This is a genomic window from Streptomyces sp. NPDC030143 (assembly GCF_055573695.1).
The window spans coordinates 537,126-593,380 of the sequence record NZ_JBVIAY010000002.1; the positions used below are offsets into that span (position 1 = coordinate 537,126).

The following is a 56,255-nucleotide window of genomic DNA, read 5'->3' on the forward strand; positions in this document are numbered from 1 at the left end:
CGCCATCACGGCCTTCTGCGCCAGCTCGAACGAGGCCCGGCCCGACACCAGCAGGATCGTGCGGGACAGCGGCAGCTCCCCGTTCTGCAGGGCACGCCCGACGAGCTTGTCGACCGCGTTGTGCCGGCCGACGTCCTCCCGCACGTCCAGCAGCCCGCCGTCCTCGGAGAACAGCGCCGCCGCGTGCAGCCCGCCGGTCCGGTCGAACACCCGCTGGGCCGCCCGCAGCCGGTCGGGAAGGCTCGCCAGCAACTCCGGCGCGAGCCGCAGCGGGGGAGTGTCGGCGATCGGCCAGCGCGCCGTGGTGCGGACCGCGTCCAGACTCGCCTTGCCGCACAGGCCGCAGGACGAGGTGGTGTACACGTTCCGCTCCAAGGTGATGTCGGGCATCACCACGTCCGGCGCGGTCTTCACGTCCACCACGTTGTAGGTGTTCGAGCCGTCGACGGTCGCCCCGGCGCAGTAGACGATGTTCTGCAGATCGGATTCCGTAGCCAGTACACCTTCGCTGACCAGGAAACCGGCCGCCAGCGCGAAGTCGTCACCGGGCGTGCGCATGGTGATCGCCAGCGGCTTGCCGTTGAGCCGGATCTCCAGCGGCTCCTCGGCGACGAGCGTGTCCGGCCGGGTGGAGACCGCCCCGTCGCGTATGCGGAGCACCTTGCGTCGCTCGGTGACTCGTCCCATGTCCTGATCAGCCCCGGTTCTGTACGTGCTGGTAGCCGAAGCGGCCCTTGATGCAGAGATTGCCGTGGGTCACCGGGTTGTCGTGCGGCGAGGTGACCTTGACGATCTCATTGTCCTGCACGTGGAGCGTCAGGTCGCAGCCCACTCCGCAGTACGCGCACACCGTGGTCGTCCGCGTCTGCGCCGACTCGTCCCAGGTACCCGCTTCCCGCCGGTCGAACTCCGACCTGAACGACAGCGCCCCCGTGGGGCACACCTCGATGCAGTTCCCGCAGTACACGCACGCCGAGTCGGTCAGCGGCGCGTCGTGCTCGACGGCGATCCGGGCGTCGAAACCGCGGCCCGCCACCGAGATCGCGAAGGTGTTCTGCCACTGTTCGCCACAGGCGTCGACACACTTGTAACAGAGGATGCACTTGTCGTAGTCGCGGACGTACAGCTCGTTGTCGACCCTCGGCTCCTCGTTCAACCGGGCCGCGTCCGTGCCGAAACGGTCCGGTTTCGCCTCGTACTCCTTGATCCACTGAGCGACCCGCGGGGTCGTGGACAGATCGGCCGAGGACGCGAGGAGCTCGAGGACGATCCTGCGGCTGTGCCGGGCGCGCTCGCTGTCGGTGCGCACCCGCATCCCGGGCTCCGCCGCGCGGGAGCAGGCGGGGACCAGCGTGCGCGCCCCCTCGACCTCCACCACGCAGACGCGGCAGGCGTTCTTCGGCATGAGCGTGTCGCCCTCGCAGAGGGTCGGCACGTCCTTCCCGGAGGCCCGGCAGACGTCGTGCCGTGCCGGGTCGGCACCGTCCGGCAGGAGGAGGCACTGCGGCGGATCGCGGACCGTTCCGGTGCGGCGGCCGCCGACGACATCGCCCTGCCAGGGACGCCGGCTGCCCTGGCCGAGGATGTCGTCGCCGAGAAAACCCCGCGCACGCGCACGGTCAACGGCATATTGCATACGATATATCGCTCGCGGGTACTCGCCGCGGACATACAGGAAACCCCGCCGCGCGCCGACCGCATACGCCGCGATCGTCATCGCCTCCACCAGCGCGAACGGATCGCCCTCCATCAGCACCCGGTCGTTGAAGGTGCCCGGCTCGGACTCGTCCGCATTGCACACCCGGTAGTGCGGACGGTCCGGTTGCGACGCCGTGGCCTGCCACTTGCGGCCCGTCGGGAAGGCGGCCCCGCCCCGCCCGACCAGGCCGGAGTCGGTGACCTCGCGGATCACCGCGGCGGGCCCGAGCTCGAAGGCCCGGCGCAACGCCGTGTAGCCGCCGTGCGCCCGGTAGTCGTCCAGGCTCGCCGGATCGACCACCCCCACACGGCGGAGCGGAACAGCGAGGGGTCCCCGGCCTGGGGCACCGCCGCCACCGCCGGCGGCTCCTCGGGCGCCGAGTCGGGGGCGCTCGCGGCGAGCACGGCGTCGGACACGCCGGCCGGCGCCGCCACCGCCGTACGCACCGGGTCGCCGGCCCTGATCGCGAGCGCGGCCGGGGCTCGTTCGCACAGGCCCAGACAGGGGCTGCGTTCCACGTGCACCCCGCTGCCGGGCCCGAGGCGGGACTCGACGCCGGCGCACACGTCGGCGGCCCCGGCGGCCGTGCACGCGAGGTCCGCGCACACGTGCAGCACACTCGCGGGGCGGGGCCGCACCGAGAACATCGCGTAGAAGGTCGCGACGCCGTACGCCTCTGCCGGCGGCACGGTCAGCCGCCGGCACAGGTAGCCGAGGGCGCCCTCGCTGATCCAGCCGATCCGGTCGTTGATCGCGTGCAGCCCCGGCAACAGCAGGTCGCGGCGGTCACGCGCCGCACGGCCGCCGCGGGCCCACCGCAGATCGGCGCCGGAACGGTCGGCCCCCTCCCAGGACGACTCCGCAGGCCCCAACAGGGCGTCGACGGCCGCCCGTTCCACGTCGGTGAGGAAGATGTCCTGGACGACGAGGAAGTCGAGCTCCTTCATCCGCCGCACGGCCTGCTCGCTGTCCGCCTCCGACTGCGCGGGGTTCTCGCCGATGCAGTACACGGCCCGCAGCTCGCCCGACTCCATCGCCTCGAACATCTCCGTCAGGTTCATCCCGTAGTGCGGCTGGATGACGGTGTCCCAGGCCGACTCGAACCTCAGCCGGGCCTCGGCGTCGAGGATGTCCTGGAAGCCGGGCAGACGGTTGAGGATCGCGCCCATGTCCCCGCCGCCCGGCACGTTGTTCTGACCGCGCAGCGGCTGAAGCCCGGAGCCGTAGCGGCCGACGTGGCCGGTCAGCAGGGACAGGTTGATCAGCGCCCGGACGTTGTCGGTGCCGTTGTGGTGCTCGGTGATGCCGAGGGTCCAGCACAGCTGGGCCCGCTCTGCACGGGCGTAGGCGTGTGCCACCTCCCGTATGGCGGCGGCCGGTACACCGGTGACCTTCTCGGCCAGGGAAAGCGTCCACGGCTCCACGAGCTGCCGGTACTCCTCGAAACCCGACGTGGCCCGCTCGACGAACGCCTCGTTGGCGAGACCGGAGTGGATGATCTCGCGGCCCATCGCGTGCGCCATCGGGATGTCCGTACCGACGTTCAGCCCGAGCCAGCCCTCCGCCCACTCGGCGGTCGACGTCCGCCGCGGGTCGACCGCGTACATCCGCGCGCCGTTGTGGATCCCCTTCAGCACGTGCTGGAAGAAGATCGGGTGCGCGAAACGGGCGTTGGAACCCCACATCACGATGACGTCGGTGTGCTCGATCTCCTCGTACGACGACGTCCCGCCGCCGGAGCCGAACGCGGCCGAGAGACCCGCGACGCTGGGGGCGTGACACGTGCGGTTGCAGGAGTCGACGTTGTTGGTGCCCATGACGACCCGCGCGAACTTCTGCGCCACGTAGTTCATCTCGTTGGTCGCGCGGGCGCAGGAGAACATGCCGAACGCGCCGCGGTTGCGCTCCAGGTCCCGGGCCGCCCGGTCCAGCGCCTCCTGCCAACTCGCGGGCCGCAAGGGCTCGTCGCTGGAGTCGCGCACCAGCGGACGGGTGAGCCGGGTGTAGGTCTTCGGTTGCCGTTTCCTCATGCGGCGCTCCTCAGCGCGAGCAGGTCCGAGACGGCGTGCACGGTGCGCAGGGTGGGCACCTCGACGCCGGTGATCTGCGCCAGCTCGACGACGGCCGCGAGCAGCACGTCCAGTTCGAGCGGCTTGCCGCGCTCCAGGTCCTGGAGCGTGGAGGTGCGGTGGTCGCCGACCCGCTCGGCGCCCGCGAGCCGGCGCTCGATGGAGACGCCCACCTCGCAGCCGAGCGCCTCGGCGACCGAGAGCGTCTCGTGCATCATCGTCTCGATGACCTGACGGGTGCCGCCGTGCAGGCACATCTGCCGCATGGTGGCGCGGGCCAGGGCGCTGATCGGGTTGAAGGAGATGTTCCCGAGCAGCTTGAGCCAGATGTCGTTGCGCAGATCGCGCTCCACCGGGCACTTCAGCCCACCCGCCCGCAGGGCGTCACCGAAGGCGACGCAGCGCGGCGACACACTCCGGTCGGGCTCGCCGACGGAGAACCGGGTGCCTTCCAGGTGCCGTACGACACCGGGCCCTTCGAGCTCGGTGGCGGCGTAGACGACGCAGCCGACGGCCCGTTCGGGAGCGAGCACCGCACTGACCGTTCCGTCCCGGGTCCACGCTCTCGACGCGATGGCCGTCGTAGGGGCCGCCAACAGTATGGGGGTTGCGGCAGCAAGAGGCCGCGCAGAGCATCGTGCGACCGCTCGGCGCAGTCCGCATACCGCTCACCGCATACGGTCGACGCGCCGCCTTCTCAACAGCCGGGACCCTTCCTACCGTTGCGGACTCATGAGTCCCCCCATCGCACCGCCCGGCTGGAGCCGCTGGCTGGTCCCCCCGGCCGCCCTCTCCGTCCACCTCTCCATCGGCCAGGCCTACGCCTGGTCCGTCTTCAAACCGCCGCTCGAGTCCGCCCTCGACCTCAGCGGCACCCAGAGCGCGCTGCCCTTCCAGCTCGCCATCGTCATGCTGGGCCTGTCCGCCGCGTTCGGGGGGACCTTCGTCGAGCGCAACGGACCGCGCTGGGCCATGACCGTCGCCCTGATCTGCTTCTCGTCCGGTTTCCTGATCTCCGCGCTCGGCGCCGCCATCGAGCAGTACTGGCTGATCGTCCTCGGCTACGGCTTCGTCGGCGGCATCGGCCTCGGCATCGGCTACATCTCTCCCGTCTCCACCCTGATCAAGTGGTTCCCGGACCGGCCCGGCATGGCCACCGGCATCGCCATCATGGGCTTCGGCGGCGGCGCCCTCATCGCCTCGCCCTGGTCGGCGCAGTCCTTCGGCGCCGACCACTCCGGGATCGCCCTCGCGTTCCTCGTCCACGGGATGTCGTACGCGCTCTTCATGACGCTGGGCGTCCTGCTGGTACGGGTGCCGCGCGCCACCCCGCAGACCGCCGACGGCCGGGACACCGCGACGGGGACACAGGTACAGGTCTCCGCCCGCGACGCGGTGCGCACCCCGCAGTTCTGGTGCCTGTGGGTCGTGCTCTGCATGAACGTGACCGCCGGCATCGGCATCCTGGAGAAGGCCGCCCCGATGATCACGGACTTCTTCGCCGACACCGCGACCCCGGTGTCCGTGACGGCCGCCGCCGGCTTCGTCGCCCTGCTGTCCGCCGCCAACATGGCCGGCCGCATCGGCTGGTCGTCCACCTCGGACCTGATCGGCCGCAAGAACGTCTACCGCGTCTACCTTGGCGTCGGCGCGCTGATGTACGCGCTCATCGCCCTGGGCGGGGACTCCTCCAAGCCCCTGTTCATCCTGTGCGCCCTGGTGATCCTCTCCTTCTACGGCGGCGGCTTCGCGACCATCCCCGCCTACCTCAAGGACCTGTTCGGCACCTACCAGGTCGGCGCCATCCACGGGCGACTGCTCACCGCCTGGTCCACGGCCGGCGTCCTCGGCCCGCTGATCGTGAACTGGATCGCCGACAGGCAGGAGGAGGCCGGCCGGCACGGCTCGTCCCTCTACACCCTGTCCCTGTTCATCATGATCGGACTGCTCGCCGTCGGTTTCGTCGCCAACGAACTCGTCCGCCCCGTCCACCCCCGCCACCACCACGTGCCCGCCCCGGAGGCCGCCGATGTCGCACGACCCCGCCCCCAGCAGCCCGAGTCCGCCTGACCGGCGCCCGCTGATCGCCTTCGCCTGGCTGTGGGTGGGGGCGCCGCTCGTCTACGGGCTGTACGAACTCGTACGGAAGGCGACGCAGCTGTTCACCGGCTAGCACCGGCTGGGTGCCGGACGGTCGCCAGGACGTCCGAGGGCTCGGGGGAAGCCGACAAGCTGCGGGCCCGTTTCCTGTCGCTTGTCGCGCCCCCGTACCCGTCGGTCACTGATCAGACTGGTGGATCCCGCTACCCAAGGCACCGAGGGGGACCACCCGCATGAACGGCTCGCGCATCGCCGCCGTCGGCCACTACCAGCCCGCCAAGGTACTCACCAACGAGGACCTGGCGGGCCTGGTCGACACAAGTGACGAGTGGATCAGGAGCCGGGTGGGCATCAGCACGCGCCACATCGCCGGGCCCGACGAGCCCGTCGACGAACTGGCCGCGCACGCCGCCGCCAAGGCGCTGGCGACGGCCGGGCTCACCCCGGCCGACATCGACCTCGTCCTGGTCGCGACCTCCACCGCCGTGGACCGCTCGCCCAACATGGCCGCCCGCGTCGCCGCCCGCCTCGGCATCCCCTCCCCGGCCGCGATGGACGTCAACGTCGTGTGCGCCGGCTTCACCCACGCACTGGCCACCGCCGACCACACCGTCCGCGCGGGCGCCTCCCGCCGTGCCCTGGTCATCGGCGCCGACAAGATGTCGGAGGTGACCGACTGGAGCGACCGCACCACCTGCGTACTCGTCGGCGACGGGGCGGGGGCCGCCGTCGTGGAGGCCTCGGAAGAGCCGGGCATCGCGCCGGTGCTGTGGGGATCGGTGCCCGAGATGGGCCACGCGGTGCGCATCGAGGGGCAGCCGGCCCGGTTCGCTCAGGAGGGGCAGAGCGTCTACCGCTGGGCGACCACGCGGCTGCCCCCGCTCGCGCGGGAAGCGTGCGAGCGGGCCGGTCTCGTCCCGGAGGACCTCGCCGCCGTCGTCCTGCACCAGGCGAACCTGCGCATCATCGAGCCGCTCGCCCAGAAGATCGGCGCCGTCAACGCCGTGGTCGCCTGCGATGTCACCGAATCGGGCAACACCTCCGCCGCCAGCATCCCGCTCGCCTTCTCCAAGCTGATCGAGCGCGGCGCCGTCTCCACCGGGGATCCGGTGCTGCTCTTCGGCTTCGGCGGCAACCTGTCGTACGCGGGGCAGGTCGTACGCTGCCCGTGACGGCGGCCGGTCGGCGCTGCCACGAGTTTCGTGCGGGCGGAGTTGTGGCCGCGCCGTCGTCTGGCCGTGCGGCCGGGCTCCCTGTGCGGGGCGCAAGTGTGACGCGGTCGACGTCCGCCAGTCGCTGGCTACTGTGGCCCGTAGACTGTAGACGAAAGACAATCGATACTGGCTTTCCGGCTGAAGGCGCCCGGGCGCTGCCCAGGAGGGGGACCGACCGATGTTGTCGACAGGACTGCCGCAGGGGGCGGTGCCCAAGCTCGAACGCCCCGGCCCGCTGCGTGAACGCGTGTACGAGGCGCTGCTCGAACTCATCACCACCCGCGCCCTGCAACCCGGCCAGCACCTCGTCGAGAGCGAGCTCGCCGGCCACCTCGGCGTCTCGCGCCAGCCGGTGCGCGAGGCGCTCCAGCGGCTGAACACCGAGGGCTGGGTCGACCTGAGGCCCGCCCAGGGCGCCTTCGTGCACGAACCCACCGAGGAGGAGGCCGACCAACTCCTCACGGTGCGGACGCTGTTGGAGGCGGAGGCCGCGCGCCTGGCCGCCGCCCACGCCGACCGGGCCGGCATCGACGCCCTGCTCGAGGTACAGGCCCAGGGCAAGCTGGCCGTCGCCAAGGACGACATCGACGCCGCCGTCGCCCTCAACGCCCGGTTCCACGCGAAGATCATGGAACTGGCCGGCAACGCGGTCCTCGCGGAGCTGGCAGCGCAGGTCGACCGTCGGGTCCGCTGGTACTACACGCCCGTCGCCCGGCAACGCGGACACCAGTCCTGGATCGAACACGGGGACCTGATCTCCGCGATCGCCGAAGGCAACGAGCAGCTCGCCACCCAGCTCATGCGTGAGCACACGGAGCACACACGGCGCTCGTACCACGCCCGTCAACGGTCGTAGCCGGCACGGGATCGCGCTTCTCGGAGCCGCTCCGCACGGCCGCCCACCTGGGCCGCCCCGCGGGGCGGCTCCCGCGTTGCGCGCCCACACCGACCCGCGGACCCCTGCCCTCCCGTCGCCCTCCCCGTCTTTGTCCTGAGGGTGGAGAAAGCCTGGGCCAATCCCTGCGTGAATTCTTCCCACTCCCGGCAACCGCTGCTACGTTCCCCTCGAAAGCCCGAACAGCCGGTGGCCTGTCGAGGCGGGGAGGGACTCGTGAGACGCATGACGGCGCGACCCGCGAACGCCCACCAGGCCCGGCTGCTCAAGCTGTTGCGCGACGGTGGCCCCAACTCGCGTGCTCAACTCGGTGACCAGGTCGACCTGTCACGGTCCAAGCTGGCCGTGGAGGTGGACCGGCTGCTGGAGACGGGGCTGGTCGTGGCCGACGGACTCGCCGCCTCACGCGGTGGCCGCCGCTCCCACAACGTCCGCCTCAACCCCGGACTGCGCTTCCTCGGCGTCGACATCGGCGCGACCTCGGTCGACGTCGCCGCCACCAACGCCGAACTGGAAACACTCGGCCACCTCAACCAACCCCTCGACGTACGTGAGGGACCGGTCGCGGTGTTCGAGCAAGTCCTCGCCATGGCAGCGAAGTTGAAGGCGACGGGGCTCGCCGAGGGCTTCGACGGCGCCGGCATCGGCGTCCCCGGCCCGGTCCGTTTCCCCGAGGGAGTGCCGGTCGCGCCCCCGATCATGCCGGGCTGGGACGGCTTCCCCGTACGGGAGGCACTCAGCCAGGAACTCGGCTGCCCGGTCATGGTGGACAACGACGTGAACCTCATGGCCATGGGGGAGCAGCACGCGGGCGTCGCCCGCACCGTCGCCGACTACCTCTGCGTCAAGATCGGCACCGGCATCGGCTGCGGGATCGTCGTCGGCGGCCAGGTCTACCGCGGGACGACGGGCAGTGCCGGCGACATCGGACACATCCAGGCCGTGCCCGACGGCCGTCCCTGTGCCTGCGGCAACCGGGGCTGTCTCGAAGCCCACTTCAGCGGCGCGGCCCTGGCCCGTGACGCGGTGGACGCGGCCCGGCAGGGCCTCTCGGCGGAACTCGCCGCCCGACTGGAGACGAACGGCGGCCTCACCGCCGCCGACGTCGCCGCCGCGGCCGCCGCGGGCGACGCCACCTCCCTCGAGCTGATCCGCGCGGGCGGCAACCGCGTCGGCCAGGTCATCGCCGGACTCGTCTCGTTCTTCAACCCCGGCCTGGTGGTGATCGGGGGCGGGGTGACCGGCCTTGGCCACACCCTGCTCGCCGCCATCCGCACCCAGGTCTACCGCCAGTCGCTGCCCCTGGCGACCGGCAACCTGCCCATCGTCCTGGGCGAGTTGGGCCCCACCGCCGGTGTGATCGGCGGGGCCCGGCTGATCAGCGACCACCTCTTCTCACCCGCCTAGCACCACACCCGCGCACGCCTCACCTCGTTCAGCTCCCGTACTCCGTCACCCCGTACGGATCGTCGTCAGCACAGCGCGCCCTGTCTCGCAGTCTCGTTCGGCCCGGCAGCGTTCCGCCTCGCCTCGCCTCGCCCTGTCCTGCACTGATTTGTCATGTCCTGCCCGGTCTCGTTCCGCCCTGACTCCGGCCCGCACGTTCGCCGAGGGGAACCCACATGGCACCAGAAGCACCGCTGCTCAGCATGTCCGGCATCACCAGGTCGTTCCCCGGCGTCCGGGCCCTGGACGGCGTCGACCTCGACGTCCAGGCCGGTGAGGTGCACTGTCTGCTCGGCCAGAACGGTGCCGGGAAGTCCACCCTCATCAAGGTCCTGGCCGGCGCCCACCAACCCGACTCCGGCACCATCCGCTGGCGCGGGGAGGCGGTCACCCTGCGTTCGCCGATCGCCGCCATGCGCCTCGGCATCGCCACCATCTACCAGGAACTCGACCTGGTCGAGCACCTGTCGGTCGCCGAGAACGTCCACCTCGGCCACGAACCCACGACCGCCGGCTTCGTGGTCCGGAGGAGGACGGAACGCAACGCGACAGCCGATCTCCTGCGCCGACTCGGCCACCCGGAGATCGAACCCGCCGACCTGGTGGGAGAGTTGTCGCCGGCCCGGCAACAGATCGTCTCCATGGCGCGCGCCCTCTCCCACGACGTGCGGCTGATCGTGATGGACGAGCCGTCCGCCGCCCTCGACCCCGACGAGGTCGACAACCTCTTCCGCATCGTCGGCGATCTCACCGCCGACGGGGTCGCCGTCGTTCACATCTCCCACCGGCTCGAGGAGATCCGTCGCATAGGCGACCGCGTGACCGTGCTGAAGGACGGCCGGGCCGTGGCCGGCGGACTGCCCGCGAAGACGACACCGACCCGCGAGGTCGTCGCGCTGATGACGGGACGCAACGTCGAGTACGTCTTTCCCGAGCGGCCCGTGCGGGACGCGGCCGACACTCCGGGAAAACCGCTCCTGGAGGTGCGAGGACTCGCCCGCGACGGCGAGTTCGAACCCCTCGACCTGGAGGTCCGGCCCGGGGAGATCGTGGGACTGGCCGGACTCGTCGGCTCGGGACGCTCCGAGATCCTGGAGACGGTCTACGGAGCCCGCAAACCCACCGCGGGCCAGGTGCTCGTCGACGGACGGCCGTTGCGTGCCGGCAGTGTACGGGCCGCCGTCCGCGCCGGACTCGGCCTCGCCCCCGAGGAACGCAAGACCCAGGCCCTGCTGATGCTGGAGTCCGTCACCCGCAACGTCTCCGTCTCCTCCCTCTCCCGCTTCTCCCGCGCCGGCTGGATCGACCGCGGCGCCGAACACGGCGCGGCCCGAGCCGCGACCCGTGAGCTGTCCCTGCGACCCGACAACCCGTCCGCACTTGTGCGCGCGCTGTCCGGTGGCAACCAGCAGAAGGCCGTTCTGGCGCGATGGCTGTTGCGCGGATGCCGGGTGCTGCTGCTCGACGAGCCCACGCGCGGTGTCGACGTCGGCGCCCGCGCCGAACTGTATGCAGTCGTCCGTCGACTGGCCGCCGAAGGCCTTGGCGTGTTGTTGGTCTCCAGCGAGGTGCCGGAAGTCCTCGGCCTGGCCGACCGTGTGCTGGTGCTCCGCGAAGGCCGCGTCGTGCACACCGCGCCGGCCCGCGAGCTCGACGAACACCGTGTACTCGACCTCGTCATGGAAGGAAGCCCGGCGTCATGACGCAGCACGTGTCCCCGCCCCTGGGCGGCACCGACAAGACGGCCCCGCAGGAACGACTCCCCGCCTGGCGGGGGCTCATGGCCCGCGCCGACGTGCGCACCCTGTCCCTCCTCGGCGTGCTCGCCGCCCTGATCCTCATCGGGGGCATCACCAGACCCGACGAGTTCCTCGACACCCGCAACCTCCAACTCGTCCTCACCCAGGGCTCGGTGATCGGCGTCGTCACCGTCGGGATGACCTTCGTCATCACCTCCGGCGGTATCGACCTCTCCGTCGGCGCGATCGTCGCCCTCGCCTCCGTGTGGGCGACCACCGTCGCCACCCAGGAGTACGGCTTCGGCGGCATTCTCCTCACCGCCGTCCTCGTCGGCCTGGGCTGCGGCCTGGTCAACGGTCTGCTCGTCGCCTACGGCGGCATGGTGCCGTTCATCGCGACGCTCGCCATGCTCGCCTCGGCCCGCGGACTCGCCCTGCAGATCACCGACGGCAGGACACAGATCGTCACCGTCGACGGCATCCTCGACCTCGGCGAGCGTGACGCGTACGTCCTCGGCGTCCCGCCCCTCGTCATGGTGTTCGCGGTCGTGACGGTCGTCGGCTGGCTGATCCTCAACCGCACGACCTTCGGCCGGCGCACCGTCGCCGTCGGCGGCAACGCTGAGGCCGCCCGCCTCGCCGGCATCGACGTACGCCGCCAGCGCCTCCACCTCTACCTGCTGTCCGGACTGTGCTGCGGCATCGCCGCCTTCCTGCTGATCATCCTGTCCGGCTCGGGCCAGAACACCAACGGCAACCTCTACGAACTCGACGCCATCGCGGCCGCGATCATCGGCGGCACCCTGCTCAGCGGGGGTCGCGGCACCATCACCGGCTCCGTGCTCGGCGTCCTGATCTTCACCACGATCACCAACATCTTCGCCCTGAACAACCTGCAGAGCGACGTCCAGCAGATCGCCAAGGGCGCGATCATCGTCGCCGCCGTACTGGTCCAGCGCCGTACCGCGAGCACGACCTGAGGAAAGGGTTCACCGCCATGCCAGAGCCGACATCTTTCACGAGCCGCTTCACCAGTCGCAGAGGACTGCTCCTCAAAACCGCCGCCGTCTCGGCCGGCACCCTCCTCACGGGTTGCACCAGCAACGACCCGAAGGGCGAGGAGCCGACCGCGGACAACCGGCCGGACGCCGGCGACAAGCCCGGCAAGCAGGTCACCGTCGGCTTCGCCGGACCCCAGGCCGACCACGGCTGGCTCAACGCCATCAACGACAACGCCGAGAAACGGGCGAAGAAGTACTCCGACGTGACGCTGGAGATCACCGAGGGCTCGAACGACACCGCCCAGCAGATCGGCCAGATCGAGACCCTCATCAACAAGAAGGTCGACGTCCTGGTCGTCCTGCCCGCCGACGGCAAGGCACTCACCCAGGTCGGCCTGAAGGCCATGCGCGCGGGCATCCCGGTCATCAACCTCGACCGCATCTTCGACAACCCCCAGGCCTACCGGTGTTGGATCGGCGGCGACAACTACGGCATGGGCCTCAACGCCGGCCACTACATCGGCGAGAAACTCAAGGGCACGTCCGACGCCCGCGTCATCGAACTGGCCGGCCTGGACAACCTGGAACTCACCAAGCAACGCACCCAGGGCTTCGACGACGCCCTGAAGAACTACCCCAACATCAAGAAGGTGGCCCGACAGGCGGCCGAGTTCACCGTGGAGTCGGGACAGGCGAAGATGGCCCAACTCCTGCAGGCGCAGTCCAAGTTCGACGCGCTGTGGAACCACGACGACGACCAGGGCGTGGGCGCACTGCGCGCCATCGAACAGGCCGGGCGCGACGACTTCCTGATGGTCGGCGGAGCCGGGGCGCTCTCCGCCTTCCAGGCGATCAAGCAGGACAACGGCGTTTTGAAGGCGACCGTCCTGTACCCGCCCACGATGGCCGCATCCGCCATCGACCTCGCTCGCACACTGGGGCAGGGCAAAGGCGTGGGCGGGCTCGCCGAATACGAGATCCCGGCGTCGATCACGTTGTATTCGGCGGTCGTCGACAAGGAGAACGTCGACCAGTACATGTCGACCGGATTCCGGTGAGTGTGTGCGGTCGGCGGTCGGCGGTCGGCGGTCGTTCGTGGTTGGCGTCGGTCGACGATTGTCCGTCGTCTGTGGATGGTCGGCTGTCGCCCCTAGCTTGCAGTCGGTTGGCTGTCGCCCGTCTCCGATCGTTCGCCGACTGCCGACTGCCGACTGCCGTGATCGCCTCTCAGCCGCAGACGACCGCCACCCGCAGGCGAAGGCCGAACCGCTCGCCGGCCGAGGCCGAGCCCGCCCGCCGGAGTCCCCCGACGCGCACCCGCACCCGTACCCGCACCCCGCCCGATGGCCCCGCACGCCCACGCCGCCCGCTGCCGGGCAGGCCGCAGCACCCCCACCGTCCCACCACGACGAGGAGGACACCCGCATGGATGAGCCGCAGCAGTCAGCGGAGACGGAGGCCGCGAGGCCCCCGCTCCGCGTCGGCATGGTCGGCTATGGGTTCATGGGCGCAGCCCACTCTCAAGGCTGGCGCACTGCGGGCCGCGTGTTCGACCTGCCCCGCAGTCCGGTTCTGTCGGTGATCTGCGGCCGGGACGAGGTCGCCGTCCGTGTGGCGGCCGACCGGCACGGCTGGGCGGCGACCGAGACCGACTGGCGCGCCCTGATCGCACGGGACGACGTGGACCTCGTCGACATCTGCACGCCGGGTGACAGCCATGCGGAGATCGCCGTTGCCGCGCTTGCCGCAGGTAAGCACGTGCTGTGCGAGAAGCCCCTCGCGAACACCGTCGGAGAGGCCGAGACCATGACCCGCGCCGCCGACGCAGCCGAGGCCGAGGGCCGGTTGGCGATGGTCGGCTTCAACTACCGACGGCTGCCCGCCACCGCCCTGGCCCGGCGGATGGTCGCCGAGGGGCGGCTCGGAGCGCTGCGGCACGTCAGGGTGACGTATCTCCAGGACTGGCTGGTGGACCCGGCGTTCCCGCTCACCTGGCGGCTGCGCAAGGAGCTGGCCGGCTCGGGTTCCCTCGGCGACCTGGGCGCCCACATCGTCGACCTCGCGCAGTACCTGGCGGGGGAGCGGCTGGCCGGTGTCTCCGCGCTCACCGAGACCTTCGTCCGGCAACGGCCCCTCGCCGGTGCCACGACCAGCGGCTTGAGTGCGGGAGCCGTGGCCGGAGCCGTCACCGGGGCCGAAGCCGGACCCGCGGGCGCCGGCCCCGCCACGGGCACCGTCACCGTCGACGACGCGGCCCTGTTCACCGCCCGCTTCACCTCCGGAGCCCTCGCCTCCTTCGAGGCCACGCGCTACGCCACCGGCCGCAAGAACGCCCTGCGCATCGAACTCAACGGTGCGTACGGGGCGTTGGCCTTCGACCTGGAGCGCCTCAACGAACTGTGGTTCCACGACGCCACCGAACCCGGCGCCCACGCGGGATTCCGCCGGATCCTCGTCACCGAACCCGACCACCCCTACCTGGACGCCTGGTGGCCGCCGGGCCATGGTCTCGGCTATGAGCACACCTTCGTCCACCAGGCTCGCGACCTCGTCCACGCCATCGCCGAGGGCCGCAGGCCCGACCCCTCCTTCGCCGACGGACTCCAGGTGCAGCGGGTCCTCGCGGCGGTGGAGGAGAGCGCCGAGAAGAACTCCGTCTACACACCCGTCGCCGCCTGAGGAGGACTCGCAGATGCCGCGCACGTTCACGCTCTTCACCGGCCAGTGGGCCGACCTGCCCCTGGAGGAGGTCTGCCGCCTCGCCCGCGACTTCGGTTACGACGGGCTGGAACTCGCCTGCTGGGGAGACCACTTCGAGGTGGACAGGGCCCTCGCCGACTCGTCGTACCTCGACTCCAGGCGGTCGCTGCTCGACACGTACGGCCTGAAGTGCTGGGCCGTCTCCAACCATCTGGTCGGTCAGGCCGTCTGCGACGCCATCATCGACGAACGCCACCAGGCGATCCTGCCCACCCGCATCTGGGGCGACGGCGACCCGGAGGGTGTGCGGCAGCGGGCCGCCGCCGAGATGGCGGACACCGCCCGCGCGGCGGCCGCCTTCGGCGTCGACACCGTCATCGGGTTCACCGGCTCCGCCATCTGGCATCTGGTGGCCATGTTCCCGCCGGCCCCCGAGGCGATGATCGAGCGTGGCTACGAGGACTTCGCCGTCCGGTGGAACCCGATCCTCGACGTCTTCGACGCGGAGGGCGTGCGGTTCGCGCACGAGGTCCACCCGAGCGAGATCGCATACGACTACTGGACGACGGTACGCACACTGGATGCAGTTGACCGTCGACCGGCCTTCGGCCTCAACTTCGACCCCTCCCACTTCGTCTGGCAGGACCTCGACCCGGTCGGTTTCCTGTGGGACTTCCGCGACCGCGTGTACCACGTGGACTGCAAGGAGGCCCGAAAGCGCCTCGACGGCCGCAACGGCCGGCTCGGCTCCCACCTGCCCTGGGGGGACCCCCGGCGCGGCTGGGACTTCGTCTCCGCGGGCCACGGCGACGTCCCCTGGGAGGACGTCTTCCGCATGCTGCGGTCCATCGACTACCGGGGTCCGATCTCCGTCGAATGGGAGGACGCGGGTATGGACCGGCTCCAGGGCGCCCCCGAAGCCCTCGCTCGCCTCAAGGCCTTCGACTTCGACCCCCCGTCGGCTTCCTTCGACGCGGCGTTCGGCAACTGACCCTCACCGCCCCCCTTCCGGGATGACGGCGCACACCGGCGCAGCCACCCGCAGGTACGACCGGCCCCGTCCCGGAGGCATCCGTGCACGGGAACGACCCCACCACCCGCACGGGCAGGAACCGGACCCGCAGGCGGCGTCCCCCGCTGCGCAGAGCGTTCGCCCCGCTGAGCGGCGCTCCGCCGGCCGGCGCATCCCTCACCCTGACCGCTCCCCAGGCCGGCGCAGCCGTCACCGGCCGGGCGCCTGCGGCCGCCGCGGAGGGCTTCCGGCAGGTCACCCTCGCCGAGGGCGAGGCCGAGGTCGGCGAGCCGGTGTCGCTCGCCGTCCTCGCGTGAGGCGGCCCTCCCCGGTGTGAACTCGGGGAGGGCCCCTCACGGAGCGGACCGGCCGCCCGTCACCTCACGCCGTCTCCTCACCCAGCGGGTGCGGGTTGGGGACGACCCTGCGGGCCTGCGGCCTGTCCGGAGCCTTCAGGAAGAGCGCCAGCACCGCGGAGGCCAGGCCGATGCAGCCGGCCATGACGAAGGCGCCCTCGTAGTCCCACGCGCCGACCACGACCGCGCCCATGCCGGAGCCCACGAGGCCGGAGATCAGTTTGGAGCTGTAGACCATGCCGTAGTTGGAGGCGTTGTTGTTCTCACCGAAGTAGTCGGCCGTCATGGCCGCGAACAACGGGAAGATCGCACCGCCGCCGAAGCCGGACACCAGGGAGCAGAACAGGAAGAACGGCATGCTGCCCATCTGTCCGGAGACCAGCACCCCGAACTGGGCGGTCCCCAGCACCAGGCACACGATGACGAGCGTGTTGCGGCGGCGGAACCTGTCGGAGATCCAGCCGATCACGCCGCGCCCGGTGCCGTTGACGATCGCCTTGAGGGACATCGCCGTGGCCACGATCCCGCCCGCGAAACCCATGTCCTTGCCGAACGGCACCTGGAAGGCGATGCCGAAGATGTTGATGCCGGCGGTGCACAGCAGACAGAACCACATCATCCTTGTCGCCCTGCGGGGTGGGAAGGACCGGCAACGCGCGCGCGTACTCGAGCATGTCGTTCAGCCCCGGCGCCCTGATCACCCCCGCCTGGCGCAGGATGTCGTCGTAGACGGCGTCGTCGCCGGCCAGGGCACCCGTGTGCGAGCCCGCGGCCCGGGCCCCCGCCGCCGTACGCCCCGCCTTGAGCACCACGACGGGCTTCTCGGCACGGTCCGCCGTGCCGCCTCGACGAAGGCGCGTCCGTCCTTGAGGTCCTCCAGGTGCATCGCTATGCACTCGGTGTGCGGGTCCTCGCCGAACCATGTCAGCAGGTCGTCCTCGTCGAGGTCCGACTTGTTGCCGAGGCCGACGATCCCCTCGACCAGCACCGCGCCTGGCGCCACCTCCCCCTGGAGGAACGCCGGGCCCGCGTCGCCGCCACCCTCGACGCCCCCGCCGCCGGCTCGGTGGCGCTGACCTCGCAGTCCGGCGGCATCGGGATGGCCATCCTGGGGTTCGCGCGCACCACGAAGACGGGCGTGTCGGCGGTCGTCCCCGAGGTCGAGTTCACCCACGTAGACCTCTTCGTTGTGTTCGCCGAGCAGCGGGGAGCCGCTCACCTCGACGGGGGAGTCGCGCCACGCTCTCCACGGACGACCGTGCCACCTACGACCGGCTGGCCCCGCAGATCCGCGCCTTCAAGGTCGGCCACGGCACACCTCGCTCCCGCGGCGACCGCGACGAGCTCTTCGGCGGCTTCGGGGGGTCCTGGCGCGGCGCGTTCGTCGGCGGCGAGCTGCTTGTGAGGGCCGTGACCCGGGGGCCGGCGGGGGAGAGGCTGCCCGGCAACTTCCCGGAGTACCACCTGATGCCGTGCCCCCGCCCGGGCGGCGGCCACCGGGCGCGGGCGCCGCGGCCGACCCGGCGGATCCCGCCGTCCGGCCGCGGCGCACGCGCCCGCCGACGCCGTCCGGTCAGCCGCGCCCGCGCCCGATCCGGCGACGGCGACACCGTCGTTGCGTTCGGGGCGCCGCGCCCGATCCGGCGAAGGCGAGGGGGCGGGGCGGGGAGAGCTGAGCCGCCTGCCGGGGCGGGGCGACCGCGCCTTCGCCGGGGCAAGGCCCGGTACGGCAGCGGCGCGCCCCCGCGCCGGACCGCCGAGGGAACATCATCGAGCCGACGTCCGCCGACGAGCAGTGCCGGCGCCGGGCCGAACAGGAGCACCGGGCCGCCGGGCACCGCGACCCCACCCCGCTCAGGAGGAGACGGCTGCCCGCCGCCCTGGCGCTGCGCACCCTCCGCACGGCGCCGCGCCCTTTCGCACGGCCCTGCGCACCCCCTGACGGATGGCCCCGCACCGCGGCCGCGGTGATCGCGCGATCACGCTCCCGGCGCGGCGGCGCGCACGCGGATCCGCGGACAGATACGCAGGTGAAACGCGCTCCGAAAGCTTGGTATTGTTGTTCGTGTCGCCGCGGGGAACACCCCCGCCGGGCGGCAGACACCTGGTCCGGGTGGCGGAATGGCAGACGCGCTAGCTTGAGGTGCTAGTGCCCTTTATCGGGCGTGGGGGTTCAAGTCCCCCCCCGGACACTCATCACACTCCGTGCCGCTTCGAGAGCGCACCGTGAGTGGCGGTCCCAGTGGACCGGCCGATCGACACGCACCCGCATCCGGGATTCACCGGCTGCGGGTTTTGTCTTTTCCTTGCCTGGCCGCTGCCTGCCGTTCCCGGGCTTTGCCTCGTCGTTACCGAGAAACGTTCCGTACGTCTCGATTACCTCCCGAATGTGGCGGAAGCCCGTTTATCGGTTGCCCTCGGGCGGTCCGCCCCGGAACAACTGACGTTCCGTCAAAGGTGGATGTTGTGGACGATGTTGGCGGTCGTTGATCGCATCTTGTGGTGATACGATCACGGCGCTTGTAGAGCGGGCGGATGGGTGTAAGACGACATCCCCGACTACGGGGACAGTCCGGGCGGTGACCCCGGTGTGGGCGGTCCCGTCGGTCCACCCGCATTGACGGGAATTCAGTAACTGGCCGTCAGTCGCCTGAAGAGAGTCTTATGACTGATTACATACAGAACCCGGTACTCTGGGCTCTCCTCGTCGCCGTACTCGTCGCGGTCGCCGTCATTGTTCGTCAGCGTAGGGCGGCGCGGACGTTAAGGCAGGAGTTCGCAGATCTCAGGGCTCGGCACACCGAGCTCGAGAACGGGTACGCGAAATCCGTCGAGGCAGCTCAGGAAAGAGCCGAAGAGGCAACCAAAACGGTCCTGAAATCCGCCATGCGGACCCTTCAGGGCCTTGCCGCGGAACAGCAGTTGATCGTCTCCCGGCTCCAGACCAAATACGGAGAGTCGGTCATCCTCCAGGACCTCCTGGAGATCGACCACACCAACTCCCAGTTCGGCCGCCGCGCCCAGTCCATCGCCGTCCTGTGCGACGGTTGGCTGGGCCGACAGCGCGACGTCGCCTCGGTGTACGACGTCGTGCGCAGCGCCCAGGGCAGGATCCGCCACTACCGACGCGTGGAAATCCTTTCCCAGGTCGACTTCGGCATCACCAGCCGTGCCGTCGAACCGGTGGCCCTGGCGCTCGCCGAACTGCTCGACAACGCCACCAGCTACTCCAGCCCGGACACGGTCGTCGAAATCAACATCCGCACCGTGCCCAAGGGCATTTGCATCGTCGTCGACGACGCCGGTGTCGGCATGAACGACGAAGAGCGGGCCCGCGCCGAGAAACTGCTGTCGACCGAGCGGGTCTCCGGCGTGTCCTCCCTCGGCAACCCGCCCCAGTTCGGGTTCGCGGTGATCGGCGTCCTCGCCGAACGCTTCGGCTTCGAGGTGTCCGTCGACTCCACCTCGCCCTACGGCGGTGTGCGGTCGGTCCTCCTCCTGCCGCACGACCTGCTCACCAACGCACCCGAGCAGAGGGAGCCGGCCCCGGCCGTCGCCACCGCCGCAGCGCCCGCGCCGGTCCCCGCCCACGGCGGCCCCGAACCCGCGGCGGCCGTGAGCACCACCTCCGACGGCCTGCCCAAGCGCCGCCGCAAGCGGCCGATGGCCATCGTGCCCGGCAGCGCGTCGAACGCCGCCACTCCCTCCCGATCGGGCGCGGAGACGGCGGCGATCATGGGGGCCTTCCAGCGGGGCACCCAGTCGGGCCGGCGGGCCGCGCCCGCGGACCCCGCGGAACAGTCGAGCAGCACACGTGGCGCAAGCAGCGAAGGGCATGAGTTCTCGTGAACGACGATCTGTCATGGATGCTTGACAGCGCCCTGGAGATTCCCGGGGCCCTGCACGCCGTCCTGATCTCCGCCGACGGCCTGTTGATGGCCCGGACGCAGGACTTCGACAAGGACGACGCGGACCGCGTGGCCGCCGCGATGAGCGGGGTGCAGTCGCTCAGCCGCTCGCTCGCCTTCTTCTGCGAGGACGCGCAGCAGCGGTGGCGGCAGACCCTGGTCGAGTTCGACGGCGGCTGGGTCTTCCTGATCTCGGCGGGCGAGGGCGCCTACCTCGGCGTCTCCGCCTCCCCCGACGTCGACATGGCGGACATCACCTTCCGGATGCAGCAGCTCGTCGGCCAGCTCGGCAAGGCGCTGACGACGCCGCCGCGCGAGAACCTCGGCGTACGGTCATGAGCGGCTTCGACGCACTGGAGCCCCAGACGCCGGAGTTAGTGCGTCCGTACGTCATCACCAAGGGGCGAGGGCTGCCCGACGAGGGGCAGCTCTCCCTCATCACGCTGGTCACCGCGGCCGCCGACCACCAGCAGCGGCCCACCCGGCTGTCCCCTGAGGAACAGAAGCTGCTGGACCTGTGCTCCGCCGGCTACCTCTCGGTCGCCGAGATAGCGGGCCACACCCACCTGCCCCTCGGCGTGGTGAAGATCCTCCTCGCCGCCCTCACCGAGGGCGGCTACCTCGTCACCCGCCCGCCCGTACAGCGGGCTCCCCTCGCCGACCGGGAGATCCTGGAGGAGGTGCTGAATGGTCTCAGGGCCAAGTTTGGATGAGACGGCCTACGTCCGCGACGGCGCGACGCAGACAGCCGTCAAGATCCTCGTCGTCGGCCACTTCGCGGTGGGCAAGACCACGTTCATCGGGGCGATCTCCGAGATCGAACCGCTGTCCACCGAGGAGACGATGACGCGGGCCGCCGAGTCCATCGACGACCTCAAGGGCGTCCAGGGCAAGACCACCACGACGGTCGCCATGGACTTCGGCCGGCTGACCATCAGTGACCGGGTCGTGCTCTACCTGTTCGGAACGCCGGGCCAGCAGCGTTTCGTGCAGATGTGGGAGGACATGGCCCGCGGCGCGCTCGGCGCCCTCGTGCTGGTCGACCCCGAACGACTCGCGGACTCCTTCGCCGTGATCGACCTCATCGAGCAGTACGGACTCGACTACGCCATCGCCGTCAACCACTTCGACGGCGCCCCCCTGCGGGACGAGACGGCCCTGCGTGAGGCCCTTGACCTGCTCGACGACACCCCGGTCGTCACCTGCGACGCGCGGGACGAGCGGTCCTCGGCCGAAGCACTCATCACCCTCGTCCGTCACCTGCAGGACCGTGCCCACTAGGAGCAGACATGGACCACCCCACCGCTCCCGTGCCCCCGCCCGGGTGCCCGGCGCACCACACCGGCGGCAGAGTGCCGCTGTACGGGCCGGAGTTCGCGGCCGACCCGCAGGCCTACTACAGCTACCTGCGTCACTACGGGCCGACCGCGCCCGTCGAACTCTCCCCCGGGGTCGAGGCGACCCTCGTCACCGACTACGCCACCGCCCTCCAGCTGCTCCAGGACTCCGGCTCGTTCCGCAAGGACGCGCGCCGCTGGCGTGACCTCAACGACGGCAAGATCCCCGCGGACAGCCCGATCGCACCCGTCCTGGCGTACCGGCCCAACTGCATGTTCAGCGACGGGGCCGAACACCTGAGGCTGCGTCAGGCGATCACCGACAGCATGGCCCGCGTCGACTCGCGCCGGCTCAGCCAGAGCACCGAGCAGGTCTCCGACTACCTCATCTCCCAGTTCAGCGCCCGCGGTTCGGCCGACCTGCTGAACGACTACGCCAAGCAGCTGCCGACCTTCGTGTTCAACGAGATCTTCGGCTGCCCCGCCGACATCGGCGACCGTGTCGTGTACGGCATCACCGGCATGTTCGACGGCGTCAACGCCGACCGGGCGATGGAGGTGCTGTTCGGAGCCATCGGCGAACTCGTCGCGCTCAAGCGGCGCAAGCCCGGCGAGGACGTCACCTCCTGGCTGATGCAGCACCAGTCGCGCCTGACGGACGAGGAGATGGTCCACCAGCTCGCGCTGCTGATGGTCGCGGGCAACGAACCGCAGCGCAACCTCATCGGCAACACCCTGCACCGCCTGCTCACCCACGACGCGTACGCCCACCAGGGCGGTCTGATCGACGAGGCGATCGACGACACGCTGTGGGAGAACCCGCCCATGCAGAACCTGGGCGCGCACTACCCGGCGTCCGACATGGAGTTCGCCGGACAGCAGTTCCAGGCCGGCGACCTCGTCCTGGTCAGCTACGCCGCCGCCAACACCGGACCGGCGCTCACCGCGGCCCGCCAGGCCGGCAGCAACCGCGCCCACCTGGCCTGGAGCGCGGGCCCGCACGCCTGCCCGTCCAAGGAGCCCGCCCGGCAGATCACGGTGACCGCCGTCGAGAACCTGCTCAACAAGCTGCCCGACGTCGAACTCGCCGTGCCCGAGGAGAGCCTCAACTGGCGTCCCGGCCCCTTCAACCGAGGCCTGACCGCGCTGCCCGCGCGCTTCACGCCCGTGGAGTCGGTCCGTCGCTCCGCCGCCTCCGCGCGCACCGAGACACCCGCACGGCCCGAGCCCTCACAGCAGGCTCACAAGTCCGAACGCACGGGCATGTGGAGCCAGTTCCTCAACTGGTTGACGAGGTGATTCACACAACACCGCCCGACTTACTCCACTTGTATGACGGTTCAACCTCAGGGGTAGTGAGCCATGCGGTAATCCGTGTTGCTCACGAGACGAAGGAGGTGTCGTGGACCACATATCCGACGACGCCGCGCACCTACCCCACCCCACCGCGCAGGACCCCCTGATACCCGCCTCCCCCGGCGGGTATCTTCTTGCCCGCTCCGGCTCCTGGCGGGAGGGCCGGTGACCGCGCGGCGGCCCGACGTCCCGGGCCTCCCCGGCGCCCGCACCCTCGGCGGGCACACGGCACGGCAGTTGCTGAACCTGTGCGCGGTGGCCGGACTGGACTCGGCGGACGGGGAGGTCTACGCGCGCACCCTCACCGACGCGCTGGGCACCGTCGCCGAACGGCCGCTGGACCTGCCGCCTCCCAGTGCGACGTTCCTCTCCGACGACCACACGCCGGTGGAGTACTCCCTCGCCTTCGTCCCCGGCGCACCCCCCACCCTGCGGGTGCTGCTGGAACCGGGATGCGCGGCGGCGGGCCTCAGGAAGAACGGCCGCACCGGGCTGAAGACCCTCCGCACGCTGGCGCGGCGCTGGGGATTCACCACCGACCGCCTCGACGACCTCGAGGACCTCTTCCTCCCCTCCGCCCCCGTCGGCCCGCTGGCGCTGTGGCTGGCGCTGGAACTCGTCCCCGGCGGGATTCCCAAGGTCAAGGTGTATCTGAACTCCGCCGCGTCGGGGAGGAAACGTGCCGCCGACACCGTACGGGAGGCGCTGGACCGGCTGGGGCACCGACGGGCGTACGAGGCGCTTCCTCCGCACGACCGTCACCTGTTCTTCGCCCTGGACCTCGGGGACTGGGAGGACCCCCGGGTGAAGGTCTACCTCGCGCACCGGGACATCACGGCCTCACAGGCAGGCGCCCTGTCCCGGATGGACGGCGGGCCCACCGCGAAGGAGATCGAGGCGTTCTTCCGCATCGCCGCCGGACAGGACGCCGACGGCGCCGACCGGGGGAGCAGAGACAGGGACTCCCCGGAGTTCGTCCGAAGACCCGTGCAGTCCTGCCACTCCTTCACCGACACATCGACCGGCCGGCCCAGCGGCTTCACCCTCTACGTTCCGGTCCGTGACTACGCCCGGCACGACGGCGAGGCCCGGGCCCGCGCCACCGCCCTGCTCGGCCGCTACGGCATCGACCCCACACCGCTGCTGGCGGCCCCGCCCGCCGTCACCTCCCGCCGGCTGGAGGACGGCGTGGGACTCATCGCCTACCTGGCCCTCGCCCACCAGCAGGAACGTCCGCCGCGTGTGACGGCGTACCTCTCCTCGGAGGCGTACCGGGTCCGCCCGCCGACGCCCCTGCGGTCCGCCGAGGCCGCGCGGTAGCCGACCCACCGCACCCACCCCTGAGGGGAGCCGTACGCCACCGCCGTCGGACCGCTCCCCTCGGACGGCAGACCTCGCGAGGGGGCCGACGGCCCGGCACACGGTCACCCGGCCCGCAACTCCCGCAGGTAGGGGGCGACGTTCACCTGGATCGAGGCACTCTCCGCCTGGCCGTACTGGCCCGCGATGCCGCTCAGATAGCCGGCGATCTCCTTGTGCATGACCTCCGGCTCCGGCAGGACGGACTCGCCCGTGAGGATCCGGGTGATGAAGCGCGACTGTGCCTCGACGAGCCGGGTGACGGAACCGTGCGGGCGGACCAGTCCGACGAAGAACAGGCCGGGACGGTCCGGCGCGACGACCCTCTTGTACAGCTCCACCGAGCCCTGCGCTCCGACCGGGCAGCCGGCGGGCAGGAACGGGAAGGCCATCCGGTAGCCGGTGCAGTGGACGATCGCGTCCGCGGGCGCGGACGTGCCGTCGGTGAAGGCCACCCGGTCGCCGTCCAGGAAGTCGATCGCCGGCTTGGGCACGACACCGCCGTGGCGGATGCGGGAGAGGATCTCGTCCGAGATGGTCACGGCCGAGGCGAAGAGCGGATGGTCAGGTTCGGGCAGACCGTAGTCCGAGAGCCGGCCGCGGGCGACCAGCAGGGCCTGCTCGATGAAACGGCGCTGCTCCTCCAGGGACATACGGGTCCACCAGGGAGCCTCGGCGACCTCGTCCAGGGGCATGCCGAAGAGCTGCTTGGGCAGGACGTGCAGGCCCCGGCGCACCGAGAGCAGCGTCCGCTCCGCGTACCGGGAGACGTCCACGGCGATGTCCACCGCCGAGGCGCCCAGTCCCACGACGACGACGCGCTGCCCGGCGAAATCGCTGCCGTCACGGTAGTCCAAGGCGTGGAGAATCGTTCCTGTGAAGCTGTCGGAACCCCGTGGCGGAGCGGGCAGCGACGGTTCGGTGTTGTGCCCCGAGGCGACGATCACCTGCCCGAAGCTCCGGGACGTGCGGGTGCCGTGCGGGTCGAGGGTGACGACCGTCCAGGAGCCGTCGTCCTCCTGCCGCACGGACTCCACGGTGGTCCGCAGCTCGATGTGGTCCCGAAGACCGGCCCACTCGGCGAACGACCGCAGGTAGGCGGCCATCTCGCTGTGACGTGGATAGACGGGGTAGGAGGCCGGCATCGGGTAGTCGGCGTACCCGGTGAGCCCTTTGGTGGTGTTGAGGTGCAGCGACAGGTAGCCGGGACCGCGCTCGCCCGCCTGCGGCCGACGCCAGATCCCGCCGACGTCGGCGGTCCTCTCGACGCAGACGAAGTCGACGCCCGCCGCCTTGAGGGCGTGTGCCGCGGCCAGCCCCGACAGGCCCGCACCGATGAGACACACACTCACGGATTCCCCCACAGGAACGACACCATTCTCTCGCGCACGCGCAGTGACTGCCCATCCGTCACTCCGCTCACACCAGGTCGAAGATCACATTCGGGGGCGGTGGCGGTGTGCCGCCGACGGTGGGACGCGGAAGCCGTGCGCGGGGGGCGGTCAGGGGCGGGCCGCCGCCCACAGCCCGCGCACATGCCCGAGGTGGCGCGTCATGACCGCGCGCACTACCTCTTCGTCGCGGGCCAGCAGCGCGTCGAGGAGTTCCAGGTGCTCCTCGGCGGAGGACAGCAGCCGGCCCGAGGCGGCGAGCGCGGTCAGGCCGTAGAGGCGGGCGCGGCCGCGCAGGTCACGGACCACCTCGACGAGATGGGCGTTGCCGGCGAGGGCGAGCAGCCCCAGATGGAAGCGGGTGTCGGCCTCGACGTAGGCGATGAGATCGCCCGCCACCGCGGCGCCGACGATCTCCCGGGCGGCGGGGCGCAGCGCCTCCAGCGACACCGGGTCGGCGGTCGTGGCCAGCGCCACCACCGTCGGGACCTCGATGAGGGCGCGGACATGGGTGTACTCGTCGAGCTGCCGGTCGGAGACGTCGGTGACCCGGAACCCCTTGTTGGGCACCGCGTCGACCAGCCCCTCCTTGGCGAGGTCCAGCATCGCCTCGCGCACCGGCGTCGCCGAGACGCCGAAGCGGGCGGCCAGCGTCGGCGCCGAGTACACCTGCCCGGGCCGCAGTTCACCCGCGATCAGCGCGGCCCGCAGGGCGTCGACGACCCGCTCGCGATAGCTGCTGCGGCGGCCGCCGAGCACGGGGAGCGCGGGCATGGGCGCCGAGGCGGGCGGGAGGGCGGACGCCGACGCCGGCGGGGGGCCGGCCGAGGAAGCCGATGCGGGAGCAGGACCCTCCGCGGGTGCCGGGGTGAGGGTGGCGCCCGCCGCGGGTGTCGAGGCAGGGGTGGCGCCCGCCGCGGGTTCCGGTGCGGCGGGGGAGGTGTTGCCGGTGGGCGGGGCGGCCATGGGAGGGTCTCCTGGGCGGGTGTGCCGGTGGTGCGGGTTTCACGTCATGTGCGCGGGTGCCATGTCACGTGCCCTCAGTATCGCCGGACCCGCGCGCACCGCCCTCGGCCGGCCGGCGCACCGCCCGGTCCGGTGGTCAGAGCACGAACCCGGCCGGGAACGGATCCGTCGGGTCCAGCAGGTACTGGGCCGTCCCGGTGACCCAGGCGCGGCCGGTGAAGCTGGGCAGCACCGCGGGCACCCCGGCGACGTCCGTCGTGCCGAGCAGCCGGCCGGTGAAGCGGGTGCCGATGAAGGACTCGTTCACGAACTCGGTGTGCAGCGGCAGTTCGCCCCGCGCATGCAGTTGCGCCATGCGCGCGCTGGTCCCCGTACCGCAGGGGGAGCGGTCGAACCAGCCGGGGTGGATGGCCATCGCGTGCCGGGAGTGCCGGGCGGTGGCGCCGGGCGCGTACAGGTGGACGTGGTGGCAGCCGCGGATGGAGGGGTCCTCGGGGTGGACGGGTTCCGCCTCCGCGTCGATCGCCTCCATCAGCGCGAGCCCTGCCCGCAGGATGTCGTCCTTGCGGGAACGCTCGAAGGGCAGTCCGAACTCCTCCAGCGGCAGGATCGCGTAGAAGTTCCCGCCGTAGGCGAGGTCGTACGTCACCGTACGGCCGTCGGGGAGGGTGATCTTGCGGTCGAGGGCGACCGCGAAGGACGGGACGTTGTGCAGGGTCACGGCGGTGGCCGCGCCGTCCCGCACCGCGACCTCGGCGACGACCGGCCCGGCCGGGGTGTCCAGGCGGATGGTGGTGACCGGTTCGACGACCTCGACCATGCCGGTCTCCACCAGCACCGTCGCCACGCCGATCGTGCCGTGCCCGCACATCGGCAGATAGCCGGAGACCTCGATGTAGACGACGCCCCAGTCGCAGTCCGGGCGGGTCGGCGGCTGGAGGATCGCGCCGCTCATCGCGGAGTGGCCGCGCGGCTCGTTCATCAGCAACTGGCGTATGTCGTCGCGGTGTTCGCGGAAGTACAGCCGTCGCTGGTTCATGGTGGCGCCGGGGATGGTGCCGATCCCGCCGGTGATCACGCGGGTGGGCATGCCCTCGGTGTGCGAGTCGACGGCGTGCAGGACGAGTTTGCTGCGCATGACATCCCTTCCCTGCGGGTGACGGTCGCCGGGGCCGGTTTCACGCGAGGCCCGCGGCGACGGCCTTCTCGGTGGCCGCGCGGACGGCCGCCTCCTGCTCCGGCAGCAGGGGCGAGCGCGGCGGCCGGCAGCGACCGCCGTACCGGCCGACCACGTCCATCGACAGTTTGATGGCCTGGACGAACTCGACGCGCGAGTCCCAGCGCAGCAGGGGGTGCAGTCGTCGGTACAGGGGCAGCGCGGTGGTCAGGTCGCCGGCGACGGCCGACCGGTACAACTGCACCGAGGCGCGGGGCAGTGCGTTGGGGTAGCCCGCCACCCAGCCCTTGGCGCCGGCCACCGCCAGCTCCAGCAGGACGTCGTCGGCGCCCGCCAACAGGTCCAGTTCCGGTGCCAGTTCGGCGATCCGGTAGGCGCGGCGGACATCTCCGGAGAACTCCTTGACGGCGTGGATGTGACCCTCGCCGTGCAGCCGGGCCAGCAGTTCGGGCACGAGGTCGACCTTGGTGTCGATCGGGTTGTTGTAGGCCACCACCGGCAGGCCCGCCCGCGCGACCTCCGCGTAGTGGTGCACGACCGCGCGCTCGTCGGCACGGTAGGCGTTGGGCGGCAGCAGCATCACCGCCGCGCACCCCGCCTCGCGGGCCTGTTCGGCCCAGCGGCGGGCCTCCGCCGAGCCGTAGGCGGCGACTCCCGGCATGACCCGCTCCCCGCCGATCGCGGCCACGGCGGTCTCGACGACCTTGGCGCGTTCCTCGGGCGCGAGCACCTGGTACTCGCCCAGCGAGCCGTTGGGGACGACGCCGTCGCAGCCGTTCGCCACCAGCCAGGCGCAGTGTTCGGCGTACCGGTCGTGATCGACATCGAGGTCGTCGGTGAGGGGAAGCGCGGTGGCGACGAGGACGCCGCGCCAGGGGCGGTGCCGGGGAACCGTCATGGGGAGGGCCTCTTCTCGTCCGGTCGGCCGTCGGGCCGTGATGGGTGACATGGCACTGGGGGTGAGTGAGACGCGGAACGTCGGACGCCTTCGCCCGCGCTTCGCCAGGGGCGGGCGACCGGTGGTTCGGGCGGTGCGGCCTGCGTGGCTTCGGCAGGGGTGGGCGTCGGTGCTCGGAGCAGTGCGGGCGCCGGTGCTTCGGGTGGTGCGGGGGGCGGTGGTTCGGGAGGGGCGGGTTTCCGCCCTTCGGGTGGCGCGGACGCCAGCACGCCGAGCGGCACCGGGTGGGCGAGCAGCCTCCGGCCCGGGGTGAGCGCGCAGCCCGCGACGCCGGCGACGCCGGGTTCGCACATCCTGCCCTGGCACCAGCCCATGCCCGCCCGGGTCAGCAGCTTCACGGTGCGCAGGTCACCCGCGCCGAGTGTGGCGACGGCCTCGCGGACGGCCCCGGCGGTGACCTCCTCGCACCGGCACACGACCGTCGCGTCGGTCACCTGTTCCGCCCAGCGCACGGGCGCCGCGTACGCCTCGTCGAGTTCCGCGCCGAACGCCCGCAGCCGGGTGCGGGCCCGGGCGGCCGCCGCCCCGTCGCCCGGGTCCGGTGCGGTGCCGTACAGGCGGGCCGCGGCGGAGCGTCCGGCGATGTGACCCTCGGCGAGCGACAGGGCCGCCCCGCCGACGCCCGTGGCCTCGCCGGCGGCCCACACGCCGGGGACGTCGGTGCGCTGCTCGTCGTCGACGTGCACGACATGTCCGTCGAGGCGGCAGCCGAGGCCTGCGGCGAGGTCGGTGTGCGGCAGGAGGCCGTGACCGACGGCGAGGGTGTCGCAGGGGATGTGTCGGGCGGTACCGGGGAGGGGATGGCCGTCGGGGCCGAGTGCCGCGACGGTCACCGCCTCCAGGCGGTCCCGGCCGTGGGCCTCGACCACCGTGTGACGGACCCTCACCGGGACGCGGTGCCGCAGGAGTCGGGCGGCGTGAGCGACCCCCTCGACGAGCTTGGCCGGCTCGCCGGACAGGGCACGGGCCCGTCGCACGAACCCCTTCGGGGCGGCCGACTCGACCAGGGCCGCGACGCGGGCGCCCGCCGCTGCCAGGCCGGTGGCCACCGGCAGCAGCAGCGGGCCCGTGCCGGCCACGACCACCGTACGGCCGGGCAGCACCAGTCCCGCCTTCAGCATGGCCTGCGCGCCGCCCGCGGTGACCACACCGGGCAGGGTCCACCCGGGGAACGGCAGCACCTTCTCGTGTCCCCCGGTCGCCAGGACCACTCCGGCGGCGCGGACCGTGACGGACTCCTCCTGCTCGGGGCCGAGCAGGGCGTGGACGCCGAACCCGTCCGCATCGCTCTCCACGCACCACACATGATGGCCGCTCAGAAGCCCGACCCGGCCGGCCGCGAGATGGGCGGCGAGTCCCCTGCGCAGCCGTTCCCAGGTGCGCCACTGGTGATGGAGGGCCTGCGGGCGGCGGGCGCCGAGGCCGGGGGCGGGCTGCCGGTAGAACTGCCCGCCCGGCTCCGGGGCCGAGTCCACCAGCACGACGCGCACGCCCCGCGCGGCGGCGGCGAGCGCGGCGGCGAGGCCCGCCGGACCGGCCCCGACCACCGCCAGCACCGGCCGCTCAGTCATCGTGGCCCGTCCCCTCCTGCGTGCGGATGTCCGCGCCGGGAACGGCCGGAACCAGGCACGCCCGCCGGTTGGGGCGGCCGTCCACGGTCACCAGGCAGTCGAAACACACGCCGATCCCGCAGAACACCCCACGCGGACGGCCCACGCCCCGTGTCGTCCGCCAGGAGGAGACGCCCGCCGACCAGAGCGCGGCGGCCACCGTCTGCCCGGGCAGCGCCTCGATCTCCCGGCCGTCGAAGGTGAGGGCGAACGGCTCCGCCGGGCGGGCCCGGACCAGCTCCAGGGGGTTCACGGCGCGGCCTCCTCGGCGAAGCGGTCGGGGCGGAACGGCGCGAGGTCCAGGTCGGGGCGCTCGCCGGCCAGCACCTGCGCGATCAGATGCCCGGTGCCGGTCGCCAGGCCGATGCCGGCGCCCTCGTGCCCGCAGGCGTGGAACAGCCCCGGCACGCGCGGGTCGGGCCCGACGGCCGGCAGGTGGTCGGGCAGATAGGGGCGGAAGCCGAGGTACGTGCGCATCGCCCGCACCTGCGCCAGGAACGGGAAGAGACGGGTCGCGCCCGCCGCCAGCGCCCGGACGACAGGCAGCGCGAACGAGCGGTCGAAACCCACCCGTTCACGGCTCGCGCCGATCAGCACCGGCCCGGCTGCGGTCCCTTCGACGACCGGCGACGTCTGGAGGGCGGCGGAGTCGCTGGCGACGTCGGCCACGTAGTCGGCGGCGTACACCTTGTGCCGGATCCGGCGCGGCAGCGGCTCGGTGACCAGGACGAAGCCGCGGCGGGGGAGGACGGGCAGCCGCACCCCCGCCGAAGCGGCCACCTCCGCGCCCCAGGTGCCGGCCGCGTTCACCACGGCGGGGGCGAGGAGGCAGCCCCGGTCGGTCCGCACGCCCCGCACGGCGCCGTCCGCCCGGCGCAGCACGCCGGTCACGGTCCGCCCGGTCACCAGGCGCGCTCCCGAGGCCCGGAGGAGGTGGGCGGCGGCCAACGTGGGCATGACCTGGGCGTCCTGCGGATACAGGACGCCGCCCGCGAGGCCGGGCGCCAGATGCGGTTCGACCTCGGCGAGCCGGTCGGCGTCCACGGTGACCGTCTCGACCCCGGCCGCGCGCTGGGCGGCGGCCAGGTCGCCGAGAGCGGTGAGCGTCGCCGGAGTGGCGGCGACCACGAGACCGCCCTTCGGCTCGTACTCGATCGCCTCGCCCAGCTCCTGTGCCAGATCGCCCCACAACCGGCCGGACAGCAGGGCGAGTCGGAGTTCGGGACCGGGTTCCTTGTCGGATACGAGCAGGTTGCCCTCGCCCGCGCCCGTCGTGCCGCCGGCCACCGGGCCGCGGTCGACCACCACGACGTCCAGCCCGGCCCGGGCGGCGTACAGCGCACAGGCGGCGCCCACCATGCCGGCGCCGACCACCACGACGTCACAGGCCGGTCGGTTGGTCACGCCAGTAATATGTCACATGGTGCTGGGCCTGGGAACGGCTCTCACTCGATCTCGCTGGGCCGGGCCGCCGGCGTGCGTCCCGCCAGCACGTCCTTCAACCGCTGCGTCCCCTGCCGCACCGCGGCCTCGGTGCTGTCGTGGTCGGCCCCGTCGAGCCCGCCGTTGGTGACGGTGATCGCGTTCGTGCCGACGCGTACGACGGCGACGTCCTGGGCGAGGGTGACGGGGGTGCCGCCCATGGTGCCCTGGACGGTCACGGTCAGCCCCTGACGGTCGTCGCCGACGTCGGGGAGGGAGGCCTCGACGACCTGGACGGTGCGCCGGCCGCCGCCCCCGGACGCGGTGAACTCGTCACACGTGTCGGGCAGCGACTCGAACCAGTCCAGCGACGCGTCCAGGTCGGCCTGCCGGTAGGCGGCGACCTGGTAGAGCAGGCGGGAGTCGCCCTGGCTGAAGCCGGTCAGCGCCGACGCGCCGGACGGCCGCCCCAGGAGGGTGTCGTCGTAGAGCGCGTCGAGCAGGCGCTGGCAGTCGGCGGCGTCCGCCTTGGCCGTCAGGAAGGCGTCGATGTCCACCTGCCCGATGAGCAGCTGGTCGGTCCAGGTCGCCGCGTCCGCCACCTGCGTCCAGTCGTCCTCCAGGTCCGCCTCGGTGATGAGCGCGGTGCGGGCGGCGGCCGGGGTGAGGCCGGGGGCGGGCGAGGGGGTCGTCGTGCGCCGGGGCTGGGGGTGCTCCACGACGGGGCGCTCGGCGAGCGTGGAGGCGGCGGTGGCCGTGTCGCCCTTGTCGTCGGAGCAGGCCGCCGTGGTGAGCAGAGCGCCGGCGGCCACGACCGCGGCCAGGAAACGGGCGGGCCGCGCCGTACGGGCCGTGGGCGCCGGGGCCGCGGGGGAGGACGGAGGGGACGGGCGGGACGGACGAGCGGTGGTCACGGGTACCTCCTGAGGGCGGGACGGTCTCCGGTGCGTGCGCGCTCCAGGCGGTGGCTGTCCCCTGCGCGCAGGCCCCGGACGGCTGGCGTTCCGGTGCGTGTGGGCTCCCGACGGTGGTGTTCCGGTGCGTGCGTGCTCCGGACGGTGGTGTTTCCGGCGCGTGCGTGCTCCGGGGGGTGCTTTCCGGCGCGCGTGTGCCCCGGGCGGTCGTCTCCCGGTGCGGGGCGGCGTCGGGCGACTGCCCCCGCCCACCACCGCACCACCGGACGGGGCGTCCGACCAGCGCACCGAGCCCGGACGGGTGAACCGACAACCCCGGGCGGACGCCGTCGACGGACCGGAAAATGCGAGGAGAGCCGTCCGGTCGACGGGGCATCATGGCCGTCCAGCCGCCCGTCCCCGACGGCGGCCGATCAACCGGGGGACCAGTGACCGTCCAGAACATCCTGCTGTCCGGCGTCGTCGGCTCGACCGCCTACGGACTCGCGCACGAAGGATCCGACGTCGACCGCCTCGGCCTGTTCGCGGCGCCCACCGAGGACCTGCACGGTCTGCGCCGGCCCCCGGAGTCCCACGTCACCACCGCACCCGACCGCACGCTGCACGAGGCGGCGAAGTGGTGCCGCCTCGCCCTCGGCGGCAACCCGACCGTCACCGAACTCGTCTGGCTGCCGCAGGAGTTGTACGAGACGCGGACCACCCTGGGCGAGGAACTCATCGACATCCGCACGACGTTCCTGAGCGCGCGCCGGGTCCGTGACGCCTATCTCGGCTACGCCACCCAGCAGTTCAGGAAGCTGCAGAACCGCGGCGACGGAGCCCTCGCCCCGGACACCCGCCGACGCACCGCCAAGCACGCCCGCCACCTCAAGCGGCTGTGCCGACAGGGCTACGAGCTGTACGCCACGGGTCGGTTGCACATCCGGGTCGAGGACCCCGAGAGCTACCACCGCTTCGGCGAGCAGGTGGCCGCCGACCCCGACGCCGCGCTGCCCTTGCTGCGCCGCTTCGAGACGGCGTTCGACGAGACGCGCAGCGTCCTGCCCGAGCAGCCGGACGAGAGGGCCGCCGAGGCGTGGCTGCGCCGGGTGCGCCGCCACTTCTACGCCACGCCGGACACGCTGGTCTGACCGGAGCGGCCCGGGAGACTCCCGGGCCGGGCGGCTTCCGGCCCGCGGGAGGGACCGGCAGGCGGCTTCCGGGCCGCGGTGGGCCCGGGCGCGCGGGTTGCGGCCCGCCGAGGAGGTCGGCGTGCGGCCTGGCGCGGAGCGGACCGGCGTGCGGCTTCCGGCCCACCGAGGGGCCGGGTGGCGGGGCCGGGAATAATCGCGTGCCCCGCCCACCCGCCCTCCCTACACTCGTCACACACCACGCGCCGCCCACGACCGGGCCGCGCGGACACCGCGACGCACGAGGGGAGCCCGGCCATGCGTGACCACACCGCTGCCGTCGCCCCCCGTTCCCGCTACGAGGTGATCCTCGTGTCCTGGTCCGTCCGGTGCCCGCGGCGCGGCCGGCACCGGATGAACTGACGGCTCATCAGCTCAGTGGGCGCCCCGCACCACCGCTCCTCGGTGGTGCGCGACGCGCGTGCCGCACCCGTGGGCCCTCGGAACATCGCGCAGCCCCAGTTCGGAACACCCCGAAAGGCCAAGGGCCGTGCGCAACAACCTCGACCGTCACCTCTCCGCCGTGCGCAACCTGGGCATCCTCGCCCACGTCGACGCGGGCAAGACCACCGTCACAGAGCGGATCCTGTATGCCACCGGGACCACGCACAAGCGCGGCGAGGTCCACGACGGAACGACCGTCACCGACTTCGACCCCCAAGAGCGCGACCGTGGGATCACCATCTTCTCCGCCGCCGTCAGTTGCGACTGGGACGGCCACCGCGTCAACCTGATCGACACCCCCGGGCACGTCGACTTCGCCGACGAGGTCGAACGTGCGCTGCGGGTGCTCGACGGGGCGGTCGCCGTGTTCGACGCGGTGGCGGGCGTGGAGCCGCAGAGCGAGTCGGTCTGGCGGCAGGCCGACCGGTACGGCGTGCCGAGGATCGCGTTCGTCAACAAGCTGGACCGGGCGGGCGCCGACCTCGACGCGGCCGTCGCCTCCATCCGCGAACGGCTCCACCCGGTCCCGCTGGTCGTCCAACTGCCGATCGGCACGGAGGACGCCTTCACCGGCGTCGTCGACCTGCTGCGTCTGCGCGCGCTGACCTGGACGGACGGTGCGGCCGCCCGCCACCCGGCGGACGTCGCGGACGGGTCCGCCGCGGTCGGAGCGGCCGTCGAGGGGCCCGTGCCGGCGGAACTGCGGGAGGAGGCGCTGCGCCGCCGCCACATCCTTGAGGAGGCGGTGGCGGAACGTCACCCGGCCGCGCTGGAGGAGTTCTGCGAGCGCGGGACCCTCTCGGCGGGGACGCTCGCCACCGCCCTGCGGGACCTGACCCGCACCGGCGACGGCGTGGTCGTGCTGTGCGGCTCGGCCTACCGCAACCGGGGGATCGAACCGTTGCTCGACGCGGTGGTCGCCTATCTGCCGTCGCCCGTGGACGTGCCGGCTGTATGCGGTATGCATCATGGTGTCGACGAGGAACGGCCCGCCGATCCCGCCGCGCCCTTCGCCGCCCTCGCGTTCAAGGTCCACGCCACGCCCACCGGCCGACTCACCTATCTGCGGGTGTACTCGGGAACGATCGAGAAGGGAGACGCGGTGTGGGACGCGACCGCGCAACGCACCGAGCGCGTCGGCCGCATCCTGCGGGTCCAGGCCGACCGGCACGCCCGGCTGGAGCGCGCGAGCGCCGGGGACATCGTGGCCGTGATCGGGCTGAAGTCGGCCCGCGCGGGCTCCACGCTGTGCGCGCCGGGCGCCCCGCTGGTCCTGGAACCGCCCGGGGTCCCCGACCCGGTCGTCTCCGTGGCGGTCGAACCGCGTCGCGGCGTCGACGCGGAGCGGCTCGCGTCGGGGCTGGCCCGGCTGGTCGAGGAGGACCCGTCGCTGACCGTCCGCACCGACCTCGAGACGGGTCAGACCGTGCTGTCGGGCATGGGCGAACTCCACCTGGAGGTCGCGGTGGAGAAGATCCGCCGTTCCCTCGGGCTGGACGTCACCGTCGGCCGTCCGCGCGTGACCTACCGCGAGACGGTCGTGCGCGGGGTGTCGGGGCTTGTGTTCCGGCACGTCAAACAGGACGGCGGGGCCGGTCAGTTCGCGCATGTCGTGCTCGATGTAGAGCCGTCGCAGGACGGGTTCGCGTTCCGGTCGGCGGTCGTCGGCGGGCGGGTGCCGCAGGAGTACGTCCGTGCCGTGGAGGCCGGCTGCCGTGACGCGCTCGCCGAGGGTCCCCTCGGCGGGCACGCGGTGACCGGGCTGCGGGTCACCCTGACCGACGGGGCGACCCATGTGAAGGACTCCTCGGAGATGGCCTTCCGCACGGCGGGCCGGCTCGCGCTGCGCGAAGCCCTGCGCGGCTGCGCGATGAACCTGCTGGAGCCGGTCGTCGAGGTCACGGTCACCGTGCCCGAGGACGCCGTCGGCGGTGTCCTCGGCGACCTCGCCGCCCGGCGCGGCCGGGTGACGGGATCGGTGGTGCGCGGCGGCGCGGCGGTCGTCACCGCCACCGTGCCGCTCGCGGAGCTGTTCGGCTACGCGACCCGTCTGCGCAGCCGCACCCAGGGCCGCGGCACGTTCACCGCCCGGCCCACCGGCTACACGCCGGCGCCGACGGCGGCCGTGACGCCGTAGGGACGGCCGCGTCGGAGCGAACGCCGTGGGAACGGCGACGGTGACCGTGACGCACGGGAACCGTGGCGCACGGGAACCGTGATCGGTGACCGTGGTGGCGCGGGAACGGCGGCGTCGTGGTGGCGTGGGTGGTACCGAGCCCGGCTCGGTACCACCCACGCGTCGCCCTGATGGGCCGGCAGGCCCGTCACGGCCAGGTTCATCGGACGCGGGTCCGTCGGTGGCGGGCCCGTCTCACGGATACGACACGACGGTCGACGGCACCGTGGACGTCCCCGACGTGGGGGCCCCGAGGTCGTTGATGACGTGCGCGTACTGGCCGTTGCCGCCGAGGGAGACCACCAGCAGGTCGTGGAACCGCACGCCCGGCCGGTCGGGGGCGGCGAAGCCGTGGTGCTGCACGATCGTCGGGTCGACGTTGTAGTAGCAGTAGCTGCCCAGGCCCCAGCCCTCGTGCGCGGTGACCTGGTCGCCGACCCGGTAGGCGGCGTAGCCCCGGATCGGGCCGTTCTGGATCGCGGCCTGGTTCGGGGCGTCGTAGGCCTTCTCGTTCTGGAAGAAGATCGTGCGGCCGCGCTCGCCGAACCACTGCACGTCGTACTTGTTGAAGTGCTCCACGAACAGGCCGGTGGCCAGGACGTCGTGGCCGTTGACGACGACACCGTGGTCGGCGCGGTTGGTCTCCCAGCCGACGCCCTCGCCGTGGTCGGCGCGCCAGACCCAGGTGTGGTCGACGATGGTATGACGGTTGTTGACGACCAGGCTGGTGGTGGCCTTGCCGGGGCCGGCGCCGCCGATGCGCACGAACACGTCCTGGACGGTGGTCGGGTTGGCCGAGTGGTCGCGCCAGGCGCCGCGCGGCCCGATCTCGACGAGCGTCTCGGAGTTGACCGGGCCGGCGTCGACGAGGAATCCGGCGAGCCGCACCCCGTCGACGTCGGCGACCCGCACCGCCGTGACGCCGTTGTCCGGGATGAGGGTCGCGTACCCCAGACCGAGGACGACGGTGTCCGGCCGGTCGACGCGGATCGGCCGGTCCAGGTGGTAGATGCCCGGCGTCAGCAGCAGGTGGAGCCCTTGCGCGAGCGCCTGGTTGAGGGTGGCGGCGGTGACGCCCGGCCGGGCGACGTAGAAGCGCGACAGCGGCAGCGAGGTGCCGCGCGGGGTGCCGTTGCCCCAGGTGACACCACGTGCGTCGGTCCGCTTCGACGGCAGGAAGACCCGGTACCGGTTGCCGTCGAGGTACAGGAACGGCTTCTCGCGCGAGACGGGCGTCGTGCCCAGCGTGGTGTACGGCGGGTTCGGGAAGCTCTGCGCCGGCGCGCCCTCCACGCCGGAGAACACCATGTTCCACACGCCGTTGAGCCAGCTGCCGATCACGCTGTCCCGGGTGTACCACTGCTGCTGGGAGTAGGGGCCGACCTGGCCGTCGATGCGGCTGTCGGCGATGTAGCCGCCGCTGGCCCAGCCGTAGCCGCTGGGGGCGAGGTCCAGCCCGCCGCGGACGTGCATGCGGCGGAACGGGGCGGCCTGCGCGACCGCCCACCGGTTCGTGCCGTGGGCCGGCACCAGGGCGAGGTTCTCGGCCGAGCGCCAGAAGTTCTGGGTGGCGTTGCCGCCGAACCAGCCGGCGTCGACCGTCACGTCGCCGTGGATCGTCGTGTCGTCGGGTGACAGGCCGAGGCCCGCGATCGAGGTGTAGAAGCCGAGCCGGGCGTTGAGGCCGTGGTAGGTGCCCGGCTTGAACAGCAGGGCGTAGCGGCCGGTGCCGAACTGCGCCGACTCCTGCCGGCGGAACACCTCGTCCAGGCGGGCCTGGATGTCCGGCGTGGACGGGTCGAACACGAGGACGTTCGGTCCGAGGTCGCCGCCGCCCGGCAGGGCGCGCGGACGCCCGGCGCCCGCGGCGGCCGAGGCCGGAGCGGCGGCGGTGAGTCCGGCCAGCGCGGGTGCGGTCGCCGCGGCGGCCGCCAGGACGGCTCTGCGCCGCACGGACGGGGAGTCCGGGGAGTTCTCGGGCATGGGGGCGGCTCTCCTTGTTCAGGAAGTGAACGACGGTGGGGGTGGGAGCGCTCTCTCGCTGCGCATGCTTCAACTGCCCGAACGCGCGCGTCAAGAGGTGCGGCGGAGTTGGGCGAGGCTCGTCGAAACTCTTGACGGCACCTCGCTCCGAGGTTTAACTCACGTTCTGAATTAAGTCCTGAGGGCTTCGGGAGCCCACTCATGCGCACCATGCGGGCCGCGGCCGCAGGCGCCGTCGTGATGTCACTCGGCCTCGCCGTCACGTCCTGCGGTGGATCCCGGACCCGGCCCGGGCGGCGTCGGCTGAAACCAGGTCACCACCCCGTCCGGGAGCCTGCCGCAGTCCGCCGTGGACCGGATCGCGGGCGGGGGAGTGCGGGCGGAGGGGGCGAGTGGGCGGGCCGGGATCCTCGGACCGGACGGGTGTCTCAGCAGTCCCGCAGCTCCGCCGACTGGTTCAGCACCTGCGCCCGCGGCGAGGTGAACCGCTCGTAGGTCTCGCCGCCCCGCGCCCCCGTCCGGAACGCCGCCACCCGGTGGCAGTTCTGGAAGGCGAGCGTGATGTCGAAGTGGCGTTCCAGGGCGCCGCGGATCGAGTCGCTGGCGAGGGCGCGCAGGAGTTGGCCGCGTTCGTGTGCGGAGGGCGGCGGGGTCCGGTTGTCGGCGAACTCGGTTGTGCCGGTGTGGAGTCGGGTGGCGAGGGAGGAGACGAGGTCGTAGGCGTAGGGGAGGGACGTGCGGACGGTGTCCACGAAGTCCTCCTCGCGGATGTCACCGGTCTCGGCCTCGGCGAGGAGTTCCGGGGAGACGTCGAGAGACATGGGGGTGTCCTGTTCTGGAGGGGGTGGGGGAGAGAGGGGACGCCGCGCCGCTGTCCCGGCGCGGCGGGGGGTGGGGTCAGGACAGGGCCTGCGGACCGGGTACGAAGTCCGGGTCCACCTGGGCCGCCAGGTCCTGGCCGGTCGCCGCGTCCGCCCAGGCGCGGGCGTTGCGCAGGTGGAACTCGACGGCGTGGGCGTGGAGGGCCTGCCAGTCGCGGGTGCGGGCGTCGACCGTCTCGCGCAGGACGCGCAGGGCGTGGTGGTTGGCGTCCTCCAACTCGCCCTGTGGGCAGCCGCGTTCGGCGGAGCGCACCCAGGAGGAGTGGACGAGGTGGGTGAGGAGGTCGTCACCCACCTGCTCCTTGAGGAAGAGGAGGTCGTCCTCGCCGGTCACCTTGTTGCCGACCACGGCGAGCGGGATGCCGAACTCGCGGGCGTGGTCGCGGTACTGGCGGTACACGGAGACGCCCTTGCGGGTGGGTTCGGCCACCAGGAACGTCATGTCGAAGCGGGTGAACAGGCCGGAGGCGAAGGCGTCGGCGCCGGCCGTCATGTCGACCACCACGTACTCGCCCGGTCCGTCGACCAGGTGGTTCAGGTACAGCTCCACCGCGCCGAGCTTGGAGTGGTAGCAGGCCACGCCCAGGTCGCTCTCGTCGAACGCGCCGGTGGCCATGAGCGGCACGCCGTTCACGCGACGGACGTGACGGGTGTGGAGCGGGTCGTCGCCCAGCAGGCGCAGCAGGTGCGAGCCGCGGCCGGGCGGGGTGGTCTTGATCATCGCCTCGGGTGAGGTGATGCGGGGGTTGGTGCCGCGCAGCAGGTCCTTGATCCCGGCGAGGTGCTCGGCCAGGGGAGGGGCCGTGAACTCCTCGGCGCCCGAGGGGTCGAGGGCCTCGGCGAGGTGCTGGTTGATGTCGCCGTCGACGGCGAGCACCGGTGCGCCGGAGTGCGCCAGCGCGCGGGCGAAGAGGGCCGACAGGGTCGTCTTGCCGCTGCCGCCCTTGCCCACGAAGGCGACGCGCATCACCGCACCGCCGATGTGAAAATGAATGTCATGTGAGTAGGTTTAGGGGTGGGGTCTGATCTCTGTCAAATCCCCCGCCGTGCCGGCGTGGTGGAAAGTGATCAAGCTTGCTCGAGGGTCTGACCGGGCTGGACGCCAACGGCGCAGCCGCCCCGGCGCTCGCCTCCTCCTGGCGCCGTGCGGACGACCGCACCTGGCTGTTCACCCTGCGCGAGGCCACCTTCCAGGACGGCACCGACGTCACCCCCGCCGCGGTCGCCGCCCTCACCCACGCCACGCGGGCCAGGCCCGCCCCCGCCGCGCTCCTACGAAGGCCATGCCGACCCCGGCGCCGGCATCTACGGACCCGCCGTCACCTGGGCACAGGGCAAGCGCGTCGCACCGGTCGGGGACCGCGCCCTGCGGTTCCCCGGCTGTTCCCGGTGGAGGTGCGGTGACGGCGGTCGCGCCGCTGCCCCGCAAGGGGTGACGGGAACACGGCGCCCCACCGGGCGGGTGGCCTCAACGGGCGTGCCGCCGTCTCACCGGGCGTGCCGCCGTCTCACCGGGCGTGCCGCCGTCTCACCGGGCGTGCCGGGGCGTGCACGGCGAAGGGCCCGGACCGTCCGTGCGGTCCGGGCCCTTAGGGGTCCTTGCACTGTGCCCGCCTGGGCCGCGCGGCCTGATGCCGTGCATCAACCCGCGCCGCCTGACCAGGCGCTCACAGTGCAAGTGCCCCTCAGCCGTCCGGTCAGCGGCCGACCGGTTCCAGGACCTGCGGCAGGGCCGCGACCGGCACCGTCCGCACCGTCGTGACCCGCGAGGTCCGGTACAGCCACAGCACGTCGCGGCCGAAGGACCACAGCAGCAGGCCCAGGGCCAGCAGCACCACACCGAACCCGGCCGGGTACGGCAGCAGGTCCGCGCCCGCCACCAGCAGGCAGATGCCCTGGAGCGCGGCCACCGTCTTGCGGGCGGTGCTCGGCGGGAGCGCGGCGTTCAGCCACGGCGCGACGCGGGCCGCCGCGACGAAGGCGTAGCGCATGACGCCGATCAGCAGCACCCACGGGCCGAACGTCGTCGACACGTACACGCTGAGCACCAGGATCAGGAACGCGTCGACCTCCATGTCGAAGCGCGCGCCCAGCGCCGTCGAGGTGCCCGTGCGGCGGGCGACCTTGCCGTCCACACCGTCCAGCAGCAGCGCCACCGCCGTCAGCCCCACCAGGAGGGAGACGGGCGGCGCGCTCACGAAGGAGTCCGCGACCAGCGCGGTCACCCCGCCGACCAGGGTCGCGCGGCCCAGGGTGACCCGGTTGGCGGGGCCGAAGGTGCGCAGACCGGAGCGGTGCAGCGCGCGGGAGAGCACCGCCCAGGTGGCGACGGCGAAGACGAGCCCGGTCACCCAGCCCGCCGGCCCCATGCCGATCGCCGTGCCGAGCCAGGCCAGCACCAGGATCTGCACGCCCGCTCCCACAGCGGTCTCCTGCTGGACCAGCCTCGCGTCGTAAGTGTTGTTCAGGGCCACCGCACATCCTCCGGCCAGGTGACAGAGTCGATCATCGCCGCGTACTGTGCGCGGCTTGTGCACACCTCGGTACGCACGCAAGTTCCCGATCGTTCAGGAGGACGCCGATGAAGCGCGCCGCACGTGCCTTCTGGCTCGACGCCCCGGGCCGGGGCGCGATCCGCGACCTGACCCTGCCGGACCCGGCCGACGACGAGGTCGTCGTCCGCTCGCTGTATTCCGCGGTCAGCCGCGGCACGGAGACCCTCGTCTTCCGCGGCGGGGTGCCCGAGAGCCAGCACTCCGTCATGCGGGCCCCCTTCCAGGAGGGCGACTTCCCGGCCCCGGTCAAGTACGGGTACCTCAACGTCGGCGTGGTCGAGGAGGGGCCGCGGGACCTCCTCGAGCGGACCGTCTTCTGCCTGTACCCGCACCAGACCCGGTACGTCGTCCCCGCGAGCGCCGTGACGGTCGTCCCCTCCGCCGTGCCCGCCGCACGGGCCGTGCTCGCCGGCACCGTGGAGACCGCCGTCAACGCCCTGTGGGACGCCGCGCCCCTGATCGGCGACCGGATCGCGGTCGTCGGCGGCGGCATGGTCGGCTGCTCGGTCGCCGCGCTGCTGGCCCGGTTCCCCGGCGTGCGCGTGCAGTTGGTGGACGCCGACCCCGCGCGCGCGAAGGTCGCCGAGGCGCTCGGCGTCGGATTCGCCTCCCCCGAGGACGCGCTGGGCGGCTGCGACCTCGTCGTGCACGCCAGCGCCACCGAACAGGGACTCACCCGCTCCCTGGAGCTGCTGACCGCCGAGGGCACGGTCATCGAACTGAGCTGGTACGGCGACCGCACGGTCTCCCTGCCGCTCGGCGAGGCCTTCCACTCGCGGCGTCTGGTCATCCGCAGCAGCCAGGTCGGCACCGTCTCCCCGGCCCGCGCCGGGCGGACGTACGCCGACCGGCTCGCGCTCGCCCTCGACCTGCTCGCCGACCCCGCGCTCGACGCGCTCGTCACCGGGGAGAGCGCGTTCGAGGAGTTGCCGACGGTGATGCCGCGGCTCACCAGCGGTGAGATTCCGGCCCTGTGCCACCGCGTCAGGTACGACAAGAGCGCCTGACCTGAGAAAAGTAGTGAGAGTCGGCTGAACACGGGGAAGCGAAGAGCCGTACTACTCGGCATCCCCGGCAGGTATCGGCCGGGGAACCAGACGCGCCGCACCTGGAGGGTCGTCCGTTGTTCAGTGTCACCGTCCGCGATCACATCATGATCGCCCACAGCTTCCGCGGCGAGGTCTTCGGACCCGCGCAGCGCCTGCACGGAGCGACGTTCCTGGTGGACGCCACGTTCCGCCGCGAGCAGCTGGACGACGACAACATCGTCGTCGACATCGGACTCGCCACGCAGGAACTGGGTGCCGTGGTCAGCGAGCTGAACTACAGGAACCTGGACAACGAGCCCGACTTCGCCGGGATCAACACCTCCACGGAGTTCCTCGCCAAGGTCATCGCCGACCGGCTCGCCGAGCGGATCCACAAGGGCGCGCTCGGCGAGGGCGCCAAGGGCATCGCCGGCCTCTCCGTCACCCTGCACGAGTCGCACGTCGCCTGGGCTAGTTACGAGCGTGCCCTGTGACCGACGTGACCCTGGAGAAGGCCGTGCCGCACGCGCCGCTGGCGTACGTGCCCGCGCCGGCGGCCCCGGTGAAGACGGGCGGGATCATCCCCATGTCCCTGCGTTCCGTGTACTTCGTCATGCCGGGCGGCGTCGACGACCCGGCGAACCCCAGCGGCGGCAACGCCTACGACCGGCGCGTGTGTCTGGACCTGCCGGGCTTCGGCTGGCAGGTCTCCCGGCTCCCGGTGGCCGGCGGGTGGCCCCGCCCCGACGCCGCCGCCCGCGCGGAACTGGCCCGGTCGCTGCGCGCGTTGCCCGACGGCACGGTGGTCCTGATGGACGGCATCGTCGCCTGCGGCGTCCCGGAGATCGTGGTGCCCGAGGCGGAACGGCTGCGGCTCGCCGTCCTCGTCCACCTCCCGCTCGGCGACGAGCGGGGGCTCGCCCCCGAGGTAGCGGCCGACCTGGACGCCCGGGAACGCGCGGTGCTGCGCGCCGTGCCCGCGGTGATCGCCACCAGCGACTGGGCGGTCCGCCGCCTCGTCTCCCACCACGGCCTGGCCCCCGAGAAGGTGCACGTCGCCGCCCCCGGTGCCGACATCGCGCCTCTCGCCTCCGGCACCGACGGAGTCTCCCGTCTGCTGTGCGTGGCCTCCGTCACCCCGCGCAAGGGCCAGCACCGGCTGGTGGAGGCGCTGGCCGCGGTCACCGACCTGCCGTGGAGCTGCGTGTGCGTGGGCGGCCTCGGCCAGGACCCCGCGTACGTCGAACGGCTGCGCCGCCTGATCGAGCGGTACGGCCTGCAGGACCGGCTGGAGCTGGCCGGCCCGAAGTCAGGCGCCGCGCTCGACGCCGCCTACGCCTCCGCCGACCTGATGGTCCTCACCTCCTACGCAGAGACCTACGGCATGGCGGTCACCGAGGCCCTCGCGCGCGGCATCCCCGTCCTCGCCACGGACGTCGGCGGTCTGCCCGAGGCGGTCGGCCGCGCCCCCGACGGCGGCGTCCCCGGCATCCTCGTCCCGCCGGAGGACCCGGCCGCCCTCGCGGCCGAACTGCGCGGCTGGTTCGGCGAGGCGGACGTGCGGCGCCGGCTGAAGGCCGCCGCGCGCGGCCGGCGGGCGGCCCTGAACGGCTGGGCGTCCACCGCCCAGCGCCTGGCCGGCGTCCTGGGCCGGCTTCCCGGTGAACCGCGGAGGGCGGCATGAGCGAGACGACAGCGACGCCTACGGACGTGGTGCGACCCATGGGACACATACCGGGACAGCTCGGACCGAAGGACGCCGACACCGTCATCGAGGGCGCCGGGCCGGTGACCCGCCCCGGCGAGCGACCCACCGTCCGGCTGCGCGAGGACGCCGACGCGCAGGAGCCGCCCCGCTACGCGCCCGAGTGGCTCCAGCTGCGCGAGCCGGCCGACGCCGCCGCGCGGTCGCTGGATCTGCTGGACCCGCTGCGGATCCGGCTCGCCAACCTGCCCGGCCGCTCCGGCGGACTGGTCGTGCACGACCTGGGCTGCGGCACCGGCTCCATGGGCCGCTGGCTCGCGCCCCGCCTGGACGGCCCCCAGCACTGGGTCCTGCACGACCGCGACCCCTACCTGCTGCACTTCGCGGCCGTCGCCTCCCCGCGCTCGGCCGCCGACGGCAGCCGGGTCACCGTCGAGACGCGGCGCGGCGACATCGCCCGGCTCACCCCGGACGCCCTGGGCGGCGCCTCGCTGGTCACCGCCTCGGCCCTGCTCGACGTCCTCACCCGCGAGGAGATCGAGACGCTCGCCGCCGCCTGCGCGGGCGCCGGCTGCCCGGCCCTGCTGACCCTCTCGGTCGCCGGTCGGGTCGAACTCTCCGACCCGGACCCGCTGGACGAGGAGATCGCCGCCGCCTTCAACGACCACCAGCGGCACGGCGGCCTCCTCGGCCCCGACGCGGTGACCGTCGCCTGCGAGGCGTTCGCCGACCGCGGGGCGACCGTGAAGGTGCACCCCAGCGCTTGGCGGCTCGGCCCCGAGGAGGCCGCCCTGACCGCCCAGTGGCTGCGCGGCTGGGTCGGCGCCGCCGTCGAGGAGCGCCCCGACCTCGCCGTCCGCGCCGAGGCCTACCTCGCCTCCCGGCTGGCCGCCTGCGCGGCCGGCGAGCTGCACGCCACCGTCCACCACAGCGACCTGCTCGCCCTGGCCCGTCCGACGGGCGGCAAGTGATGAGCGCGGAGACGGCGGCACCGCTGACATGGGTCGAGGAGACCACGGCGGCCGTACGGCGTCGGCGGCGGGCGGGGCGCGCGAGCCTGGCGACGCAGGCCGGGGTGCCCTCGGCGCGTCCCGGCGCCCGGCGCGGTCCGGCTGACGGCCCGTCGGCCGAGGCGGACGCCGTCGCCGGCCCTCACGCGCCGTCCGTGTCCGCACGGTCCGCCGGGGCGGGCGCCCATGCGAAGCCGGGTCCTGCGTCCGCCGCCCCAACCGGCGCTCACGCAGGGTCCGTTCCGGTGCGGCCGTCCGTCGCCCCCGCCGTCGCCCGGTCCGGTCCCGCCGTCTCGCAGGAGCGTATCGGCGTGGTCGTCGCCGGGGCGCGGACGGCGCCGGGGGGTGCCCGCCGTGTGCTTCCCGCCCTGCGCAAGCACCTCGGCACCCTCGCCGGGGTCACCATCCTCGGCGTGCTGCTGTGGCGCACGGGCACCGGCGTCATGCTGGACGGGCTGCGCCGGATCGACGTGCCGACGCTGCTGGCGGCGCTCGGGATCGGCGCCGTCACCACGGTGTTCAGCGCGTGGCGGTGGGCGCTGGTGGCCCGGGGGCTGCGCATCCGGCTGCCGCTCGGACCGGCCGTGACCGACTACTACCGCTCGCTGTTCCTGAACGCGGCGCTGCCCGGCGGCATCCTCGGCGACGTGCACCGCGCGGTGCGCCACGGACACAGCGCCGGCGACGTCGGACGCGGTGTGCGGGCCGTCGTCCTGGAGCGTACGGCGGGACAGGTGGCGCTGGCCGTGGCGGGTGTGACCGTCCTGCTGACCCTGCCGTCCCCGGTCATGACGGACGTACGGGACTTCGCGCCGCTGGTCGCCCTGGGCGCCGTCGGCGCGTGTGCCGTCGCCGTCGCCGTCCGGACGAACTCCTCGGCGGCGCGCCGGGGCGGGCGGATGCGGGCGGCGCTGGCCGAGGCGCGCGAGGGGCTGCTGTCCCGGCGCAACGGGCCCGGCGTCGCGCTGTCGTCGCTGGTCGTCCTCGCCGGGCACGTCGCGATGTTCGTGGTGGCGGCCCGGGTCGCCGGATCCGGCGCGTCCCTCCTCACGCTGCTGCCGCTCGCGGTCCTCGCCCTGCTCGCCATGGGCGTGCCGCTCAACGTCGGCGGCTGGGGCCCCCGCGAGGGCGTCACCGCGTGGGCGTTCGGCGCGGCAGGTCTCGGCGCGGCCACCGGCCTCGCGGTGTCCGTGGTGTACGGGGTGCTGTGCTTCGTCGCCGCCCTGCCGGGCGCCGTCGTCCTGGTCGTGCGCTGGTACCAGGGCCTGCGGGCCGGGGCGGCCGCACCGGAGGCCGCCGTACCGGCACCCGCGCACCGCTGGGCGCCCGGCCCCGCAACCGACTATCCCCGCTCGCCGGAATCCGCGGCCGCGGAGTCGGAAGTGAGCAACGAGAAATACGCCCCGAAGGAATCCGCCAGGCTCGCCAGGAGTTCCTTGCCCTTTTCCGCGGACCCCAGGGAAGGACGGCCGATGACGCCCGAATCGGTATAGGCGGACATTCCCACGGTGAGCAGATGGCGACGGTCGTCCGCGGTGAAATCGGCGGACTCGTATCCGGGCCGGACCAGTTCGGGATGGGCGTGCAGCAGGATCGAGGTCTCGATCTCCCCGGCGTGCATGTCGGTGAGCAGTGACGTCGCCACCCCGGACCGCTCCCGCGCCGCCTCCCAGTCCTCGGGGGCCGGGAAGAGCGCCATCCGCTCACCGCGGGCGGAGGACTCCTGGACGACGTTGCCCAGGACGTAGTTCCCGCCGTGTCCGTTGACCAGTACCAGGGCCTCGACGCCCGAGCGGCGCAGCGACGCCGCGATGTCCCGTACCACCGCGTGAAGGGTCACGGAGGAGATGCTGACGGTTCCCGGCCAGGCCGCGTGCTCGTGGGAGCATGCGATGGTCACCGGAGGGAGGAGGTGCACCGGGTGTGCGGCGGCGATCTCCCGCGCGACGGCGCACGCGACGAGCGTGTCGGTGGCCAACGGCAGGTACGGGCCGTGCTGTTCGAAACTCCCGACGGGAAGGACCGCCACCTGTGTCGGAAGGCCCGCGCCGCGCGTCCGTACGTCTTCCGTGGTGTCCGCCGGCAACAGTCCGTACGCCGCCGACCGTATTCCCGAAACACTCATCTTTCCCCGGCCTTTCGTCTCTGCTTAGGAAACAGATCATGACAGAAAAAATTGGCGTGCTCGGCAAGAAGACCCCGCAGCGTACCGGTGTGGAACGCGTGGTGAATGCACCCCTGCCCACCGTGCACGGTCAATTCCAGGCGGTCGGTTACCTCGACCACGACCGCGGTGACGAGCAAGTGGCCCTCGTCTACGGCGACATCGGCACCGACGACGTCCTCACCAGGCTGCACTCGGAGTGCCTGACCGGTGACGCGTTCGGCTCCCAGCACTGCGAGTGCGGCGACCAGTTGACGTCCGCGCTGCGGGCCGTCGTCGCCGAGGGCCGCGGCATAGTCGTCTACCTGCGCGGGCACGAGGGCCGGGGCATCGGGCTGCTCGCCAAGCTGCGGGCGATGGCCCTGCAGGCGGAGGGCCTGGACACCGTCGAGGCGAACCTCGCGCTCGGCCTGCCGGTCGACGCCCGCGACTACCGTGTGGCCGCCGAGATCCTCAAGGACCTCGGGGTGCGCTCGGTCCGGCTGATGTCCAACAACCCGCGCAAGCGCGAGGCGCTGGTCGACAACGGCGTGCAGGTCGCCGAGCAGGTGCCGCTGCTGATCCCGCCGTGCGAGAACAACATCACCTACCTGCGCACCAAGCGGGAGCGCCTGGACCACCACCTGCCCCACCTGGACGCGGTGGCGCACTGGTCCTGACCCCGCTCCCGGCTGTCCCATGGTCACTCCCGTGAGCACGGGACCCGGTGGGCGACGAGAGGGGGAGCGCGATGGCCCGGTGTGTCTCGCGGCCCCTCGCGCCCGGTGTCCGGCACGTCCTCGACGGTTCCCTCCCGGCGGGGCCGGCCCGCGCCGCCGGGACCCCAGGGCGGTCGCGGGAGTGGCCGGCCGAACTCGCCGACGAGGGGCTGCCGTTCACCCTGCGCCTCGACGGGCGACGGGTCAGTCCCTGACCGCCTCGTGCACCAGGCGCTTGAGGTCGGGGTAGAGCTTCAGCGACTTCCTCGGCCTCACCTGCGTCAGGAACTGCACGGTCAGGTCGCGGCCCGGGTCGACCCAGAACGTCGTCGTGGCCACCCCGCTCCAGCCGTAGGTGCCGAGCCCGGAGGGCGCCTGGGTGCGCGCCGGGTCGATCACCACGGAGACGCCGAGCCCGAAGCCGACGCCGTCGTTGCCGGGCTCGTCGTGGGCGGGGCGGCTGCCGACCGTACGCAGGTCGGCGCCGCCGGGCAGCTGGTTGCGGGTCATGAGGGCGACCGTCTCCGGTGTGAGCAGCCGGGTGCCGTCGAGTTCGCCGCGGCGGCGCAGCATCTCCATGAAGCGGTGGATGTCGTACGCCGTCGCCACCATGCCGCCGCTGCCCGACAGGAACCGGGGCCGCCCGAACAGCGGCAGCCCGGGGATGGGTTCGATGCCGCCGTCGTCGGTGTCCCCGTACAGCTCGGCGAGCCGACGGGCCTGTTCGTCGGAGACCTGGAAGCCGGCGTCCGTCATGCCGAGGGGGTGCAGGACCCGCTCGGCGAGGAACTCGTCGAGCGGCTGCCCGGAGACCACCTCGATGATCCGCCCCAGCACGTTGGTGGCCACCGAGTAGTTCCACTGGGTGCCCGGCTCGAACTGCAACGGCAGCCGCGCGTAAGCGTCGACGGTCTGCGCCAGGTTCGACCCGGGCAGCACCGCCGAGTCCAGCCCGGCCTCCCGGTAGAGGGCGTCCACGGGGTGGCAGTGGTAGAAGGCGAAGGTGAGGCCGGCGGTGTGGGTCATCAGGTGCCGCACGAGGACGGGCTGTTCCACCGGCCGGGTGGTCAGGCCGGCGCCCGAGCCGCTGACGTACACCCGCTGGTCGGCGAAGGCCGGCAGGTGGTCGGCGATCGGGTCGTCGAGGGACAGGCGGCCCTCCTCCACCAGCATCAGGGCGCCGACCGAGGTGACCGGCTTGGTCATCGAGTAGATCCGCCAGAGGGTGTCCGGCTCCACCGGGAGGCCGGCGGCGAGGTCGCGGTGGCCGTACGCGGTGAGGTGCGCGACCTTCCCGCCGCGTGCGACGGCCACGAGGAAACCGGGCAGGCGCCCGCCGTCGACGTGGTCGGCGACAAACCGGTCGAGGCGCTCCAGTGCCCTCCCGTCCAGCCCGACCTCGCCGGGGTCGACCTCTCGTCGCAGCTGTGCCATCGCTCTCCTCCGGTGCGTTCGTTCGAGGTGCGGTCCGGCGTACCGTGCCGGGACGGCCTCAGATCTCATGGTCGCGCAGGGATGGCGCGAAAGGATCTCTTTCGACGCCGTGACGGGTGTGCTCTGTGTCGCTTCGAGTGACGCCGGGGCCGCCGGGCGGGGCACCATCGGGGCGGTGCGGGAGGTCCGGCGAGCCGGGTCCTCCGGGAGTGTCGCCGCGCAGGGGGTGCGGGTCGGCGGTGGCGGCGCGCGGCTCGACGGGTACGCCGTGCGGCTCGCTGTGGACCGGGTGCGGTCCGGCGGGGGGCTCGACGCGGGCCGGGTGGGGCTCGGCGGGGGGTTCGGTGCGGGCGGTCTGTGGTCCGGCGTGGGCCGGGTGCGGTCCGGCCTGCGGATCGGCGTGGGGTTCGGCGTCGGGTCCGGTGAGGACCGCGCGTGGTCCGGCGGGCAGGGCGTGCGGTGGGGTGGGTGCGGCGTGCGGTCGGCCCGGCAGGGCCCGGCACAGGGGGATCGCCGCCACCACCGCCACCGCCAGCACGACGAGCGGCGACCGGGCGGCGCCGTCGGCCATGAGCACGGTCGCCGACGCCACGCCGAGCACCGGCCCGATGTTCATCGCCGTCTGCTGCAAGCCTCCCGCCACCCCGGCCGCCCGCGCGGGAGCCTGCCGTACGACGACATGGGTGGCCGCCACCATCACCGCGCCGAAACCGGCACCGAGCAGGGCGAAACCGAGGCAGAAGCCCACCGGACCGGACGCCCGGGCGAGGACGAGCAGACCGGCGGCGAGCAGGGCCGTCGCTCCCGTGACCGTCGGGCGGGCGCCGGCGCGGCGCAGCAGGACGGCGGACCCGGGCGCCGCGGCGATCAGCAGCACGGCCAGCGGCAGTGCGAGCAGCGCGGTCGCCAGTGGTGTCAGGGCCAGGTCGTCCTGGAGGACGTACACGCAGGCGAAGAGCCCGCCGTTGAGCGCCGCCGAGACGACGACCAGTACGGCCAGCGCCGCGCCGACCGCCGGGGCCCCGACGACGTCCGGGGGCAGCAGCGGGCAGGGCGCGCGGCGTTCGTGCCGGACGAAGGCCGCTCCGGCGACGACCGCCGCCGCGGCCACCAGGGCGCCGGGCGCGCCGGTCACGTCGAACGGGTCGACGAGCGTGTGCACCAGGCACGCCAGGGCCACCGCGAGCAGCAGCGCCCCGGGCACGTCCAGCGCCGTACCGTCCCTCCGGTGCGTCCGCTCCTCCCGGGAGGCGAGGGCGAGCCCGCCGAACGCCAGCGCGGGCACGACGTTCAGCAGGAACACGGCCCGCCAGCCGTATCCGGTCGTCAGCGCCCCGCCCACCACCGGCCCGGCCGCGGCCGCCAGGCCGATCGCCGCCGTCCGCACCGCGATCGGCCGCCGCAGCCCCTCCGGCGGGTACGCCGCCCGCAGCATTCCGAGTGTCGCCGGCTGCAACAGCGCCCCGAACACTCCCTGGAGGACCCGCAGTCCGATCACCCAGCCCACGCCGGGCGCCACGGCGATGCCCGCCGACGCGGCACCGAAGCCGAGCATGCCGACGGCGAACGCACGCCGGTGCCCGTACCGGTCGCCGAGCCGCCCGGCGAAGACCAACAGGCTCGCCACGACGACGAGATACCCGGTGCTGGTCCACTGGACCTGCGCGAAGGAGGCGCCCAGGTCGTCCTGGAGGGTGGGCTGGGCGACGGTGAGGACGGTGCCGTCCAGGGCGACGACGGCGGCGCCGGCCACACTGCTCGCGAGGGTCAGGGAGCGGTTCACCGGCCGTCCCGGGGTCCCAGGTGCGCGTCGAGAGCGGTGCGCAGCAGCGCCTCGACGTCCTCGGTGCCCGTGGCCAGTTGGAGACTGCCCCAGGCCCACAGCTGGGCGACGCCGTGCAGGTTCGCCCAGAGCGCCCCGGCGACCGCGCGGGCGTCGGCGTCGGGGCGCACCCGGCCCACCAGCTCCACCAGCACCCCGAACAGCGGCAGGCTGGTGTCCCGCAGCCGCAGGTGACCGCTCTCCAACAGGTCGTGACGGAACATCAGCTCGTACATGCCGGGGTGGTCGAGGGCGAACCGCAGGTAGGTGCGGCCGAGTTCGGTGAGCTGGGTGCGCGGCGGGGCGGTGCCGTCGCCGAGGGCCGTCGTCACCCGGCCGGCCAGTTCGGTGAAGCCCCGGCGGGCGATCGCCGACAACAGCTCCAGGTGGGTGGGGAAGTAGCGGCGCGGCGCCCCGTGCGAGACGCCGGCGCGGCGGGCGATCTCCCGCAGCGTGAGCGCCCCCACGCCCTCCCGGGCCAGCAGGTCCACCCCGGCCTCGACGAGGCGGACCCGCAGGTCCGCCTCCGGCTTGTGCTCCGACTCGGCATCACTCATAGACACTGTCTACCAGGCGGTGGTAGACAGTGTCTACGCGAGGCGGGGGGACGGTGCCTGCTCGCGGGGGTGCGCGCGGGGGAATGCGGACCGCTCGGCGGCCGGTTGTGCCGGACATGACTCAGGACACGACACAGCACGCCCTGCTCGCGCTGCTCGCCGAGAGCCGCGGCGGGGTACTGGTCACGCTCAAGCGGGACGGTCGCCCCCAGCTGTCGAACGTCGGCCACCACTACGACCCGGACGAGAGGGTCGTCCGGATCTCCGTCACCGCCGACCGCGCCAAGACCCGCAACCTGCGCCGGGACCCGCGGGCCTCCTACCACGTGTCCACCGCCGACCGTCGCGCGTACACGGTCGTCGAGGCCGTCGCCGAGCTCTCGCCCGTCGCCGAGCACCCCTACGACGACACGGTCGAGGAACTCGTCCGCCTCTACCGCGACCTCGCGGGCGAGCACCCGGACTGGGACGACTTCCGGGCGGCGATGGTCCGCGACCGCCGGCTGGTGGCACGCCTGCGGGTGGAGCGGGCGTACGGCATCCCGAAGCGGACCGAGGAGGCGTAGGCCGTCGAGCGCTCTGGGCCGGCGGACTGGGACTGGGCGTCCTGGCCAGGGTCGCGGGACGGCCTGCTGGCGCTGTGCCGACGGGCCTGGTCCGACGGGCCTGGTCCGACGGGTGACGGCCGGCGGCGACCCCGCGGCGCTCACGCCGTGACCGTCTCTAGCCGCGACGCCTTGCCCACGCGGCCGCCGACGTGCACGGGGAAGAGGGCGCCGACCGGGCGGCCGCGCAGGCGACGCCGAACGTGGCCGGCGCCGGCGTTGCGGACCGTCAAGGGGTCGCGCCGCGCCGGGTCAGTCCGCGGCCCGCTCCGCCGTCAGGTAGGCGATCACCATGTCCCCGAGCATGGCGCGGTAGTGCTCCCGCTGCGCCGGGTCGACCAGGTCCCGCCCGAACAGCGCGCCGAAGGTGTGCCGGTTGGCCACCCGGAAGAAGCAGAAGGAACTGATCATCGCGTGCAGGTCGACGGCGTCGACGTCGGCCGTGAACAGGCCGGACTCCTGCCCCGCGGCCAGGATGCCGCGGATCACCTCGAGCGCGGGGGAGCCGATCTTCCCCAGTCGCTCGGAGGCGGCGATGTGCACGGCGCCGTGGATGTTCTCGATGCTGACCAGCCGGATGAAGTCCGGGTGCCGCTCGTGGTGGTCGAAGGTCAGCTCCGCCAGCCGGCGGACGGCCGCCACCGGGTCCAGGTGTTCGACGTCGAGCCGCTGCTCCGCCTCGCGGATCACGCCGTACGCCCGCTCCAGGACGGCGGTGAACAGCTGCTCCTTGCCGCCGAAGTAGTAGTAGATCATCCGCTTGGTGGTGCGGGTGCGGGCGGCAATCTCGTCGACGCGCGCGCCGTCGTAGCCGGCCCGGGCGAACTCCTGTGTGGCCACGTCGAGGATCTCGGCCCGGGTGCGGGCGGCGTCTCGGATCCGCCCGCCGGGTCGTGCCGGTTCCTCGACGCTGGTCATCGGTCTCCTCCGGGACGGTGGTCGGGTCCCGCGATTGTAGGAGCTCGCCGGGAAGGGGTTCCGTCGCCGGGGGGCGAGGCCGTCCACCGGCCCCTGGACACCGCGCCGCTGCGCGCGGCGCGTCCTTCGCTGCGCCACGCTCGACGGCGGCGGCACGGCCCGTCCTCCCGGCGCTGGACGCCTTCCGCCTGTTTCACCGGCCCGGCAACCGGACAGCGGCCACATGCTCGCGGGTCCCGCGGAACCGACCGGCGCGGTCCCGGCCCGAAGGGACGGCGGCGATCGGCTCGGGCCCGATCGCGCCCCGGGGCGTCACTGCCTGCTGACCGTCCGCGTCACACCCGCGGCGACCGTCGTCGCCAGGACCCAGCCGGTGACGATGAGGACATAGGAGAGAGTCTGGTAGCCGCCGGACGGGGCGAACGCGGACTCCTGGCCGAAGGAGACGACCGGCAGCAGCAGGTCGAGGGTGTAGAAGACCGGGTGGAAGTCGGGCGCCTCGGACGCCTTCAGCGGGCGCGGACGGTGCCCGGCGAAGGCGATCGAGCCGACGGCGAGCAGCGACAGCAACCAGACGGCGGCGCGCAGCGGGCGGAAGCCGTAGCCGACGGCGGCGTCCTGGAGATGACCCCACAGGCGTCCGTACCACGGCAGGGTGGAGCGGCGCCGGCGCTGCTTGGCCAGCTGGACGAGCCGGGCGGCGTGGTCGTCGCCGACCCGGCGGTAGGCGGCGGTGAGCTGTTCGTAGCCGTGCGGGTCGAACGCGCCGTCGTCGCGCTCCAGCATCGGCAGCCGCCGCTCGACGGGCTCGTGCGGGGTGAGGAAGGTGTAGGTGAGGTCGAGCAGCCGCACCTGGTCGGGCAGCATCTGCGGATCCAGTTCGAACTGGTTGATCTCGGCGCGCCGCAGGTTGAGCCGGCCCTCGATCGGCGGGCCCCCGCGCAGCCAGACCGCGCCGATCACACAGCCGCTGACCCGCAGCGCGGTGTCACCGGGGTGGGAGAGGGTGGCCCGCAGCAGGTCCACCCGGCCGGGTATGCGGGCCTCGCGCAGATCGATCCGGCCTTCGGCGCGCAGCCGACGGGCGAGGAGGTTCGCGCCGAGGTCGAGGGAGTCCGCGTCCACGACGTGCCCGCCGGGGTTGCTCAGCTCGGCGTCCTCCAGGTCGAGCGAGCCGGCGACGGTGGCGCCGTCGAGCCGGATCAGGCCCCGGGCGCGCAGCCCGCGGGCGCGCACGTCGTCGTCGACGGTGATCTGGTGGAGCTGGAGGACGGGCTCGGCCGGGTCCGCGGCGTCGAGTTCCGCCTGCTCCAGGAAGAGCGCCCCGGCGATCTGCGCGCCGCCGAGGCGTACCGGCCCGCTGATCCGGCAGCGCGTCAGCCGTACGCTGCCCTCCGTCCGGGCGCGTGCCGCGGTCAGACCGGGCAGCACGCAGTCGCTCAGGTTGAGGTAGTTGAGCTGGGCGCCGGACAGCTGCGGCACCTCGTCGAAGCGGCAGTGGTTCAGCCGCACCACGCTGTCCACGACCGCGTACCGCAGGTCGAGCGGGCCGGTGACGCGGGCGCCGACGAGCTTGAGGGACGCGATCTCCCCGGGCTCGCGCGGTCCGTTGAGCAGCAACGCCCGCAACACGCGGGCCCGCACGGCCGGTTCGGGACCCTCCTGGCGGAAGTCCACGACCGTGCCCGTGGCGAAGGCCCGCCAGACGCGCTGTTCGGCCGGTGTCAGATCGTCGATCTCCATCAGCCGCGACTCTGGCGGGCCCCTCGGACGGTGTCAACCGGCTATGCCCGCACGTTCCATTCGGCGATCACGGGCCGGCCGTGCTCGGTCGACAGACGGCTCACCGTGCCGGTGGCCAGCTGGAACAACCGGCCCTCGGCGGGCGGCAGGCCGAGCCGACGGGCCGTCAGCACGCGCAGCACATGTCCGTGCGCGACGAGGACCACGTCACCGTCGGCGAGCGCCCCGTCCACCCGGGCCAGCACCCGGTCGGCGCGCCGCCCGATCTCCTCGGGCGACTCGCCGGGGTGACCGTCCGGGCCGGACGGCACGCCGTCGGTCCACAGGTCCCAGGTGGGCCGGGTGCGGTGTATCTCGGCGGTCGTGATGCCCTCGTAGCCGCCGTAGTCCCATTCGTGCAGGTCGGGCTCGGGTACGGCGCCTGTGACGCCCGCGAGTTCGGCCGTGCGGACGGCACGGCGAAGCGGACTGGTGAGCGCGAGCGAGAAGGTCCGGCCGGTGAGGAGCGGAGCGAGGGACTCGGCCTGTTCCTCGCCGTGCTCGGTGAGGGGCAGGTCGGTGAAGCTGGTGTGCCGTCCCGACCGGCTCCACTCCGTCTCCCCGTGGCGGACCAGCAGCAGATCCCCCACGGCCCGACTACTCCGGCTTCGCCGACTCGACGGCGTGGCCGCCGAACTGGTTGCGCAGCGCCGCGATCATCTTCATCTGCGGCGAGTCCTCCTGACGGGAGGCGA

At 72.8% G+C, this 56,255-nt stretch carries 46 protein-coding genes, 1 tRNA gene and 11 pseudogenes (2 of these 58 cut by a window edge); 32 read left to right on the forward strand and 26 right to left on the reverse strand.

The features are described from left to right. Together fdhD and ACZ4YY_RS05470 are read right to left on the reverse strand one after the other, a co-directional pair. Positions 1-687 carry the 5' portion of a formate dehydrogenase accessory sulfurtransferase FdhD gene (gene fdhD, locus ACZ4YY_RS05465; RefSeq protein ID WP_468284077.1) on the reverse strand. The gene continues 162 nt to the left of window position 1, outside the view, so the window shows 687 of its 849 coding nt (coding positions 1-687); its start codon is at positions 685-687; its stop codon lies beyond the left edge, outside the window. A 7-nt stretch (positions 688-694) separates the two neighbouring features. Further along, positions 695-1,492: a 4Fe-4S dicluster domain-containing protein gene (locus ACZ4YY_RS05470; protein WP_468284366.1), complete on the reverse strand. Its 798-nt coding sequence runs from the start codon at positions 1,490-1,492 to the stop codon at positions 695-697. Between ACZ4YY_RS05470 and ACZ4YY_RS05475 the strand changes: the two are divergent. After that, positions 1,463-1,555, forward strand: a pseudogene (locus ACZ4YY_RS05475) (complex I 51 kDa subunit family protein); the annotation flags it as partial. The gene ACZ4YY_RS05470 and the pseudogene ACZ4YY_RS05475 overlap by 30 nt on opposite strands. Positions 1,556-1,570: 15 nt before the next feature. On the opposite strand, the pseudogene ACZ4YY_RS05480 reads toward ACZ4YY_RS05475, so the two are convergent. Continuing rightward, a pseudogene (locus tag ACZ4YY_RS05480) lies at positions 1,571-3,729 on the reverse strand (molybdopterin-dependent oxidoreductase); the annotation flags it as partial. Continuing rightward, a pseudogene (locus ACZ4YY_RS05485) lies at positions 3,726-4,371 on the reverse strand (2-dehydropantoate 2-reductase); the annotation flags it as partial. The pseudogenes ACZ4YY_RS05485 and ACZ4YY_RS05480, both read right to left, overlap by 4 nt. Positions 4,372-4,500: 129 nt before the next feature. On the opposite strand from ACZ4YY_RS05485, the gene ACZ4YY_RS05490 reads away from it, so the two are divergent. The 11 genes from ACZ4YY_RS05490 (at position 4,501) to ACZ4YY_RS05540 (ending at position 16,192) form a co-directional block, all read left to right on the forward strand. Continuing rightward, positions 4,501-5,838, forward strand: a complete 1,338-nt coding sequence (locus ACZ4YY_RS05490) for an OFA family MFS transporter (RefSeq protein ID WP_468284079.1) — start codon at positions 4,501-4,503, stop codon at positions 5,836-5,838. After that, positions 5,798-5,941: an MFS transporter small subunit gene (locus ACZ4YY_RS05495; RefSeq protein ID WP_468284081.1), complete on the forward strand. Its 144-nt coding sequence runs from the start codon at positions 5,798-5,800 to the stop codon at positions 5,939-5,941. The genes ACZ4YY_RS05490 and ACZ4YY_RS05495 overlap by 41 nt, the downstream gene beginning before the upstream one ends. Positions 5,942-6,101: 160 nt before the next feature. Then, on the forward strand, positions 6,102-7,040 hold the full coding sequence (locus tag ACZ4YY_RS05500; RefSeq protein WP_468284083.1) for a beta-ketoacyl-ACP synthase III: 939 nt from the start codon (positions 6,102-6,104) through the stop codon (positions 7,038-7,040). 220 nt (positions 7,041-7,260) lie between these two features. Beyond that, positions 7,261-7,938 carry a GntR family transcriptional regulator gene (locus ACZ4YY_RS05505; protein ID WP_468284085.1) on the forward strand — a complete coding sequence of 226 codons (678 nt, stop codon included), beginning with the start codon at positions 7,261-7,263 and terminating at the stop codon, positions 7,936-7,938. A 264-nt stretch (positions 7,939-8,202) separates the two neighbouring features. After that, positions 8,203-9,384 (forward strand): ROK family transcriptional regulator, encoded by a 1,182-nt coding sequence (locus ACZ4YY_RS05510; protein ID WP_468284087.1) that lies wholly within the window; start codon positions 8,203-8,205, stop codon positions 9,382-9,384. A gap of 215 nt (positions 9,385-9,599) precedes the next feature. Beyond that, the gene (locus ACZ4YY_RS05515) at positions 9,600-11,126 is read left to right on the forward strand and encodes a sugar ABC transporter ATP-binding protein (RefSeq protein WP_468284089.1); all 1,527 of its coding nucleotides are present in this window, start codon (positions 9,600-9,602) and stop codon (positions 11,124-11,126) included. Continuing rightward, on the forward strand, positions 11,123-12,142 hold the full coding sequence (locus tag ACZ4YY_RS05520; protein WP_468284091.1) for an ABC transporter permease: 1,020 nt from the start codon (positions 11,123-11,125) through the stop codon (positions 12,140-12,142). The genes ACZ4YY_RS05515 and ACZ4YY_RS05520 overlap by 4 nt, the downstream gene beginning before the upstream one ends. 17 nt (positions 12,143-12,159) lie before the next feature. After that, positions 12,160-13,221, forward strand: coding sequence for a substrate-binding domain-containing protein (locus tag ACZ4YY_RS05525; protein WP_468284093.1), 1,062 nt, complete (start codon positions 12,160-12,162; stop codon positions 13,219-13,221). Positions 13,222-13,588: 367 nt separating this feature from the next. Continuing rightward, entirely contained in the window at positions 13,589-14,842 is a 1,254-nt protein-coding gene (locus ACZ4YY_RS05530; RefSeq protein ID WP_468284095.1) for a Gfo/Idh/MocA family protein, read from the forward strand. Positions 14,843-14,855: 13 nt separating this feature from the next. Then, positions 14,856-15,854: a sugar phosphate isomerase/epimerase family protein gene (locus tag ACZ4YY_RS05535; RefSeq protein WP_468284097.1), complete on the forward strand. Its 999-nt coding sequence runs from the start codon at positions 14,856-14,858 to the stop codon at positions 15,852-15,854. A gap of 83 nt (positions 15,855-15,937) precedes the next feature. Next, the gene (locus ACZ4YY_RS05540) at positions 15,938-16,192 is read left to right on the forward strand and encodes a hypothetical protein (RefSeq protein WP_468284099.1); all 255 of its coding nucleotides are present in this window, start codon (positions 15,938-15,940) and stop codon (positions 16,190-16,192) included. Between the two features lie 64 nt (positions 16,193-16,256). On the opposite strand, the pseudogene ACZ4YY_RS05545 reads toward ACZ4YY_RS05540, so the two are convergent. Together ACZ4YY_RS05545 and ACZ4YY_RS05550 are read right to left on the reverse strand one after the other, a co-directional pair. Further along, positions 16,257-16,850, reverse strand: a pseudogene (locus ACZ4YY_RS05545) (MFS transporter); the annotation flags it as partial. Further along, positions 16,831-17,213: pseudogene (locus ACZ4YY_RS05550) on the reverse strand (acetate--CoA ligase family protein); the annotation flags it as partial. The pseudogenes ACZ4YY_RS05550 and ACZ4YY_RS05545, both read right to left, overlap by 20 nt. 254 nt (positions 17,214-17,467) lie before the next feature. Between ACZ4YY_RS05550 and ACZ4YY_RS05555 the strand changes: the two are divergent. From ACZ4YY_RS05555 to ACZ4YY_RS05595, 9 genes and pseudogenes are all read left to right on the forward strand, one after another. After that, positions 17,468-17,704 (forward strand): annotated as a pseudogene (locus ACZ4YY_RS05555) (aldehyde dehydrogenase family protein); the annotation flags it as partial. A gap of 634 nt (positions 17,705-18,338) precedes the next feature. Continuing rightward, positions 18,339-18,423 (forward strand) — tRNA-Leu (locus tag ACZ4YY_RS05560). 472 nt (positions 18,424-18,895) lie between these two features. Next, a complete protein-coding gene (locus ACZ4YY_RS05565; protein ID WP_468284101.1) occupies positions 18,896-20,080 on the forward strand; it encodes an ATP-binding protein in 1,185 nt (394 codons plus the stop codon). Further along, positions 20,077-20,478, forward strand: coding sequence for a roadblock/LC7 domain-containing protein (locus ACZ4YY_RS05570; RefSeq protein WP_264925766.1), 402 nt, complete (start codon positions 20,077-20,079; stop codon positions 20,476-20,478). The genes ACZ4YY_RS05565 and ACZ4YY_RS05570 overlap by 4 nt, the downstream gene beginning before the upstream one ends. Next, positions 20,475-20,852 (forward strand): DUF742 domain-containing protein, encoded by a 378-nt coding sequence (locus ACZ4YY_RS05575; protein ID WP_468284103.1) that lies wholly within the window; start codon positions 20,475-20,477, stop codon positions 20,850-20,852. The genes ACZ4YY_RS05570 and ACZ4YY_RS05575 overlap by 4 nt, the downstream gene beginning before the upstream one ends. Further along, positions 20,827-21,420: a GTP-binding protein gene (locus ACZ4YY_RS05580; protein WP_468284105.1), complete on the forward strand. Its 594-nt coding sequence runs from the start codon at positions 20,827-20,829 to the stop codon at positions 21,418-21,420. The genes ACZ4YY_RS05575 and ACZ4YY_RS05580 overlap by 26 nt, the downstream gene beginning before the upstream one ends. Positions 21,421-21,428: 8 nt before the next feature. Further along, positions 21,429-22,775 carry a cytochrome P450 gene (locus ACZ4YY_RS05585; RefSeq protein WP_468284107.1) on the forward strand — a complete coding sequence of 449 codons (1,347 nt, stop codon included), beginning with the start codon at positions 21,429-21,431 and terminating at the stop codon, positions 22,773-22,775. 103 nt (positions 22,776-22,878) lie between these two features. Continuing rightward, the gene (locus ACZ4YY_RS05590) at positions 22,879-23,001 is read left to right on the forward strand and encodes a hypothetical protein (RefSeq protein WP_468284109.1); all 123 of its coding nucleotides are present in this window, start codon (positions 22,879-22,881) and stop codon (positions 22,999-23,001) included. Continuing rightward, positions 22,998-24,152 carry a tryptophan dimethylallyltransferase family protein gene (locus tag ACZ4YY_RS05595; protein ID WP_468284111.1) on the forward strand — a complete coding sequence of 385 codons (1,155 nt, stop codon included), beginning with the start codon at positions 22,998-23,000 and terminating at the stop codon, positions 24,150-24,152. Before ACZ4YY_RS05590 ends, ACZ4YY_RS05595 begins: the two co-directional genes overlap by 4 nt. Before the next feature lie 104 nt (positions 24,153-24,256). On the opposite strand, the gene ACZ4YY_RS05600 is transcribed toward ACZ4YY_RS05595, so the two are convergent. From ACZ4YY_RS05600 to ACZ4YY_RS05635, 8 genes and pseudogenes are all read right to left on the reverse strand, one after another. Then, positions 24,257-25,543 carry a flavin-containing monooxygenase gene (locus ACZ4YY_RS05600; protein ID WP_468284113.1) on the reverse strand — a complete coding sequence of 429 codons (1,287 nt, stop codon included), beginning with the start codon at positions 25,541-25,543 and terminating at the stop codon, positions 24,257-24,259. A gap of 150 nt (positions 25,544-25,693) precedes the next feature. Next, complete coding sequence (locus ACZ4YY_RS05605) at positions 25,694-26,356, reverse strand: GntR family transcriptional regulator (protein WP_468284368.1); 663 nt, start codon at positions 26,354-26,356, stop codon at positions 25,694-25,696. A gap of 328 nt (positions 26,357-26,684) precedes the next feature. Further along, positions 26,685-27,686 (reverse strand): proline racemase family protein, encoded by a 1,002-nt coding sequence (locus ACZ4YY_RS05610; RefSeq protein WP_468284115.1) that lies wholly within the window; start codon positions 27,684-27,686, stop codon positions 26,685-26,687. Between the two features lie 40 nt (positions 27,687-27,726). After that, on the reverse strand, positions 27,727-28,623 hold the full coding sequence (locus ACZ4YY_RS05615; RefSeq protein ID WP_468284117.1) for a dihydrodipicolinate synthase family protein: 897 nt from the start codon (positions 28,621-28,623) through the stop codon (positions 27,727-27,729). Positions 28,624-28,874: 251 nt separating this feature from the next. After that, a pseudogene (locus ACZ4YY_RS05620) lies at positions 28,875-30,254 on the reverse strand (FAD-dependent oxidoreductase); the annotation flags it as partial. Next, on the reverse strand, positions 30,247-30,546 hold the full coding sequence (locus ACZ4YY_RS05625) for a (2Fe-2S)-binding protein (RefSeq protein ID WP_468284119.1): 300 nt from the start codon (positions 30,544-30,546) through the stop codon (positions 30,247-30,249). The pseudogene ACZ4YY_RS05620 and the gene ACZ4YY_RS05625, both read right to left, overlap by 8 nt. Beyond that, positions 30,543-31,697, reverse strand: a complete 1,155-nt coding sequence (locus tag ACZ4YY_RS05630; RefSeq protein WP_468284121.1) for an NAD(P)/FAD-dependent oxidoreductase — start codon at positions 31,695-31,697, stop codon at positions 30,543-30,545. Before ACZ4YY_RS05630 ends, ACZ4YY_RS05625 begins: the two co-directional genes overlap by 4 nt. 41 nt (positions 31,698-31,738) lie before the next feature. Beyond that, positions 31,739-32,629 carry a hypothetical protein gene (locus ACZ4YY_RS05635; protein WP_468284123.1) on the reverse strand — a complete coding sequence of 297 codons (891 nt, stop codon included), beginning with the start codon at positions 32,627-32,629 and terminating at the stop codon, positions 31,739-31,741. Positions 32,630-33,057: 428 nt separating this feature from the next. On the opposite strand from ACZ4YY_RS05635, the gene ACZ4YY_RS05640 reads away from it, so the two are divergent. After that, the gene (locus ACZ4YY_RS05640) at positions 33,058-33,759 is read left to right on the forward strand and encodes a nucleotidyltransferase domain-containing protein (RefSeq protein WP_468284125.1); all 702 of its coding nucleotides are present in this window, start codon (positions 33,058-33,060) and stop codon (positions 33,757-33,759) included. 529 nt (positions 33,760-34,288) lie between these two features. Then, positions 34,289-36,379 (forward strand): elongation factor G, encoded by a 2,091-nt coding sequence (gene fusA, locus ACZ4YY_RS05645; RefSeq protein ID WP_468284127.1) that lies wholly within the window; start codon positions 34,289-34,291, stop codon positions 36,377-36,379. A 234-nt stretch (positions 36,380-36,613) separates the two neighbouring features. Here fusA and ACZ4YY_RS05650 read toward each other — a convergent pair whose 3' ends face one another. The 3 genes from ACZ4YY_RS05650 to ACZ4YY_RS05660 form a co-directional block, all read right to left on the reverse strand. Further along, a complete protein-coding gene (locus tag ACZ4YY_RS05650) occupies positions 36,614-38,401 on the reverse strand; it encodes a coagulation factor 5/8 type domain-containing protein (RefSeq protein WP_468284129.1) in 1,788 nt (595 codons plus the stop codon). Between the two features lie 428 nt (positions 38,402-38,829). Next, positions 38,830-39,222, reverse strand: a complete 393-nt coding sequence (locus ACZ4YY_RS05655; RefSeq protein ID WP_468284131.1) for an SCO5389 family protein — start codon at positions 39,220-39,222, stop codon at positions 38,830-38,832. 76 nt (positions 39,223-39,298) lie between these two features. Next, positions 39,299-40,249: an ATP-binding protein gene (locus ACZ4YY_RS05660; protein WP_468284133.1), complete on the reverse strand. Its 951-nt coding sequence runs from the start codon at positions 40,247-40,249 to the stop codon at positions 39,299-39,301. A 113-nt stretch (positions 40,250-40,362) separates the two neighbouring features. On the opposite strand from ACZ4YY_RS05660, the pseudogene ACZ4YY_RS05665 reads away from it, so the two are divergent. Next, positions 40,363-40,554, forward strand: a pseudogene (locus tag ACZ4YY_RS05665) (ABC transporter substrate-binding protein); the annotation flags it as partial. Positions 40,555-40,979: 425 nt separating this feature from the next. Here the strand turns inward: ACZ4YY_RS05665 and ACZ4YY_RS05670 are convergent. Continuing rightward, positions 40,980-41,756, reverse strand: coding sequence for a CDP-alcohol phosphatidyltransferase family protein (locus ACZ4YY_RS05670; protein WP_468284135.1), 777 nt, complete (start codon positions 41,754-41,756; stop codon positions 40,980-40,982). A 107-nt stretch (positions 41,757-41,863) separates the two neighbouring features. Between ACZ4YY_RS05670 and ACZ4YY_RS05675 the strand changes: the two genes are divergently transcribed. From ACZ4YY_RS05675 to ACZ4YY_RS05695, 5 genes and pseudogenes are all read left to right on the forward strand, one after another. Continuing rightward, entirely contained in the window at positions 41,864-42,844 is a 981-nt protein-coding gene (locus tag ACZ4YY_RS05675; RefSeq protein ID WP_468284137.1) for a zinc-dependent alcohol dehydrogenase, read from the forward strand. A 116-nt stretch (positions 42,845-42,960) separates the two neighbouring features. Beyond that, positions 42,961-43,359 (forward strand): 6-pyruvoyl trahydropterin synthase family protein, encoded by a 399-nt coding sequence (locus tag ACZ4YY_RS05680; RefSeq protein ID WP_133925701.1) that lies wholly within the window; start codon positions 42,961-42,963, stop codon positions 43,357-43,359. Next, complete coding sequence (locus tag ACZ4YY_RS05685) at positions 43,356-44,549, forward strand: glycosyltransferase family 4 protein (protein ID WP_468284139.1); 1,194 nt, start codon at positions 43,356-43,358, stop codon at positions 44,547-44,549. The genes ACZ4YY_RS05680 and ACZ4YY_RS05685 overlap by 4 nt, the downstream gene beginning before the upstream one ends. A gap of 38 nt (positions 44,550-44,587) precedes the next feature. After that, positions 44,588-45,541 (forward strand): class I SAM-dependent methyltransferase, encoded by a 954-nt coding sequence (locus tag ACZ4YY_RS05690; RefSeq protein WP_468284370.1) that lies wholly within the window; start codon positions 44,588-44,590, stop codon positions 45,539-45,541. A 482-nt stretch (positions 45,542-46,023) separates the two neighbouring features. Continuing rightward, positions 46,024-46,746: pseudogene (locus tag ACZ4YY_RS05695) on the forward strand (lysylphosphatidylglycerol synthase transmembrane domain-containing protein); the annotation flags it as partial. A 176-nt stretch (positions 46,747-46,922) separates the two neighbouring features. Here ACZ4YY_RS05695 and ACZ4YY_RS05700 read toward each other — a convergent pair. Then, positions 46,923-47,705, reverse strand: a complete 783-nt coding sequence (locus ACZ4YY_RS05700) for a creatininase family protein (protein WP_468284141.1) — start codon at positions 47,703-47,705, stop codon at positions 46,923-46,925. A 38-nt stretch (positions 47,706-47,743) separates the two neighbouring features. Between ACZ4YY_RS05700 and ribA the strand changes: the two genes are divergently transcribed. Together ribA and ACZ4YY_RS05710 are read left to right on the forward strand one after the other, a co-directional pair. Beyond that, complete coding sequence (ribA, locus tag ACZ4YY_RS05705) at positions 47,744-48,403, forward strand: GTP cyclohydrolase II (protein ID WP_468284142.1); 660 nt, start codon at positions 47,744-47,746, stop codon at positions 48,401-48,403. 41 nt (positions 48,404-48,444) lie between these two features. Next, positions 48,445-48,657, forward strand: a pseudogene (locus ACZ4YY_RS05710) (saccharopine dehydrogenase); the annotation flags it as partial. On the opposite strand, the gene ACZ4YY_RS05715 reads toward ACZ4YY_RS05710, so the two are convergent. From ACZ4YY_RS05715 to ACZ4YY_RS05725, 3 genes and pseudogenes are all read right to left on the reverse strand, one after another. Then, the gene (locus ACZ4YY_RS05715) at positions 48,647-49,876 is read right to left on the reverse strand and encodes a serine hydrolase domain-containing protein (protein ID WP_468284143.1); all 1,230 of its coding nucleotides are present in this window, start codon (positions 49,874-49,876) and stop codon (positions 48,647-48,649) included. The pseudogene ACZ4YY_RS05710 and the gene ACZ4YY_RS05715 sit on opposite strands and share 11 nt — an antisense overlap. Before the next feature lie 439 nt (positions 49,877-50,315). Continuing rightward, a pseudogene (locus tag ACZ4YY_RS05720) lies at positions 50,316-51,659 on the reverse strand (MFS transporter); the annotation flags it as partial. Continuing rightward, a complete protein-coding gene (locus ACZ4YY_RS05725; protein ID WP_468284144.1) occupies positions 51,656-52,255 on the reverse strand; it encodes a TetR/AcrR family transcriptional regulator in 600 nt (199 codons plus the stop codon). The gene ACZ4YY_RS05725 and the pseudogene ACZ4YY_RS05720, both read right to left, overlap by 4 nt. Positions 52,256-52,371: 116 nt before the next feature. Here ACZ4YY_RS05725 and ACZ4YY_RS05730 point away from each other — a divergent pair, with 116 nt between their 5' ends. Beyond that, positions 52,372-52,821 carry a PPOX class F420-dependent oxidoreductase gene (locus tag ACZ4YY_RS05730; RefSeq protein WP_468284145.1) on the forward strand — a complete coding sequence of 150 codons (450 nt, stop codon included), beginning with the start codon at positions 52,372-52,374 and terminating at the stop codon, positions 52,819-52,821. Positions 52,822-53,112: 291 nt separating this feature from the next. Here ACZ4YY_RS05730 and ACZ4YY_RS05735 read toward each other — a convergent pair whose 3' ends face one another. From ACZ4YY_RS05735 to gnd, 4 genes are all read right to left on the reverse strand, one after another. After that, positions 53,113-53,778: a TetR family transcriptional regulator gene (locus ACZ4YY_RS05735; protein ID WP_468284146.1), complete on the reverse strand. Its 666-nt coding sequence runs from the start codon at positions 53,776-53,778 to the stop codon at positions 53,113-53,115. Between the two features lie 312 nt (positions 53,779-54,090). Then, positions 54,091-55,521 carry a membrane-associated oxidoreductase gene (locus tag ACZ4YY_RS05740; RefSeq protein WP_468284148.1) on the reverse strand — a complete coding sequence of 477 codons (1,431 nt, stop codon included), beginning with the start codon at positions 55,519-55,521 and terminating at the stop codon, positions 54,091-54,093. A gap of 41 nt (positions 55,522-55,562) precedes the next feature. Continuing rightward, the gene (locus ACZ4YY_RS05745) at positions 55,563-56,150 is read right to left on the reverse strand and encodes a histidine phosphatase family protein (protein ID WP_468284150.1); all 588 of its coding nucleotides are present in this window, start codon (positions 56,148-56,150) and stop codon (positions 55,563-55,565) included. Positions 56,151-56,157: 7 nt separating this feature from the next. Further along, positions 56,158-56,255: the end of a phosphogluconate dehydrogenase (NAD(+)-dependent, decarboxylating) gene (gnd, locus tag ACZ4YY_RS05750; protein WP_468284372.1), read on the reverse strand. The gene runs 787 nt beyond the window's last position; 98 of the gene's 885 nt are visible here — the last part of the coding sequence; its start codon lies off the right edge, out of view; its stop codon occupies positions 56,158-56,160.

Excerpts from the sequence above, each read along its gene's own strand:
- ACZ4YY_RS05520 (WP_468284091.1), top strand. The coding sequence starts at position 11,123 with ATGACGCAGCACGTGTCCCCGCCCCTGGGCGGCACCGACAAGACGGCC.
- ACZ4YY_RS05495 (WP_468284081.1), top strand. The coding sequence starts at position 5,798 with ATGTCGCACGACCCCGCCCCCAGCAGCCCGAGTCCGCCTGACCGGCGC.
- ACZ4YY_RS05525 (WP_468284093.1), top strand. The coding sequence starts at position 12,160 with ATGCCAGAGCCGACATCTTTCACGAGCCGCTTCACCAGTCGCAGAGGA.
- ACZ4YY_RS05490 (WP_468284079.1), top strand. The coding sequence starts at position 4,501 with ATGAGTCCCCCCATCGCACCGCCCGGCTGGAGCCGCTGGCTGGTCCCC.
- ACZ4YY_RS05575 (WP_468284103.1), top strand. The coding sequence starts at position 20,475 with ATGAGCGGCTTCGACGCACTGGAGCCCCAGACGCCGGAGTTAGTGCGT.
- ACZ4YY_RS05605 (WP_468284368.1), bottom strand. The coding sequence starts at position 26,356 with ATGCCCGCGCTCCCCGTGCTCGGCGGCCGCCGCAGCAGCTATCGCGAG.
- ACZ4YY_RS05515 (WP_468284089.1), top strand. The coding sequence starts at position 9,600 with ATGGCACCAGAAGCACCGCTGCTCAGCATGTCCGGCATCACCAGGTCG.
- ACZ4YY_RS05615 (WP_468284117.1), bottom strand. The coding sequence starts at position 28,623 with ATGACGGTTCCCCGGCACCGCCCCTGGCGCGGCGTCCTCGTCGCCACC.
- ACZ4YY_RS05740 (WP_468284148.1), bottom strand. The coding sequence starts at position 55,521 with ATGGAGATCGACGATCTGACACCGGCCGAACAGCGCGTCTGGCGGGCC.
- ACZ4YY_RS05675 (WP_468284137.1), top strand. The coding sequence starts at position 41,864 with ATGAAGCGCGCCGCACGTGCCTTCTGGCTCGACGCCCCGGGCCGGGGC.
- ACZ4YY_RS05505 (WP_468284085.1), top strand. The coding sequence starts at position 7,261 with ATGTTGTCGACAGGACTGCCGCAGGGGGCGGTGCCCAAGCTCGAACGC.
- ACZ4YY_RS05510 (WP_468284087.1), top strand. The coding sequence starts at position 8,203 with ATGACGGCGCGACCCGCGAACGCCCACCAGGCCCGGCTGCTCAAGCTG.
- ACZ4YY_RS05535 (WP_468284097.1), top strand. The coding sequence starts at position 14,856 with ATGCCGCGCACGTTCACGCTCTTCACCGGCCAGTGGGCCGACCTGCCC.
- ACZ4YY_RS05530 (WP_468284095.1), top strand. The coding sequence starts at position 13,589 with ATGGATGAGCCGCAGCAGTCAGCGGAGACGGAGGCCGCGAGGCCCCCG.
- ACZ4YY_RS05690 (WP_468284370.1), top strand. The coding sequence starts at position 44,588 with ATGGGACACATACCGGGACAGCTCGGACCGAAGGACGCCGACACCGTC.
- ACZ4YY_RS05715 (WP_468284143.1), bottom strand. The coding sequence starts at position 49,876 with ATGGCACAGCTGCGACGAGAGGTCGACCCCGGCGAGGTCGGGCTGGAC.
- ACZ4YY_RS05660 (WP_468284133.1), bottom strand. The coding sequence starts at position 40,249 with ATGCGCGTCGCCTTCGTGGGCAAGGGCGGCAGCGGCAAGACGACCCTG.
- ACZ4YY_RS05650 (WP_468284129.1), bottom strand. The coding sequence starts at position 38,401 with ATGCCCGAGAACTCCCCGGACTCCCCGTCCGTGCGGCGCAGAGCCGTC.
- ACZ4YY_RS05655 (WP_468284131.1), bottom strand. The coding sequence starts at position 39,222 with ATGTCTCTCGACGTCTCCCCGGAACTCCTCGCCGAGGCCGAGACCGGT.
- ACZ4YY_RS05610 (WP_468284115.1), bottom strand. The coding sequence starts at position 27,686 with ATGCGCAGCAAACTCGTCCTGCACGCCGTCGACTCGCACACCGAGGGC.
- ACZ4YY_RS05580 (WP_468284105.1), top strand. The coding sequence starts at position 20,827 with ATGGTCTCAGGGCCAAGTTTGGATGAGACGGCCTACGTCCGCGACGGC.
- ACZ4YY_RS05585 (WP_468284107.1), top strand. The coding sequence starts at position 21,429 with ATGGACCACCCCACCGCTCCCGTGCCCCCGCCCGGGTGCCCGGCGCAC.
- ACZ4YY_RS05730 (WP_468284145.1), top strand. The coding sequence starts at position 52,372 with ATGACTCAGGACACGACACAGCACGCCCTGCTCGCGCTGCTCGCCGAG.
- ACZ4YY_RS05725 (WP_468284144.1), bottom strand. The coding sequence starts at position 52,255 with ATGAGTGATGCCGAGTCGGAGCACAAGCCGGAGGCGGACCTGCGGGTC.
- ribA (WP_468284142.1), top strand. The coding sequence starts at position 47,744 with ATGACAGAAAAAATTGGCGTGCTCGGCAAGAAGACCCCGCAGCGTACC.
- ACZ4YY_RS05500 (WP_468284083.1), top strand. The coding sequence starts at position 6,102 with ATGAACGGCTCGCGCATCGCCGCCGTCGGCCACTACCAGCCCGCCAAG.
- ACZ4YY_RS05565 (WP_468284101.1), top strand. The coding sequence starts at position 18,896 with ATGACTGATTACATACAGAACCCGGTACTCTGGGCTCTCCTCGTCGCC.
- ACZ4YY_RS05735 (WP_468284146.1), bottom strand. The coding sequence starts at position 53,778 with ATGACCAGCGTCGAGGAACCGGCACGACCCGGCGGGCGGATCCGAGAC.
- ACZ4YY_RS05700 (WP_468284141.1), bottom strand. The coding sequence starts at position 47,705 with ATGAGTGTTTCGGGAATACGGTCGGCGGCGTACGGACTGTTGCCGGCG.